General features: G+C 61.6%; 54 protein-coding genes, 1 other RNA gene and 1 CRISPR repeat array (2 of these 56 only partly in view). Of the genes, 43 read left to right on the top strand and 12 right to left on the bottom strand.

Features of this window, described 5'->3' with window-relative positions; genetic code table 11:
• Positions 1–165, bottom strand: partial view of a sigma-70 family RNA polymerase sigma factor gene (locus H8S23_RS04755; protein ID WP_186887133.1) — the start only. Its footprint begins 231 nt before the window's first position; the window shows 165 of its 396 coding nt (coding positions 1–165); the start codon lies at positions 163–165; its stop codon lies off the left edge, out of view.
• A gap of 179 nt (positions 166–344) precedes the next feature.
• Here H8S23_RS04755 and H8S23_RS04750 point away from each other — a divergent pair, with 179 nt between their 5' ends.
• The 3 genes from H8S23_RS04750 (at position 345) to H8S23_RS04740 (ending at position 1765) form a co-directional block, all read left to right on the top strand.
• A complete protein-coding gene (locus tag H8S23_RS04750) occupies positions 345–608 on the top strand; it encodes a helix-turn-helix domain-containing protein (RefSeq protein WP_186887132.1) in 264 nt (87 codons plus the stop codon).
• Between the two features lie 125 nt (positions 609–733).
• On the top strand, positions 734–1165 hold the full coding sequence (gene ruvX, locus H8S23_RS04745; protein WP_186887131.1) for a Holliday junction resolvase RuvX: 432 nt from the start codon (positions 734–736) through the stop codon (positions 1163–1165).
• A gap of 117 nt (positions 1166–1282) precedes the next feature.
• Positions 1283–1765 (top strand): GNAT family N-acetyltransferase, encoded by a 483-nt coding sequence (locus tag H8S23_RS04740; protein WP_186887130.1) that lies wholly within the window; start codon positions 1283–1285, stop codon positions 1763–1765.
• Between the two features lie 785 nt (positions 1766–2550).
• Here H8S23_RS04740 and H8S23_RS04735 read toward each other — a convergent pair.
• Positions 2551–2967 carry a DUF3842 family protein gene (locus H8S23_RS04735; RefSeq protein WP_186887129.1) on the bottom strand — a complete coding sequence of 139 codons (417 nt, stop codon included), beginning with the start codon at positions 2965–2967 and terminating at the stop codon, positions 2551–2553.
• Between the two features lie 42 nt (positions 2968–3009).
• On the bottom strand, positions 3010–4419 hold the full coding sequence (gene cls, locus H8S23_RS04730) for a cardiolipin synthase (protein WP_186887128.1): 1410 nt from the start codon (positions 4417–4419) through the stop codon (positions 3010–3012).
• A 1416-nt stretch (positions 4420–5835) separates the two neighbouring features.
• Here cls and H8S23_RS04725 point away from each other — a divergent pair.
• Positions 5836–7767, top strand: a complete 1932-nt coding sequence (locus tag H8S23_RS04725) for an AAA family ATPase (protein WP_186887127.1) — start codon at positions 5836–5838, stop codon at positions 7765–7767.
• Between the two features lie 581 nt (positions 7768–8348).
• Entirely contained in the window at positions 8349–8513 is a 165-nt protein-coding gene (locus tag H8S23_RS04720; RefSeq protein ID WP_186887126.1) for a helix-turn-helix domain-containing protein, read from the top strand.
• A 534-nt stretch (positions 8514–9047) separates the two neighbouring features.
• Here the strand turns inward: H8S23_RS04720 and H8S23_RS04715 are convergent.
• Entirely contained in the window at positions 9048–9779 is a 732-nt protein-coding gene (locus H8S23_RS04715) for a peptidylprolyl isomerase (RefSeq protein ID WP_243165835.1), read from the bottom strand.
• Between the two features lie 355 nt (positions 9780–10134).
• On the opposite strand from H8S23_RS04715, the gene H8S23_RS04710 reads away from it, so the two are divergent.
• The 3 genes from H8S23_RS04710 to H8S23_RS04700 all read left to right on the top strand — a co-directional run bounded on the left by H8S23_RS04710 (position 10135) and on the right by H8S23_RS04700 (position 11626).
• Positions 10135–10455: a DUF1292 domain-containing protein gene (locus tag H8S23_RS04710; protein WP_186887125.1), complete on the top strand. Its 321-nt coding sequence runs from the start codon at positions 10135–10137 to the stop codon at positions 10453–10455.
• A gap of 14 nt (positions 10456–10469) precedes the next feature.
• Positions 10470–10667, top strand: a non-coding RNA gene (gene ssrS / locus H8S23_RS04705) — 6S RNA.
• Between the two features lie 224 nt (positions 10668–10891).
• Positions 10892–11626 carry a class I SAM-dependent methyltransferase gene (locus tag H8S23_RS04700; RefSeq protein WP_186887124.1) on the top strand — a complete coding sequence of 245 codons (735 nt, stop codon included), beginning with the start codon at positions 10892–10894 and terminating at the stop codon, positions 11624–11626.
• 505 nt (positions 11627–12131) lie between these two features.
• Here the strand turns inward: H8S23_RS04700 and H8S23_RS04695 are convergent.
• Positions 12132–12773, bottom strand: a complete 642-nt coding sequence (locus tag H8S23_RS04695) for a lactate utilization protein (protein WP_186887123.1) — start codon at positions 12771–12773, stop codon at positions 12132–12134.
• Positions 12774–13203: 430 nt separating this feature from the next.
• Between H8S23_RS04695 and H8S23_RS04690 the strand changes: the two genes are divergently transcribed.
• The 7 genes from H8S23_RS04690 (at position 13204) to H8S23_RS04660 (ending at position 21593) form a co-directional block, all read left to right on the top strand.
• Positions 13204–14019, top strand: coding sequence for a glycosyltransferase family 2 protein (locus H8S23_RS04690; protein WP_186887122.1), 816 nt, complete (start codon positions 13204–13206; stop codon positions 14017–14019).
• A gap of 21 nt (positions 14020–14040) precedes the next feature.
• Positions 14041–14925, top strand: a complete 885-nt coding sequence (rfbA, locus tag H8S23_RS04685) for a glucose-1-phosphate thymidylyltransferase RfbA (RefSeq protein ID WP_186887121.1) — start codon at positions 14041–14043, stop codon at positions 14923–14925.
• A 486-nt stretch (positions 14926–15411) separates the two neighbouring features.
• Positions 15412–16329 carry a dTDP-4-dehydrorhamnose reductase gene (gene rfbD, locus H8S23_RS04680; protein WP_186887120.1) on the top strand — a complete coding sequence of 306 codons (918 nt, stop codon included), beginning with the start codon at positions 15412–15414 and terminating at the stop codon, positions 16327–16329.
• On the top strand, positions 16326–17381 hold the full coding sequence (rfbB, locus tag H8S23_RS04675) for a dTDP-glucose 4,6-dehydratase (protein ID WP_186887119.1): 1056 nt from the start codon (positions 16326–16328) through the stop codon (positions 17379–17381). Before rfbD ends, rfbB begins: the two co-directional genes overlap by 4 nt.
• An 841-nt stretch (positions 17382–18222) precedes the next feature.
• Positions 18223–18927, top strand: a complete 705-nt coding sequence (locus H8S23_RS04670; RefSeq protein ID WP_186887118.1) for an ABC transporter ATP-binding protein — start codon at positions 18223–18225, stop codon at positions 18925–18927.
• The gene (locus H8S23_RS04665) at positions 18927–20375 is read left to right on the top strand and encodes an efflux RND transporter periplasmic adaptor subunit (protein WP_186887117.1); all 1449 of its coding nucleotides are present in this window, start codon (positions 18927–18929) and stop codon (positions 20373–20375) included. Before H8S23_RS04670 ends, H8S23_RS04665 begins: the two co-directional genes overlap by 1 nt.
• 12 nt (positions 20376–20387) lie before the next feature.
• On the top strand, positions 20388–21593 hold the full coding sequence (locus H8S23_RS04660) for an ABC transporter permease (protein ID WP_186887116.1): 1206 nt from the start codon (positions 20388–20390) through the stop codon (positions 21591–21593).
• An 81-nt stretch (positions 21594–21674) separates the two neighbouring features.
• On the opposite strand, the gene H8S23_RS04655 is transcribed toward H8S23_RS04660, so the two are convergent.
• Positions 21675–22517, bottom strand: coding sequence for a hypothetical protein (locus tag H8S23_RS04655; RefSeq protein WP_186887115.1), 843 nt, complete (start codon positions 22515–22517; stop codon positions 21675–21677).
• A 213-nt stretch (positions 22518–22730) separates the two neighbouring features.
• Between H8S23_RS04655 and H8S23_RS04650 the strand changes: the two genes are divergently transcribed.
• Positions 22731–23174 (top strand): MarR family transcriptional regulator, encoded by a 444-nt coding sequence (locus tag H8S23_RS04650; protein WP_186887114.1) that lies wholly within the window; start codon positions 22731–22733, stop codon positions 23172–23174.
• 317 nt (positions 23175–23491) lie between these two features.
• Here H8S23_RS04650 and H8S23_RS04645 read toward each other — a convergent pair whose 3' ends face one another.
• Entirely contained in the window at positions 23492–23635 is a 144-nt protein-coding gene (locus H8S23_RS04645) for a hypothetical protein (RefSeq protein ID WP_186887113.1), read from the bottom strand.
• Between the two features lie 62 nt (positions 23636–23697).
• Positions 23698–24273, bottom strand: a complete 576-nt coding sequence (locus H8S23_RS04640; RefSeq protein ID WP_186887112.1) for a hypothetical protein — start codon at positions 24271–24273, stop codon at positions 23698–23700.
• Between the two features lie 354 nt (positions 24274–24627).
• Here H8S23_RS04640 and rsxC point away from each other — a divergent pair, with 354 nt between their 5' ends.
• Genes rsxC through H8S23_RS04610 form a run of 6 tightly spaced genes read left to right on the top strand, consistent with a single transcriptional unit; the run spans position 24628 to position 29502 of the window.
• A complete protein-coding gene (gene rsxC / locus H8S23_RS04635) occupies positions 24628–25947 on the top strand; it encodes an electron transport complex subunit RsxC (RefSeq protein ID WP_243165834.1) in 1320 nt (439 codons plus the stop codon).
• Positions 25947–26879 carry an RnfABCDGE type electron transport complex subunit D gene (locus tag H8S23_RS04630; RefSeq protein WP_186887111.1) on the top strand — a complete coding sequence of 311 codons (933 nt, stop codon included), beginning with the start codon at positions 25947–25949 and terminating at the stop codon, positions 26877–26879. Before rsxC ends, H8S23_RS04630 begins: the two co-directional genes overlap by 1 nt.
• Positions 26876–27403, top strand: coding sequence for an RnfABCDGE type electron transport complex subunit G (locus H8S23_RS04625; protein WP_186887110.1), 528 nt, complete (start codon positions 26876–26878; stop codon positions 27401–27403). Before H8S23_RS04630 ends, H8S23_RS04625 begins: the two co-directional genes overlap by 4 nt.
• Positions 27404–27406: 3 nt before the next feature.
• On the top strand, positions 27407–28102 hold the full coding sequence (gene rsxE / locus H8S23_RS04620; RefSeq protein ID WP_186887109.1) for an electron transport complex subunit RsxE: 696 nt from the start codon (positions 27407–27409) through the stop codon (positions 28100–28102).
• Positions 28102–28698: an electron transport complex protein RnfA gene (locus H8S23_RS04615; RefSeq protein WP_186887108.1), complete on the top strand. Its 597-nt coding sequence runs from the start codon at positions 28102–28104 to the stop codon at positions 28696–28698. The genes rsxE and H8S23_RS04615 overlap by 1 nt, the downstream gene beginning before the upstream one ends.
• A 15-nt stretch (positions 28699–28713) precedes the next feature.
• Positions 28714–29502, top strand: coding sequence for an RnfABCDGE type electron transport complex subunit B (locus H8S23_RS04610; protein WP_186887107.1), 789 nt, complete (start codon positions 28714–28716; stop codon positions 29500–29502).
• Between the two features lie 85 nt (positions 29503–29587).
• Here H8S23_RS04610 and H8S23_RS04605 read toward each other — a convergent pair whose 3' ends face one another.
• Positions 29588–30454 (bottom strand): creatininase family protein, encoded by an 867-nt coding sequence (locus tag H8S23_RS04605; protein ID WP_341479890.1) that lies wholly within the window; start codon positions 30452–30454, stop codon positions 29588–29590.
• Positions 30455–30698: 244 nt separating this feature from the next.
• Between H8S23_RS04605 and H8S23_RS04600 the strand changes: the two genes are divergently transcribed.
• The 4 genes from H8S23_RS04600 to H8S23_RS04585 all read left to right on the top strand — a co-directional run bounded on the left by H8S23_RS04600 (position 30699) and on the right by H8S23_RS04585 (position 35054).
• On the top strand, positions 30699–31352 hold the full coding sequence (locus H8S23_RS04600; protein ID WP_186887249.1) for a response regulator transcription factor: 654 nt from the start codon (positions 30699–30701) through the stop codon (positions 31350–31352).
• A 22-nt stretch (positions 31353–31374) separates the two neighbouring features.
• Complete coding sequence (locus H8S23_RS04595; RefSeq protein WP_186887106.1) at positions 31375–32913, top strand: sensor histidine kinase; 1539 nt, start codon at positions 31375–31377, stop codon at positions 32911–32913.
• 162 nt (positions 32914–33075) lie between these two features.
• Positions 33076–34059 (top strand): hypothetical protein, encoded by a 984-nt coding sequence (locus H8S23_RS04590; RefSeq protein ID WP_186887105.1) that lies wholly within the window; start codon positions 33076–33078, stop codon positions 34057–34059.
• 149 nt (positions 34060–34208) lie between these two features.
• A complete protein-coding gene (locus tag H8S23_RS04585; protein ID WP_186887104.1) occupies positions 34209–35054 on the top strand; it encodes an MBL fold metallo-hydrolase in 846 nt (281 codons plus the stop codon).
• A gap of 564 nt (positions 35055–35618) precedes the next feature.
• Here the strand turns inward: H8S23_RS04585 and H8S23_RS04580 are convergent.
• On the bottom strand, positions 35619–36239 hold the full coding sequence (locus H8S23_RS04580; RefSeq protein WP_186887103.1) for a S24 family peptidase: 621 nt from the start codon (positions 36237–36239) through the stop codon (positions 35619–35621).
• A 208-nt stretch (positions 36240–36447) separates the two neighbouring features.
• Between H8S23_RS04580 and H8S23_RS04575 the strand changes: the two genes are divergently transcribed.
• The 9 genes from H8S23_RS04575 (at position 36448) to mscL (ending at position 45658) form a co-directional block, all read left to right on the top strand.
• Positions 36448–36696, top strand: a complete 249-nt coding sequence (locus H8S23_RS04575; RefSeq protein ID WP_186887102.1) for a hypothetical protein — start codon at positions 36448–36450, stop codon at positions 36694–36696.
• A gap of 16 nt (positions 36697–36712) precedes the next feature.
• Complete coding sequence (locus H8S23_RS04570; RefSeq protein WP_186887101.1) at positions 36713–36859, top strand: hypothetical protein; 147 nt, start codon at positions 36713–36715, stop codon at positions 36857–36859.
• Between the two features lie 504 nt (positions 36860–37363).
• Positions 37364–38674, top strand: coding sequence for a putative DNA modification/repair radical SAM protein (locus H8S23_RS04565; RefSeq protein WP_186887100.1), 1311 nt, complete (start codon positions 37364–37366; stop codon positions 38672–38674).
• Complete coding sequence (locus H8S23_RS04560) at positions 38653–39534, top strand: TIGR03915 family putative DNA repair protein (protein ID WP_186887099.1); 882 nt, start codon at positions 38653–38655, stop codon at positions 39532–39534. The genes H8S23_RS04565 and H8S23_RS04560 overlap by 22 nt, the downstream gene beginning before the upstream one ends.
• Positions 39535–39547: 13 nt before the next feature.
• Entirely contained in the window at positions 39548–40069 is a 522-nt protein-coding gene (locus tag H8S23_RS04555; protein ID WP_186887098.1) for an L-2-amino-thiazoline-4-carboxylic acid hydrolase, read from the top strand.
• 357 nt (positions 40070–40426) lie between these two features.
• Positions 40427–40798: a CRISPR direct-repeat array (repeat unit 33 nt; unit sequence GTCGCTGCCCGTGAGGGCAGCGTGGATTGAAAC).
• 658 nt (positions 40799–41456) lie between these two features.
• Positions 41457–42200 (top strand): helix-turn-helix domain-containing protein, encoded by a 744-nt coding sequence (locus H8S23_RS04550; RefSeq protein ID WP_186887097.1) that lies wholly within the window; start codon positions 41457–41459, stop codon positions 42198–42200.
• A gap of 752 nt (positions 42201–42952) precedes the next feature.
• On the top strand, positions 42953–44107 hold the full coding sequence (locus H8S23_RS04545; protein ID WP_186887096.1) for an aminotransferase class I/II-fold pyridoxal phosphate-dependent enzyme: 1155 nt from the start codon (positions 42953–42955) through the stop codon (positions 44105–44107).
• 8 nt (positions 44108–44115) lie between these two features.
• The gene (locus tag H8S23_RS04540) at positions 44116–45033 is read left to right on the top strand and encodes a lactate/malate family dehydrogenase (protein ID WP_186887095.1); all 918 of its coding nucleotides are present in this window, start codon (positions 44116–44118) and stop codon (positions 45031–45033) included.
• Between the two features lie 199 nt (positions 45034–45232).
• Positions 45233–45658, top strand: coding sequence for a large-conductance mechanosensitive channel protein MscL (gene mscL, locus H8S23_RS04535; protein WP_186887094.1), 426 nt, complete (start codon positions 45233–45235; stop codon positions 45656–45658).
• Positions 45659–46472: 814 nt separating this feature from the next.
• Here the strand turns inward: mscL and H8S23_RS04530 are convergent.
• On the bottom strand, positions 46473–46766 hold the full coding sequence (locus H8S23_RS04530; protein ID WP_186887093.1) for a hypothetical protein: 294 nt from the start codon (positions 46764–46766) through the stop codon (positions 46473–46475).
• Positions 46767–46925: 159 nt separating this feature from the next.
• Positions 46926–47813 carry an NYN domain-containing protein gene (locus H8S23_RS04525; RefSeq protein ID WP_186887092.1) on the bottom strand — a complete coding sequence of 296 codons (888 nt, stop codon included), beginning with the start codon at positions 47811–47813 and terminating at the stop codon, positions 46926–46928.
• A 241-nt stretch (positions 47814–48054) separates the two neighbouring features.
• On the opposite strand from H8S23_RS04525, the gene H8S23_RS04520 reads away from it, so the two are divergent.
• From H8S23_RS04520 to H8S23_RS04485, 8 genes are all read left to right on the top strand, one after another.
• A complete protein-coding gene (locus tag H8S23_RS04520) occupies positions 48055–49425 on the top strand; it encodes an N-acetyl sugar amidotransferase (protein WP_186887091.1) in 1371 nt (456 codons plus the stop codon).
• 36 nt (positions 49426–49461) lie between these two features.
• Positions 49462–50229, top strand: a complete 768-nt coding sequence (gene hisF / locus H8S23_RS04515) for an imidazole glycerol phosphate synthase subunit HisF (protein ID WP_186887090.1) — start codon at positions 49462–49464, stop codon at positions 50227–50229.
• Positions 50226–50876, top strand: a complete 651-nt coding sequence (gene hisH / locus H8S23_RS04510; protein WP_186887089.1) for an imidazole glycerol phosphate synthase subunit HisH — start codon at positions 50226–50228, stop codon at positions 50874–50876. Before hisF ends, hisH begins: the two co-directional genes overlap by 4 nt.
• Positions 50877–51498: 622 nt before the next feature.
• A complete protein-coding gene (locus H8S23_RS04505) occupies positions 51499–52680 on the top strand; it encodes a cation diffusion facilitator family transporter (protein ID WP_186887088.1) in 1182 nt (393 codons plus the stop codon).
• A 217-nt stretch (positions 52681–52897) separates the two neighbouring features.
• On the top strand, positions 52898–54091 hold the full coding sequence (locus H8S23_RS04500) for an aminotransferase-like domain-containing protein (protein ID WP_186887087.1): 1194 nt from the start codon (positions 52898–52900) through the stop codon (positions 54089–54091).
• Positions 54092–54295: 204 nt separating this feature from the next.
• Positions 54296–54685, top strand: a complete 390-nt coding sequence (locus tag H8S23_RS04495) for a Fur family transcriptional regulator (RefSeq protein ID WP_186887086.1) — start codon at positions 54296–54298, stop codon at positions 54683–54685.
• A gap of 77 nt (positions 54686–54762) precedes the next feature.
• Positions 54763–55305 (top strand): rubrerythrin, encoded by a 543-nt coding sequence (gene rbr, locus H8S23_RS04490; protein WP_186887085.1) that lies wholly within the window; start codon positions 54763–54765, stop codon positions 55303–55305.
• Positions 55306–55713: 408 nt separating this feature from the next.
• A protein-coding gene (locus tag H8S23_RS04485; RefSeq protein ID WP_186887084.1) for a putative manganese transporter crosses the window boundary here: on the top strand, positions 55714–56289 show its 5' portion. Its footprint extends 270 nt past the window's final position; 576 of the gene's 846 nt are visible here — the first part of the coding sequence; the start codon lies at positions 55714–55716; its stop codon lies beyond the right edge, outside the window.

The following is a 56289-nucleotide window of genomic DNA, read 5'->3' as shown; positions in this document are numbered from 1 at the left end:
TTTGTCGTATTCCAGCCTGCGGCGTCTACGCACGGCCCGGTAGTAGATCTGGCGGGCCCACGAGGGGGACACGCCCAGCGTCTGCCCTATTGCCTTATAGGTCATCTTTTGCTGTTCCCGCATGTCCAGCAATTCGCGGTCCTGCTCTGACAGCTCGGTGTTCATGGAAAACTCCTTTCTTTTGCTGGTAGTCAAGATTGATTGCTTTTAAAAAAGAAATAAAATTTTTTTAGCTAGCCCGTTTTAAATAGCTATTATAAGCTAGCTATACTGGGAACTATTTTACTGTAACTAGCTGATATAATCAAGCTAAATTAAGCTAGTTTAGGTAGAGGGGTATTCTTATGTATGGCAAGTTGATTCTCGACGTGCCGGTTGGAGAGAAGTTAAAGCAATATAGGGCAAAGCGGGGATGGACTCAGGTAGAGGTAGTGCGCAGAGCCAATTTGTACGGCAGTTCTCTGACAGAATCAGGCTATGCCAAGTTGGAGCAGGGAAACCGCAATATTCTCTTTTCTGATTTGATTATTCTCAAGTTGGTTTTAAACTTTAGTTATGAAGATCTTTTTGGAGATTTTGAAAAGGCGCTTGCTGATTCCGTAAAGTGATTGGAGGAAACCATCTCCAAGACGCGTCAAAGCGGGATGCAAACTTGAAAAGAGGGCCCGGCGTTGGTATAATAGACTGACGTCAGGCCTTTTTATTTGAAATGAGATCAAAGGAGAACAGCTCCATGAAAATTCTTGCAGTGGATTACGGCGACGCCCGCACCGGCCTTGCCATGTGCGACAGGACCGAGTTTTTGGCCTCTCCCATCGGCATTATTGAGGAAAAATCCATGCCCAAGGTGGCGGAAAAGATCGTCTATGCAGCGCGGGAGTACGAGGCGCAGATGATCGTCATCGGCCTGCCGCTGAACATGGACGGCTCAGAGGGCCCGCGGGCGGAAAAGACCCGCAAGCTGGCGGGGGTGCTGCACAATATTTTGCCCCTGCCCATCGAGCTGTGGGACGAGCGCAGCAGCACCGTGAGCGCGGCGAACATCCTGTCCGATAACGGCACCTACGGCAAAAAGCGCAAAGAGGTGCTGGACGCGGTGGCGGCCACGGTGATACTGGAAAGCTATATGGCGTTCAGGGCCAACCAGAAAAAGCAGCAGAACTGAATCCGGACCGGAAAAAATACAAAAGGACCGCTGGACGGCAAAGCCGCCCGTGAGCCGCTCTCAAAGCGGCTTTCGGACGGCTCTGTCTGTGTTTTGGCGGCCGCGGGAGGAAAAAACATGACCAATGGATTGAAAATTCGCGAAGCGGAGCCGAAAGACGTGGGGCAGGTGCTGGAATTTATCCGGGCGCTCGCCCAGTATGAAAAGATGGAGGATCAGGTGGCTGCCACCGAGGACGGGCTGCGCGAGGCAATGTTCGGCCGCGGCTGCGCGCAGGCGCTGATCGCGGAGGAGGACGGCGTGCCGGTGGGCTTTGCGCTGTATTTTTACAATTTTTCGACCTTTCTCGGGCACGAGGGGCTTTATCTGGAGGACCTGTTCGTGCTGCCGCAGCACCGGGGCAAGGGGTACGGCAAGGCGCTGTTCCGCGCCCTGGCGCAGGTGGCCCAAAAGCGGGGCTGCGGCCGCTTTGAGTGGTCCTGCCTCAACTGGAACACCCCGTCCATCGGTTTTTACCGCTCGCTGGGGGCTGTGCCCATGGACGAGTGGACCGTTTACCGCCTGACCGCGCCCGAGATCGCGGCGCTGGCCGAAAGCTGACCGCCCGCCGGGGTTGGCGGTGCGCCCGGCGGGACGAAAGCCGCCGCGCCCCGTGGGGGGCCATGGGCCGCTGGGCGGCATCCTGCCCGCAGGGCCTGCGGCGGCAAGACAAAACAAAAGGGGCAAAACGCGTGCGGTGCACGGGCGTTTTGCCCCTTTTGTTGTTGTTGTTGTTGTTGTTGCGGAAGCCAGCGGCTATGGCGGTGGAGTTCGCGTAAAAAAGCTTTAGTTTCCAGCGTCGGGTGAAGAGAGCCCGCCGCAAACCATCCTGCAGAGATAGAATAGCGATCGGATAGAGGGATAATACGCCCATTTACGTGCCGCAGGGCAAGCGATGCGAGTGAAAGAAATTTCGTGCCTCTTTAGAGGATGGCCGGTAACAGGCCCTTGCAGGGCCAGCGCAAGTCACGGGCTCAGTCGGCGGTTTTGACTGCCGGGCTGCGGGAATAGTCCCTCGCGTCTTGCCGGGATGGAAAAATTTTTCGCGGGGAGGCGCCGAGGGGAGGCGAAAGGCGGGGGCCTCGCCGCAGCGACGAGCCTGATTTTTGCCGGGCGCCCCGTTTGCGGGCTGTAGAGCAGGCCGCACAGCGGGCGCAGCGGCGGAAAACGCCTTTCGCGGGCAAGCGCCTGCCCGCACCGCGCCGGTCCAGAGCCTTTTCCTGCCCTGCGGGTCTCGCCCCCCGAAAAAGCCGGTTTGAAACATAGAGCCCGCAGACCGGACGTCAAAGCCGGCAAGCGCCCCGCAGGGGGCGGCAGGCGCTTTGCACCGTGCTGCGGGCGGCTGGTCACTCCGCGGCGGCAAGGCGGCGCAGCAGCTCCACCGCCTTGTCCAGGCTCTGGCTGAAGTTGAGCTCGGTGGCGCCCGCCACATAGGTGTCGCATCGGCTGACCGGGATCAGCACCCGGGCCGCGGTGCTCTCGGCCACCGCGGCGGCCATGGCGGGGGAGAACTCCCCCATCATGCTGTTGGCCATCACGATGCCGATCGGCCCTGCGATCAGGTCCGCGTGCCGGCAGCCCACCAGAACGGCGTTTTCGCCGGTGGCCCCGGTGTCGGCCCCGGCCTTGAGCATGGCCGAGGTGGCCAGGGAGTTGGTGCCCACGGCGTGGAGCCGGACGGGCAGGCCCTCGCAGCGCAGGCGCTCGATCAGGGCGCGGCCGAAGCCGCCGCCCTGTCCGTCGATGACGAGAAGTGTTTTCATTGCGGGGAACATCCTTTCTTTTTTCAGGGGAAACGGCGGCCCTTACATCAGCGGGGCAAAAAAGCGGAACAGGATCTGCAGCAGCCGGCGGTGCCAGGAGGTGGCGTCCACCTCATCCAGCGTGACCTCGCGCCCGGCGGCAAAACAGCTTTCAATGTCGCCGCGCACGTCCTGCACGATCTCGCCGCCGTAAAAGGCGCAGCAGTTTTCAAAGTGCAGGTAAAGGCTGCGAAAATCCATGTTGGCGCTGCCGACCACCGCCACGGCGTCGTCGCTGACATACATTTTGGCGTGGATAAAGCCCGGCGTGTACTCGTAAATGCGCACCCCGGCCAGCAGCAGCTGCCGGTAGTAGCTGCGGGTGAGGATATAGACGTAGGGCTTGTCCGGGATGCCGGGGGTGACGATGCGCACGTCCACGCCGCTTTTGGCCGCCAGAGAAAGGGCGGACTGCAGCTCGTAATCGATCACCAGATAGGGCGAGGTGATGTACACATAGCGCTGGGCCCGGTTGATGATGTTGAGATAGGCGGATTCCGACACGTTTTCCCCATCCAGCGGGGTGTCGGCATAGGGCTGCACGAAACCGTCGGTGGGGTGGATGCGGCTTGGCAGATAAGAGGCGTAATCCGGCACTTCGCCCCGCACGAAACTCCACATTTTGAAAAAGGTGACGGTCAGGGAATACACCGCCGGCCCCTTGAGCACGAACGCGGTGTCTTTCCAATAACCGCAGCGGTCCTTGGCGTTGATGTATTCGTCGGCAAAGTTGAGCCCGCCGGTAAAGCCCACCTCGCCGTCGATGACGCAGATCTTGCGGTGGTCGCGGTGGTTGAGAAAGATATATTGGCTGATGTGGGAGGTCAGGTGAAGCGGGTTGAAGACCTCGGCCTTGATGCCGTAAGCGCGCAGCGTCTGCTCGTAGTCCTCGGGCAGGGTGAACAGGCTGCCGAAGCCGTCCCAGATCACCCGCACGTCCACGCCCTCCTCCGCCTTGCGGCGCAGCACCTCCAGCGTGGCGTCCCACATCTTGCCCGGCTCCAGGATGAAATACTCCATAAAAATACAGCGGCGGGCCTTTTCCAGCTCAGGCAAAAAGTAGGCGAAAAATTCTTCCCCGCTGGGGAAATACCGGCAGGCGGTGTCGCAGTACAGCGGGGCCGCCGCGTTGCGGTAGAGATATTCCGCCTGGCGGGACAGGGTCACGTCCGCTTTTTCCAGCACCTCGAACAGCATGGGCTGGGGCACCATGGCCCGCGCAGACTGTTCCTCGATTTCGGCAAAGGCGCGGGCGGTCTTGGGCGACAGGCGCTGGTTGCCCCACAGCAGGTACATCACCGCGCCCGTGATGGGCAGCACCACGGTGATGATGACCCACATCACCTTGTAAGAGGGGTTGAGATCGTCCTTTTCAAACACAAACACCAGCACCAGCACGCTGAGGATGATCATGATGGCATAGGTATAAGGTCCGATATTGCTGAACTGCCAGATCAGAAAAAAGAACGCCCCGATCTGCAGCAGCGCCAGCAGCGCAAAGAGCAGGCTGCGGCTGGTCAGGATCTTTAAAAAACGTTTCAGCGCCCATACCCCCTTTCAGCGGGAACAAAAAATCATGCGGCCGCGGGCATGCGGCGGCAAAAATAAGGCTTGCAGCGGAAAAAAGCAGGGCCTGCCGCCGGCCGCGGTACCGGCGGTGCGCGCAAAGCACGGCTTCCCGCCTGGCGGCCGGAGCTTTGGGCCTGCCCCGGACAAGCCGGGAAAACGTCCGCGCCCGCGCCCGCACCGCCGCGCGCCCGAAAAGCAGCGCGCGCAAAACGATCGCCCTGCGGCTATTTTACCATGATGCCCCATGTTTGTACAGAAAATGCCCGGCCGGGGAGAGGAAGCCCCGGCCGGGCATAAAAAATAGCCTTTGGCTATTTTTTCGGCTATCCGCCCGGTTGCCGCGCGAGCGGCGAGGGCGGGGCCATTAAGATAAGTTTTTTTATTGCGGAGCAATAAAAAATAGCCGCACAGCGGCTATTTTTTTGGCCAATGCCCCGCTTGTCCCGCAGGGACGGGGCGGGCCGTCAAGACAAACTGTTTTTTATTGGTTAGGGAAACCACGGGCTATGCCGGTGGAGGTGCTGGCAAAAAAGCTTTAGCTTCAAGTATCGAGCGAAGCGAGTTTACTAATATAGCAACCTACCGCGCAGCAACGGCTTAGGGAGATGCGCTTGTGACTGTTTACGGAAGACGGAGCAGTTGATGCAAAAGAAAGATAATTATAAGAAGAATATCCCCAGCGCCCAAAATCTATCCATAGAATCCATCAATCAAAAACTCCGTGTCCTCCGGCAAGATTTGAGGATGTGCGCATAGATAGAGGCCGACATCCCTACCATGGAAGAAAAGAGGGGCAACCCTTACCCAAAGCAGAAGATATAGGCGCACCCCAAGACGCGCCCCAGAACCCATGCGTACCGACGTTAGGGGTGTTTGCCCCAGCGGGCCGGTGTAGCGGAGTGGCGGTAGTCAAGGGCAAATGCCGGGATCTCCCGGCACTCCTCACTTTGAGAGAGCGCACCTCCCTGGACGTGACTGCTCCCGTCAGTGGCAACACACTCCCGCACGCTCCACGTCATTCACCTTAGACAACAACTCCCACCGCCCTTGTGGCGGCGAACAAAGGGGGAGTCTGCCATCCAGCAGGCTCTCCCTTTGTAATCTCTTACTCTCGAATTGCGTCCTAAGTTGGGACGCTTTGGCGAATTGAGTCTCAATTTGAGACATATTTTACGTAGTATCAATTATGAGTTTATCATTGAGAGTTAAGATTCCTTATGGTAAAATATATTTATATTATAAGGAAATGGGGCGAAAGCAGTGATAACTTCTGTAAGCCTAAATAGATTCAAGAAATTTAAAGAGGGAACTATTTATTTAAAACCGTTTTCCATCTTAATGGGTGAAAATAGCTGTGGAAAAACTACGATATTACAGGCGATTAATTTAGCCTTAAGTACATTTTCAGGTAGCGAGCTTATATATAATCGTAATGGGTCTACACAGGTTAGGTCTAAGGGAGTTGGCGCAACTATTCTTCCGGGAATTAATATTTCGGATTTTAGAGAACTATATTATGCTAAAGTTTCCCGTCAAGGTCGTCAAGTAAAAATTGATGATTCCAAAATGGGAGCTCAAATAGCATTGGTTGATGAACTCAAAAACGTTTATAGACTACAAGTATCTTCTTTATTTGGAGGATATAATTTAAAGTGTTTATCAACGCCCCAAGAATTATCCCACAGCCCATCTATGCATCAATATTCGCCTTTATTTATTTCTGGTTTTGTCGGATTGCAAGAAACGGAACAACGATCATTTCCAGTTACAATCCGTCATCATCTGTCTTCCGGCAATGTGAGTTCGGTAATACGGAATTTAGTTTTAGACCTTAAAAAAAGCAACCCAAATAATTATCAACTACTTAGTGATAGATTAGTTCGAGACTTTGGATTCCATTTGGATGCTATAGAGTTTAACGAGCAAAAAGATGAATATGTTAAAGCTTTTTATCGAGAGAATTGTGAAGACCGACGCCTATCTCTAGATTTTAATTCATCTGGTAGTGGGTATATGCAGATATTGCAAATACTAGCTCCCATTTATACTGTATGCCCAACATCATGTAAAGTAGTTCTACTAGATGAGCCAGATGCTCATTTGCATCCAAATATGCAAATAGCGTTAGCACGTTCACTTAAAAGGATACAGAAAGAATTAAATATTCAAATACTAATTTCAACACACTCTCCAGCTATTATAAAAACTGCACAGCCTACGGAAGTAATTCCTATCTCAACATCGAATTTAGTTAGCAAACCATTAACCACTGAAACGGAAGTTGTTGAAAGTATTTCTCAATTAGATAATTATGAATTGGCAAAATCTGTAATTAGTGGTAAGATGGTTTTTATAGAAGATGCCAATACAGAAATTATCGAGGTCTTTGATAAGGTTGCTGATACCAAAGTATTCTTTGGTGCTAATACAGTATCAGTGCATACTGGGAGGGGAAAAGATGATAAAATACCTTTTTTGATTAAGCCTTTACTAAAAGAATTTTTAGGAAAAGATATTGAAATTTACTTTATACGCGATAGTGATGGGATAGATAATAGCTGGAGAGATGGTTTAGAAGAATACGCAAAAAAGAAAGATATAAATTTACATCTTTTGGAGCGCTATGAAATTGAAAATTATATTCTTAGCCCATCTTTAATTAGACGTGCTTTAGAAAAAAAGTATCCCTTAAAAGAACTACCTAGTGTAGAGGATATAGAGCGAAATATAGTAGAATATCTGAGAGCCACCGTCATAATGGCAAGATACAAATATGATGATAATTTAGAGGATAGTATTTTCAAAACAGCAATGCTTTTATCCAAACAAGAATATCGAAATATTAGTACTGTAAAAAGTGAGGCAGAAAATATACGTGGAACCTATGAAAACTTTACATCTTTTGATAATCTTATTAAAATAGGTATGGGAAAAGAGGCATTGTCACTTCTTTTCAGATGGCTAAATGAGGATTTAAAACTAAACTTTTGCAAAGAAGATATATTCGATGTACTACAGCTCGAAGATATTCCGAATGAGATAATAGAGCTCCTAAAACAGCTACATTCAGAAATATTGACTAATACGGATATTGATCTGCTCCCAGAATTCATCAGTGATGATGCTCCAGCAGATATGGATGCTCAAGACTTAGCAATAGATGAAATAGTTCAATTAACAATTAAACTTTAACATTGTGCACGCTATGGTATTATAAAACAAGCTCCCTCGTTACACAAACGAGGGAGCTTGTTTTATTCAGCAATTTTTAGGCAAGCAGCGCAAATATATTTTCCGTGGAGAAGTGGCCTCAGATTCTCTATAGTCTGGCAGCAAATACACGACGGTCACTCTTTTTTAAAACAAGGGTTTGGGGATTTTCATCCAGATAGAATCCGACGGAACCTTCTTCCGCAAGGGCAGTGCACGCCGCACCTCAATCGGAAGTACCACCCGGCCAAGCTCGTCGATTTTTCTGGTAATGCCTAAGTCTTTCCTGTTCCATGCCTCCAACTTAATTTAGGCTCCCTGTTGGCAAATGTCATTTCCAAGTGGAAACAGGGAATCCCTGTAATAAAATGGATAGTACCACAATTCCAGAAAATAGTTAAGTGTGACCTAGAATATAGTTTGTTCAACACCACATACTCCCACTATACTCTGTACTTAGAGGGGGTTGTGGTATGATCGATACAAAAGGAATTGGACGCCGCATACAGAAACTTCGTAAAGAAAAGGGAGTGACACAGGAATAGGTCGCGGAGATATGGGATATGAGCGTTAACTATCTTTCCAACATTGAAACAGGACGCGATATTTGCTCAACAGTTCTTTTGCTAGGAATTGCGAACTTATTAAACACCAGCATAGATTATATTCTCGGTGATAATCTTAACTACAATAAAATGAACCATACGACAGGGGAACAACACGCTTGACTCATTCATGAAGTCGGAGCAATGACAGAGGATGAGTGTACACATTTGTAAAATACATTTCTCTTATGAAAGAAACAACACCGTATCAGAATCCATACCAGAATGAGCCTAAAAAGCAATAGAACAGGGTGTTACTCAATGAGAGCAACACCCTGTCTAAAGTCTTGAAATTACTGCATTTCATCAATTTTAGTCTCGCTGTGTTTCCGCCGGTAGGTTTATGGGGTTCAAGAGATCATTATGAAAAAAACAGAACCAGCCGCGACTCTTTCCGAAGATGTCGCGGCTGGTTTTTGTACCCTTATTTTTACCCTTTACACAAAATATTTTTTTGGTAGGCTATCACATTTTGCTATCAAGCAGCTCTGCAAACCATGGGGACACAAAACACAGCGACATTACACATTTACACAATTTGAACACCGATTGGGAATTCAGTACATCTTTAGATGCCCGCCGGTACAATGCCCTTTTAAGGCTTAATCAAGCCTCCGCCTTAGCCGGAGGTCATAACTCTTGTGAAAAAGCGCGCGCTCAGCCCGCAGCGGAGGAGGCGGCCGCCTCGTCGTAGGTGGAAATGGTGACGCTGTTGATGACCACGTCCTTTTTGGGCTTGTCGTTTTCTCCCTCCACGTCTACCCCGGCGATCTTTTCCACCACGTCCATGCCGCTGTACACCTGGCCGAACACCGTGTGCTTGTGGTCCAGATAAGGCACGCCGCCGGCCTGCTGATAGGCGCTGATGACCTCGCTGCGCCAGCCGGCCTCTTCCATCTGGCCCCCCAGCTTGGCTGACACCGAGTCGGCGGGGGTGGCCACGATGAAAAACTGGCTGCCGTTGGTGTTCTCGCCGCTGTTCGCCATCGAGAGGGCGCCGGTGTAGTTGTGGAGCGCGTCGGAGAACTCGTCCGCAAACGGGTCGCCCCAGATGCTCTCACCGCCCATGCCGGTGCCCGTGGGGTCGCCGCCCTGGATCACAAAATCCTTGACGACCCGGTGGAACGTGACCCCGTCGTAATAGCCGTCCTGGGCGTGAGTGACAAAATTTTCCACCGCGCGGGGCGCGATACTGGGGAAAAGGACCGCCCGGATGGTGCCCATATTGGTGTCGATGACCGCGACCGTATCGCCGGTTTGGGGAGAGGTGAACTGAAGCTCTCCGCTGTCGATCTTTTCAGGGGAGGAGGAAGCCGCCCCGCCGCAGCCGCACAGCAGCCCGCCGGCGACGACGGTGACGCAAAGGATGGAAAACGCTTTTTTGAACAAATGACCGCCTCCAAAAAACAATACCGCGGCAGGGCCGCGAGGCTGCAGAAAACAGCCGCTACGCGATTTATTATAGTATAAGGGTGCCCGAAAAAAGTGAACTGCCTGTTAATTTTTCCACTGGCTGCGGGGCATGGATAACGCCGCCTGTCCGGGTCAAAATAACCGGGGATTTCCCCTTGACAGCAGCCCCCGTTTTGGGCTATCCTTTTAAAGGAAGAGGACAGGCGGCACCAAAATGATCAAAAATAAAAATTCGTCCGTACCGGCAGGCCCTGGGCCTGCGCTGCGGGCGCTGCAAGGGAAAAACAGCGGCAAAGCGTGTGCGGGGCCGCGCCCGGAAAGGCGGAACCTGATGGAAGATAACGCGCCCGATATCCTGACGCTGGAGGACGAGGCCGGCCAGGAGCATGTGTTCGAGGTCATCGACGCGGTCGATTTTGAGGACCGCCGCTATCTCGCCGTGGTGCCCTATATCGAGACCGAAGAGGACGCCGAGGCCGCCCTGGCCGAGGACGCGGACCTCATCATCATGCGGGTCGGCGAAGAGGACGGTGAAGAATTTCTCGATATCGTCGAGGACGACGAGGAGTTTTACAACGTGGGTGAAGTTTTTGCCAAACGCCTGTCAGAGCTTTACGATATCGAGGGCGGGGACGGCGGCCCGGTCTCCTGAAAAAAGTTAAATGGAAGCCCCTGCGCTGTGCGATTTGTTGCAGCCTTTTATAATCCGACAAGTTAAGTTAAAAGGGAGCTTTTGTCCGGCGGCGGATTGCAGACCTCCCTGCGTTGCAGGAAGAAGGGAGCGTGAACCCGCAGGCGGGGCACCCACCTGTCATATTGAGAGACGGGTTTTAACTTGGCCGCAGACGGCAGGGCAGGGCTTTTGGGCAGAAAAGGCGGAGAGGGAGACCTCTCCGCTTTTGGTTTGTCCCGGCGCGCAGCCGCCGGGCTTGCGCGTCCCGGCGCGGTGTGCTATGCTCAAGAGAAACAAGGCGCCTTTTGCCGGGCCGGCAGGGCGCGCAGAGGGGAGGAAAAGCGGAATGGCTGCCCGCAGAGACCGCACGGCCCAACCAGATCGAATGAAAAAAATTTGGTTGGGAGAATAAAAAATGAAAGAAAACAGATACGACGACGAAGTCTTTTTTGAAAAATACAGCGAGATGCCCCGCTCAAAAGAGGGGCTTGCCGCGGCGGGCGAGTGGGACACCCTGCGGCAGCTGCTGCCGGATTTTACCGGCAAACGGGTGCTGGACCTGGGCTGCGGCTACGGCTGGCACTGCGTCTATGCGGCGCAGCGGGGCGCGGCCTCGGTGGTGGGGGTCGATCTCTCGCAGCGCATGCTGGAGGAAGCCCGCGCCAGGACGGACAGCCCCAGGGTGCGGTACCTGCGGGCGGCCATGGAGGACGTGGAGTTCCCCGACGGGAGCTTTGATGTGGTGCTCAGCTCGCTGGCGCTGCACTATGTGGGATCCTTTGAGGCCGTTGTGCAGAAAGTGAACCGCTTTTTAAAGCCGGGCGGCAGCTTTGTGTTCTCGGCCGAGCATCCGGTGTTTACCGCCTGCGGCCCTCAGGACTGGCTGTACGACGCGGAGGGGAAGATCGTCTGCTTCCCCGTGGACAACTATTATTATGAAGGGCGGCGGACGGCCCATTTTCTGGGCGAAGAGGTGGTCAAATACCACAGGACGCTGACCACCTACCTGAACGGCCTGCTGGCAGGCGGGTTTGAGCTGAAAAGCGTTGTGGAGCCCCAGCCGCCCCAGCGGCTGCTGGACACAGTGCCCGGCATGCGGGACGAGCTGCGGCGGCCGATGATGCTCATCGTTTCAGCGGTCAAAAAGTAAGCCGCCCGCGGTCAGTGCCCCGGCATGGGTCGGTGCCCTGGAGCATGGCCCCGCCCGCGCCCCGTTCAGGGCAGATGCAGCGGCTGCGGATAAGAGAAAAAACGGCACCGCAGACAGCCTGACCGCGCCCCGCGCGGGCAGAAACAGCGGCCGCCCTGCGCCCTGGGGCCCGGCTGCGCCGTCGGCCCTTTGCGCGGGCGCCGGACAACAAAAAGGAACGGGCCGCCCCACGGCGGCCCGTTCCTTTTTTCTTTGGGGATATGATGCGGCCTTGCGGCTGCGCACAGCCGGGCGGCCCTTGCCCGGGCGGCGCGGTCAGCGGCCCGGAGAGCCCGCCGCCGGCAGCCGGACGGTTTCGCAGTCAGCGGCCCGGAGGCTCCGCGGCCAATAGCCGGCGGCCCCGGCCGCCCGTAACCGGGAGGCCCGCGGTCAACAGTCAGCAGCCCGGAGGTCCCGCCGCCAATAGCCCGGAGGTCCCCCTGCGGGCAGCCGGGAAGCCCGGCCATCAGTAACCCAGAGGCTCAGCCACCAGGATGACCTTGATGCGCCCTTTGACCCGCTGCTTTTGATGGATGACCGTGGTGCAGCAGATGCGCCCGTCGCCCTTGCAGTCGGCGCATTGGCCGGTGGCGGCGCAGGGGGTGGCACAGCCCAGCCGCTTGCAGTTGGCGGGCGCGGCGATCTCCCTGACCCTGCGCCCGGCCTCCTCCAAATCGCGCACGATCTTGTTGGCGCCCACCACCAGGATGACGCTTTTGGGGCCGAAGGTCATGGCGGCCACCCGGTTGGAGTTGCCGTCCACGTTGTACAGCTCGCCGTTTTCGGTCACCGCGTTGCTGCTGCACAGATAGGCGTCGGCAAAAAAACTCTGCCGGAACAGCTCTTCCTGCTGCTCCCGGGTCAGCCCCGGGGCATAGCGGTCGAGAAAACGGTACCCGCCGCCGCGCAGCAGCTCCAGAATGCCGCATTCGTCCAGCGAAACGCTGCCGCCCACCGAAACGGTGTCCCCCTCCTGCAGCAGGCTTTTCACCAGGGCCGCCGCTCCGGCGCGGTCATCGGCGAGGTAGGCTTCCATGTTGTTGCGGCGCAGCGCCTCGGCGGTGCGCTCCATCCGCTGCCGGGTCACGGCATTCAGGGCTTCGTTCATCGTGTTTTCCTCCCTTTGTTTTCAAGGCCGGTTGCCGGACGTGCCTTTCGCAGCCGGTGAAAGCGGCCGGGGCCGCGGCTGCCGCCCGCGCCGCTTTGTGCCCCGCAGCGGCCGGTCCCAGGGCGTTTTTTGCCCCGCAGCGCCGCTGTCAGACGGCTTTCCCGGCCGGGTGCAAAGGCGTCCGGCGGCCGGTGTTTGAGCTTATGATAATACGCCGGCGGCAAAAAGACAAGCAAACGCGGTGAAAGCTGCGTCCGGCCGCTTTTGGGAAAGGGGCGCGGTCACCGCTGCTGCGGCCCGTTTCCCCGCCTTTTGGCAAAAAACGTTGATTAGCCGCTGGCCGGATGGTATAATAATCAGGATAAAGATCCGCCGCGGGGCGGGTCAAAGCGAACTGGGCGCGGGCGCTCTCCCGCGCGGATGGAGACAAATGCAAAAACAGAAAGTCACCGCCTGTATCGTCACCTACGGCGGTTTTGAAGAGGCGGCGCAGGGGGCCGAGTCCCTGCTGCGCTGCACCCGCGGGGTCGATCTGACCCTTTATCTGGTGGACAACGCCTCCCCCGACGGCACGGGGGAAAAACTGGCGCAGCGGTTTGCGGGCGCGCAGGGCGTCGAGGTGATCGAGCTGGCGGAAAACAAGGGCTTCGGCGGTGGCCACAATGCGGTGCTGGAGCGGCTGGACAGCGTGTATCATGTGGTGGTCAACCCGGACGTCGTGCTGAAAGAGGACGCCGTCAGCGCGCTGTGCGGCTATCTGGACAAGCACCCGGACGTGGTGATGGCCACGCCGCGGCTGCGCTTCCCCGACGGACGGGAACAGCACGTGGCCAAGCGCCGTCCCACCCTGATGGCGCTGCTGGGTCGGCAGCTGCCGCTGCGCTTTCTCAAAAAATATGAGGACCACTACCTGATGCTGGATGAGGATCTCTCCACTGAAAAAGACGTGCAGTTCTGTTCCGGCTGCTTTTTCGTCATCCGCACCGAGGCGTTTCAAAAGCTGGGCGGTTTTGACCGCCGCTATTTCATGTATGTGGAGGACGCGGACCTCACGCAGGAGGCGCTGCGGCTGGGCCGGGTGGTGTACTGGCCGGGGACGCAGGTCGTCCACGCCTGGCACCGCAGCCCCTCGCGGCACCTTTCCAGCTTTTTTCAGCAGCTCAGGTCGATGGGGATCTATTTCAAAAAATGGGGGTTCCGCTGGGGCTTTTCCCTGCGGGAGCCGCCCCCGAAAGAAAAAGGATAAACAAGTAAAGGAGCGCTTTGCATGAAAGGGATCGTACTTGCCGGCGGGGCGGGCACCCGCCTGTACCCGCTGACCATGGTGACCAGCAAGCAGCTGCTGCCGGTCTATGACAAGCCGATGATTTACTACCCGCTCTCCACACTGATGCTGGCGGGCATCCGGGAGATCCTCATCATCTCCACGCCCGAGGATACCCCCCGCTTTGAGCACCTGCTGGGCGACGGCAGCGATTTCGGCCTCTCCCTCTCCTATAAGGTGCAGCCCTCGCCGGACGGGCTGGCCCAGGCTTTCCTGCTGGGCGAGGAGTTTATCGGCGGCGAGCCCTGCGCCATGGTGCTGGGCGACAACATCTTTTACGGCAACGGCTTCGGCGACCTGCTGCGCGCGGCGGTGAAAAACGCCGAGAGCGGCCGGGCCACCATCTTCGGCTACTACGTCAACGACCCCGAGCGGTTCGGCATCGCGGAGTTCGACGAGAACGGAAAGGTCCTCTCGGTGGAGGAAAAGCCCGCCTGTCCCAAATCGAACTACGCCATCACCGGCCTGTATTTTTATGACCGCCGGGTGGTGGAGCTGGCAAAGCAGGTGCGGCCCTCTGCGCGCGGGGAACTGGAGATCACCAGCCTGAACGACCTGTATCTGCAGGACGGCACGCTGGACCTGCAGCGGCTGGGGCGCGGCTATGCCTGGCTGGACACCGGCACCATGGACAGCCTGGTGGAGGCGGCCGACTTTGTGCGCATGATCGAAAAACGGCAGAGCATCAAGATATCCGCGCCGGAGGAGATCGCCTATAAAAACGGCTGGATCAGCAGGGAAAAGCTGCTGGGATCGGCCGAGCGGTACGGCAAGTCGCCCTACGGCGAGCATCTGAAGCGGGTGGCCGAGGGGAAGATCCTCTATTAAAAACAGGGCCCAAAGCGGGGCCCGGATGAAGAGACATGAGCCGGACCGCAGGTTTTGGCGCGGCGCGGGTGCGGGCGGGCGGCGCAGTCCGCACAGGACCGCGCCCTCTGATCTCTGCCTTTGCGCCGCCGCTTTCCCAAATTGCGGGACCCTGCGGCGCAAAGGCAGAAAAAGCCGTTTGGGCTGCCCTGTGGGGGACGCCCAGCGGCCAAGATGGGCACGGCGGGGCAGGCGGGCAAACAAGGCGGGTTTTGCGCCGCCGCAGTATGCGGCGCATGCCAAGCAGCCGCTGCGGGCATCCGGCCCGGGGCGGGCAAGGCGGTCTGCAGAGCGCTGTACTTTTTTGCGAAGCCCAGTCTTGCAGGGCATGTGCGGCCGCCGCTTCGCCCCTGCGCGGGTGGGCGGACCCCCCATGCGGCCTGATTGCCCTTTTTGCGATCATGTTTTCTTGTGCGGGTCCGGCCGGGCCAGGGAAGGACGTTGAATATGAAAATTCTGATCAGCGGTTCCAAAGGGCAGCTCGGCACCGAGCTGCAGCGGATGCTGGGGGCAGGGCAAAGCGAGCTGGGCCCGCTGCCCGGCGAGGTGCAGGGCGCGGCGGTGGCCTGCTATGACGTCGACACGCTGGATATCACCGATCTTGCGGCGGTGCGGCGGGTGTTCGCCGCCGAGCAGCCGGACGTGGTGATCAACTGCTCGGCTTTTACCAACGTGGACGGCTGCGAGCGGGAGACCGACGCGGCGTTCCGGGTGAACGCGCTGGGGCCGCGCAACCTGGCCATGGCCGCGGCGGAGATCGGGGCCAAGCTGGCGCACGTCTCCACCGACTATGTGTTCAGCGGCGCACCCAACGGCGGGGTGCCGCTGGACGAGACGGCGCTGCCCGCGCCGGTCTCCGCCTACGGCAGCACCAAGCTGCTGGGGGAAGCGTATGTGCGCCAGTTCTGCCCGCGCAGTTTTATCCTGCGCACGGCCTGGCTGTACAGCTATACGGGCAAAAATTTTGTCTTTACCATGATGAACGTGGGCAGAAAGACCGGCGCGCTGACGGTGGTCAGCGACCAGCTGGGCAACCCCACCAACGCGGTGGACCTGGGGCATCATATCCTGAAGCTCGCCGTCACCGAGCAGTACGGCCTTTACCACTGTACGGGCAGCGGCGTGTGCAGCTGGTATGAGTTTGCCTGCGAGATCATCCGGCTGTCCGGCACGCCGGCCGTGGTGACCCCCTGCACCAGCGACGAATACGCGGCGGCCCACCCGGAGGCGGCCCGCCGCCCGGCCTGGTCGGCGCTGGACAACCGCATGCTGCGCTGCACGGTGGGCGACGGCATGCGGGACTGGCGCGCAGCGCTGGAATGCTTTTTTACACACTATAATGCCAACGCGGAGGAAGCAAAATGAAAACTTATCTCGTCACCGGCGGCGCCGGGTTCATCGGCTCCAATTTCGTGCTTTACATGCTGAAAAAATACGACGATATCCGCATCGTCAACCTGGACAAGCTGACCTACGCCGGCAACCTGGAAAATCTCAAATCGGTGGAAAAGGACCCGCGCCACATCTTTGTGCAGGCGGATATCTGCGACCGGCAGGCCGTCAGCGCGCTGTTTGAGCAGTACGACGTGGACGTGGTGATCAACTTTGCGGCCGAAAGCCATGTCGACCGCAGCATCAAAAACCCCGAGATCTTTGTGGAGACCAACGTGGGCGGCACCGTGAACATGCTGCAGTGCGCCAAAAACGCCTGGGCCGAGGGCGAGGGCTTCAAGGCCGGAAAGAAATACCTGCAGGTGTCCACCGACGAGGTCTACGGCTCGCTGGGGGAGACCGGCTATTTCACCGAGTCCACCCCGCTTTGCCCGCACAGCCCCTATTCCGCCAGCAAGGCCAGCGCGGACATGTTCGTGATGGCCTTTCACGACACCTATGGGCTGCCGGTGAACATCACCCGCTGCTCGAACAATTACGGGCCTTATCAGTTCCCCGAAAAGCTGATCCCGCTGATGATCAACAACGCCAAGACCCGCAAGCCGCTGCCGGTGTACGGCGACGGCATGAACGTGCGCGACTGGCTGTATGTGGAGGACCACTGCAAGGCCATCGACATGGTGGCGCAGGCCGGCCGTGACGGCGAGGTCTACAATGTGGGCGGCCACAACGAGCGGCCCAACATCTTCATCGTCAAAAAGATCATCTCCGCCCTGGCCGACAGGGTGGACCCGGCCATCGACGAGACCCTCATCAAGTACGTGGAGGACCGCAAGGGCCACGACCGCCGCTACGGCATCGACCCGCAGAAGATCCGGGACGAGCTGGGCTGGACGCCGGAGACCACCTTTGAAGTGGGCATTGAGAAGACCATCGACTGGTATCTGGCCAATGTGGAGTGGATGGAGCGCGTCACCAGCGGCGCCTATATGGACTACTACAGGGAAATGTACCAGAACAGATAGAGAAAAAAGCGGCCGCGCGGCCGTCATACCCGCAAAAGCGTCCCGGGGGATCTTCCTCCCGGGGCGCTTTTGTATAGAGCAGGGGACAGGTGTGCCCCGGGAAGAGGCTTTGGGTTGCCCCCAAAAGGGTCTGGGCCGGGACCCCGCCTGCTGTGTCGGGGCGGGGAAAACGGGACGTGCGCGGGCCCGGTCCTCCCCTGGCCGCAGTGTACCCCTCTCGGTCCGCCGCAGGGCCGGGAGGCAGGTGGGGACGCAGACGGGGACACAGCGCTGCGGGCAGATGCCACAGGCGCGCGCTGCCGCGGGGAGGGGACGGCCCCAAACCTCCGAAGCCCTTTCCGACCGCGGCCCCCAGCCGCTTCCCGCTCGTTGCCCCCCCCTTGGCCGCTTTCCGTTCGCTGCCCCAGACTCTTTCCGCTCGCTGCTTCTCGACTGGGTTCCGCTTGTTGCCCCCGGCCGTTTTCCATTCGCTGCCCCAGCCCTTTCCGCTCGCTGTTCCCGGCCGTTTTTCGCTCGTCGCCCCCCGGCCGTTTTTCGCCCGCTGCCCTCAGCCGCTTTCCGACCGCGGCCCCCCAGCCGCTTCCCAACTGGTTTCCACTCGCTGTCCCCAGCCTTTTTCCGCCCGCTGCTTCCGGCTGGTTTCCGGCCGCGGCCGGGGGGCGCTGCTTGCCCTGAACGGGGAATTTGATCTTTTTGACAAAGATCTCAAAAGAAATTTGTAAAAAAGTTCCTCATCTTCTCGTATTAATGGTTGACAAAAGAAAAAACGATTGTATTATTGTATTATGTTATTAATACATTGATACATAAAGCGAGACCCACACAGAAAGGGGGAGGGGCATTGCCCACACCGATCATTGAAATACGGGATCTGTACAAGATCTACAACCCCGGAGAAAACGAGGTGCGTGCCCTGGACGGCGTCAGCCTGCAGGTGTCCCAGGGGGAGTTCGTGGCCATTGTGGGACATTCGGGCAGCGGCAAATCCACGCTGATGAACATGATCGGCTGCCTGGATGTGCCCACGGCGGGCAGTTACCGGCTGAACGGACAGGATGTGAGCGAGCTGAGCGACAACGAGCTGTCCGAGATCCGCAACCGGGAGATCGGTTTCATCTTTCAAAGTTTTAACCTGATCAAAAACCTCAACGCGCTGGAAAATGTGGAGCTGCCCCTGATCTACCGGGGGCTGCCCGCGGGCAGGCGGCGGGAGCTGGCGGTCAGCGCCCTGGAGCGGGTGGGCCTGGCCGGGCGGATGGACCACCGGCCAAACCAGATGTCCGGCGGCCAGCAGCAGCGGGTGGCGGTGGCGCGGGCCATTGCAGCCCAGCCGCCGCTGATCCTGGCCGATGAGCCCACCGGCAACCTGGATACCAGGGCCGGGGCCCGGGTGTTCGAGATCATCCGCGGGCTGCAGGAAGAGGGCAACACGGTCGTGCTGATCACCCACGACGAGGGGCTGGCGAAAAAGGCCGGGCGCGTTGTGCGCATCACCGACGGCAGGATCGACGACGGGCAGGCGCCCGGGGGAAAGGAGATTTTTTGATGGCAAACGAAAAAAAAGACGGGGGACTGGCCGCGGTGCCGGCCGCCGTGGAAAAGACAGAACTGCTACAGCAGCAGGCGGCCGCCGGGCAGCCGCGCCCCAAAAAGAAGCGCAATGTGAAAAAGATCGTCCTGATCTCAGTGATCGCGGCCGCGGCAGGGCTGTTCGCGGTGAGCAGGGTCGCGGCGATGCTGCGCGGGCCGCTGCCTGTCTACGCCCCCACCCAGACCGTCGCCGCGGGCGACATCACCCAGACCCTGACCACCACCGGCACGCTGATCTCGGGCAGCAGGGTGGCCGTGCTCTCGCCGGTCTCCGCGCCGCTGAGCGAGGTGCTGGTGGAGCAGGGACAGATCGTCCGGGCTGGCGACCCGCTGTTCCGCTTTGACACCACGGCGCTGCAGCGCGCCTACCGGCAGGCGTCGGCGTCTTATGAGAGCGGCCAGCTGCAAAAGGGCGACGCCCTTGCCGCCAGCGATGAGGCGCAGGCGCAGTTCAACGACGCGGCCGCAAACCTCAACAATCTGGCCGTGCAGAAAGACCGCGTCGCGGCCGCGGTGAACAGCCTTTCTTCCCAGTACGGGGCGCTGACAGAAGAGGAAAAGAAAAGCGAGCAGGGGATAGAACTCGGCGCGGCCCTGGACGCGGCCCGGGCGGATCTCGCAAACCAGGAGCAGGCCCTCAGCGCGGCAAAAGCGGCTTACGACGCGGCGCAGAAAGGCGTGCTCTCCGACAGCGGCAGGCGGGAGCTGGAGCTGGCCCAGGTGCCCACGGCAGTCTCGGTAGAGGCGGCCCGGCAGGATCTGAACGCGGCGAAAGCGGGGCTTGACGCCCCCATCGGCGGCGTGGTGACCGGCCTGTCCGCGGTGCAGGGCGGCATGGCGGGGTCCTATACCGCCCTGTGCACGGTGGAGAGCCTGGAGGATGTGGACGTGGACATCGCGCTCTCCCGCTATGATCTGGAGAAAGTGCGGGTCGGGCAGAGCGCGACGGTCGTCACACTGGGGCGCGCCTATACCGGCAAGGTCTCCTCCATCGACGCCATGGCGACTGCAGGCGCGGGCGCCACCGGCACCGCCACCGCTTACGTCCACGCAAAGATCCATCTGGACGCCCCGGACGAAAATTTGAAGCTGGGCCTTGAGGCGAACGTGTCGATCCTCACCGGCGAGGCGAAAAACGTGCTCAGCCTGCCCCTGAGCGCGGTCAACACCGACGTGGACGGCCAGTTCTGCCTGGTGGTGGAAAACGGCGTCGCCGTGCGGCGTGAGGTGACCACCGGCCTGACCTCCGACACTGCCGTCGAGATCACCGGCGGGCTCTCTGCCGGAGACCTAGTGATCACCGACCCGCTGGGCATCAGCGAGGGCATGGCGGTCAGCGGCGACCCCGGGGCTGCGGCGCCTGCGATGGGCGGCGCTGCTGGCGGCGCCATCATGATCGGGTAAGGGGGCGCGCAGATGCGACAGATACGGGAATACGCCGTCATGGCGTTCCGCAATATCATGGGCAGCAAGACCCGCAGCCTGCTGACCATGCTGGGCATCATCATCGGCATCGGCTCGGTGATCATGGTGCTCTGCGTGGGCGGCGGCGGCCAGAAGATGATGAGCGACGAGCTGGGCGCGCTGGCCAGCGGCTCGGTCTATATCAGTGTCGGGGGGATGGACACGACCGAAAGCGACTATTTCAATGACGCGGACGTGGAGGCGATCCAGGGACTGGAGGGCGTGCGGGGCGTGACGATGGCCGGAGGGGCAAGCGGCACGGTGCGCGGCACCAAGGACCCGATCAGCGCCAACATTTCCGCGGGCAACGGGGATACCGCGATGGTCTTTCCCACCAAGCTGCAGGCGGGCCGCTTTTGGGACGCAGGCGATTATGAGGCGGCGCGGCGGGTGGTCACCATCGACTCCGACGGGGCCAAAGCCCTGTTTGGCACCGACAACGTGCTGGGCATGACGGTGGAGCTCACCGTGGGCGGCCGCACCTCCGATTTCACCATCGTGGGCATCAGCGAGAGCCAGGGCGGCTACAGCTACAACGGCAGGGTCACCGCGCAGATGACCGCACCCCTGTCCAGCCTGTCCACCCTCTCGGACGATGTGGGCGAGCCTTATTACCAGATCGCCCTGCTGGCCGAGGACCCGGCGGACAGCGTGCGGCTGGCCCGGCAGGTGGTGGGCCTGCTGGAGGGGCGGCACGGCAATGCGGGGCGCGAGTGTTACAGCATCATGGACGTGAGCCAGTACACCAGCCAGATCAACAGCGTCACCGGCACCTTTACCGGCATCATCGCGGCCATCGCGGGCATCAGCCTGCTGGTGGGGGGCATCGGCGTGATGAATATCATGCTGGTCTCGGTCACAGAGCGCACGCGGGAGATCGGCATCCGCAAGGCGCTGGGGGCCAAGACGGGCAGCATCACCTTCCAGTTCCTCATCGAGGCGGGCACCCTCACCTTGATCGGCGGCCTCATCGGCATCCTGCTGGGGATCTGGGGCGGCAATGCGCTGAGCGGCCTGATGGGGCTGCAGGGCTACGTGGCGCCCTCCACCATCTTCGCCATTGCCCTTTTCTCGGTGGGCATCGGCATCTTTTTCGGCATCTATCCGGCGCGCAAGGCGGCAAAGCTGTCGCCCATCGAGGCACTTCGCACCGAGTGAGCGCTGCATACGGACAGGGGCCCCCGCGGTCAGACTTTTGCTGACCGCGGGGGCCCCTCTGTGTTTTGCAGGCGCGCGGCGTCAGGCGGAAAAGGCGGCCCTCTCGCGCAAAAGCGCCTGCGGGTCCATCCCATAGACCTGCACGATCTCCAGCAGCGGGCTGCGCAGCAGGTCGCGGGGGGTCACCACCGGGCCGCCGGTGGCGTCCAGGTCGTAGCCAAAAGCCCGGTAGGCGGACCAGACCAGATGGGAGCAGTGGGTGGAGCGCACCCCGGCGCCGTCCCCCTTTGGGGGGAAGATGCCCACCGCGATGTTATAGGGGACCCCCAGAAGCGTCCCCCTCGCAGCGGCGGCGACGGCGGCGCGCTCCTCCGCAGGGGTCCCGGCCAGGCGCAGCACGGCAAAGTTGGCGCGCAGGGCCCAGCTCGCTGCGGAACCGATCTCAGCCACGGACATGCCGCAGTCCAGCGTCTCGCCGCGGGCAGCGTCCACCACCAGGCAGGCGTGCCCCTGCCGCCAGCCGAAAAAGTGGGAGGCGGTGGTCACCAGGATGTCTCCGTCCTCCAGCGGCGCCATTTCCACAGCGCTCGCCAGCGTCTCCTGCCGTGTGAGCGGGGTGCCGGCGCCGCACTGCCAGACGGCGGGGGCATAGAGCTGGTCCTGCATCCGCAGCAGGCCGTCGGCGCCGTCCTGCTCCAGCACCGCTTTTGCGCCCGCGGGCCCAAGGCCGGTCTGCAGAAACAGCTCCCGTTCCCCCGCGCCGCTTCTGCCCGCGGGGGCGGGGCCCGCCGGCACGGCGGCAAGGGCGCGCCGCGGGGCCTGCGGCGGGACATGGGCGGTGCGCTCTGCGGCCCGGGTCCACTGCCAGAGGCAGGCCATTGCCAGCAGAGCGGCTGCGGCGGCCCGCCAGGTTTTGATTTTCATTTGAACGCCCTCTTTCCCGGGTACGGGCGGCGGTCCTGCGCGTCCTGCCCGCCCCCCGGCTTATAGTGTGGGCAGACGCGAAGAGATCTATGTGGGCGGCTGCGCCGCAGGGAAAAGGAGCCTGTCTCCTTGACAGGCGGGAGCGGGTGGGTTACACTTAAAAAGTTCTTTTTAGAACTAAATGATGACCGCATCGGACAAGGGGGGCGCAGAGTGAACGAGTGTCATGATCTTCTGCTGCACGGGCAGAAGCTGAAGCGGGCCTATGACGGCATGTTCCGGGGCGTGATGGCGGATCACGGCCTGACCCGCAACGAGGTGGATGTGCTGCTGTTTTTGGCAAACAATCCCGGACACGACACGGCAGGGGAGCTGGTGGAGCTGCGCGGGCTGGCAAAATCCCAGGTCTGCAGATCGGTGGAGGCACTGCAGGCGCGGGGGCTGCTGGTGGGGCGGCAGGACCCCAAAGACCGGCGCAGGGTGCATCTGGCCCTCACCGGCAGTGCGGCCGCCCCGGTGCGGGAGGCGCAGGCGGCCCAGCGCCTTTTCCTCGACCTGCTCTACCAGGGCGTGACCGCGGAGGAGCGTGTCATCCTGGCCAGGGTGTTCGACCGCATTGTAAGAAATATCCGGGAGGTACTGGGGCATGCTGATTGAGCTGGCCGTCTGCATCGCGGCCGGACTGGGGGCGGCGATGGTGGCCGTGCGCTGCTTTTTCTGAGCGCGGGTCCGGCTCGTCCCTTTTGCGCCCGGGCCGCGGCGGGGGCGCGCTTTTGCCGGTGCGCTTCTGCCTGCTGCGGCAGCCCGGGGACCACTGTGAGGCTGCGGCGGGGGCGCGTTTTTGCCCGCTGCGGCAGCGCGGACGGCCCCAAAAGCCTGCGCGCCGGGGCGGCCGGCAGAAAAAAAGACCGGCGTCCCCGCCCCATGGGCGGCGAGACGTCGGTCGCTGAGTCGGCAGGGCGCGGGAAAGGGGGTCAGAACGCCTCCTCCTCGTCGTCCTCATCACCGTAGATCTCAATGTACTGATCCGCGTTTTTACGGCCGAGATAACCCAGCCCGGCGACGGCGGCGAAAAGACCGGCCAACACGAAAAAAAGCTTCAGCAATCCTTTTAACATTCCCCAGATCCCCCATTCCTTTTGATCAAAACGAAAAAATACGCTTATAACAGTAACGAAATTCAATACGGAACTACTACAAATTCTCCAAAGCCTGCGCGGCAGGGCAGCCCCGCTCCCGGCGGAGAGGGGAACGCCGCCCCGAACGCAGCCTCACCGGCGGCGTATTTGTAGACATTGCCGGTAAAAACGCTGCCCGGGCGCAGGCGCACCCCGAACGTTTCCCGCAGGAACGCCTCGTCCAGCAGCACCTCGCAGCCCCAGTAAAACCCCTGTTCGTCCGAGCCGCCGAAGCGCGCCGGCTGCTGCGGCAGGGCCAGCGGCCTCACCTGGAGGTCCGGCCCGCCGCCCTGCTCGCGGTAAAGGGCGCATTCGCTCTCCATCGCGCCGTTGGTGCTGAAAAACAGATACTCCTCGGCCTGCGGGTCCAGGCAGAGGGCGGCGCCGACGCGGCTCTCACGGGGAGGGCGGCGCTCAAAGCTGGTCAGGCTGAACGTCAGCCCTGCGCCGCAGACAAAGGCGCGGAAGTAGGCGTACACGTCGTCCAGCGCGCTGTGTCCGCAGTAATGGGTCACCTTGAGGGCGCTCACCGCGTCCAGGACCAGCGGCGTTTCACTGTAACTGACAAGCATGGACAAAACCGGATCACCTCGCTGAAATGGGCTGTGTGCGGGCCGGAAAGCGCCCCCCGGGCCGCGGGAGAGGGCGGCGGCGCCGCCGCTGTTTTCAGTATACCATATTTCTGAAAAAATTTCTTCAGGAAACACCGCGAAAAACGGGGAAAAGGGCAAACGACGCGCCGGGACGGTTTTTTTTGGAAAAATGTTTTCCCCAAGGGCCGGAAAGCCGCGGTTTACCGGGATTTTCTGATTGTAAATGCGCGGAAAACAAGGTATAATAAGGGCTGGTCTGACCGTCCCCCGGGCGGCAGGCGGCGCCGCGGCGCGCGGCCCCGCGCAGACGAGAGAAAAAGAACAGGAGGGAACGTTCACTTGATAAAAAATGTTTTCAAGCGTGCGGCAAAGGGCGCGCATGTGCCCCATAACAAAAACACGCAGAACACCATGACAGTGGACATGCCGGTGCCGGAAAAGATCCTGCTGCCCATGCAGCAGCACATCGGCGGCACGGCGGTGCCGATGGTAAAAAAAGGCGATCAGGTCTTTGTGGGCACTCTCGTGGGCCGCGCGGAGGGCTATATTTCCGCGCCCATCCACTCGGGCGTGTCCGGCACGGTCACCGATGTGCGCGAGATCCAGATCTCCAGCGGCGCGCGGGTGCCTGCGGTGGAGATCACGGCGGATGGCAGCCAGACCGTCGACCCCGCCATCGCGCCCCCGGCAGTCACCGATTATGAGTCTTTCACCACCGCCATCCGCGCCAGCGGCCTGGTGGGCCTGGGGGGCGCGGGCTTCCCCACCTCGGTCAAGCTGACCATGAAAGACCTTTCGGTCATCGACACCCTGATCATCAACGGCGCAGAGTGCGAGCCCTATATCACCGCCGACAACCGCGAGTTCGTCGAGAATCCCGAGGACGTGATGAGCGGCATCATGGCGGTAAAGAAGTGGCTGGGCGTCAAAAACGTCATCATCGCCATCGAGCGCAACAAGCCCGAGGCCATGGACGTGATGTTCGGCCTCATCAAGGGCGACGCCTCCATCACCGTCAAGCCGCTGCCCAGCGTTTACCCGCAGGGCGCGGAAAAGATCCTCATCGAGAGCTGCACCGGCCGCGAGGTGCCCCGGGGCGGCCTGCCCAGCGACGTGGGCTGCATCGTGATGAACGTGTCCAGCGTGGCCTTTGTCGCGGCCTATCTGCGCACCGGCATGCCGCTGATCTCCCGCCGCCTGACCGTGGACGGCGGCGCGGTGGCCGAGCCCAAAAACGTGCGGGTCATCGTGGGCACCCCCATCGCCGACGTGCTGGCTTTCTGCGGCGGCACCAAGGGCGAGGTGGGCGAGATCATCACCGGCGGCCCGATGATGGGCGTCTCGGTGGTGGACACCGCGTTCCCCATCCTCAAGCAGAACAATGCGGTGCTGGCTTTTCCGCGCTCGGAGGCCGAGCTGCCCCCGGTGCAGGAGTGCATCCACTGCGGCCGCTGCATCGAGGCCTGCCCCATGGGCCTGTCGCCGGTCATCATCGCCAAGGCCTATAACGCCCACGATCTGCCGGGGCTGGACAAGCTGATGGTGGACCTGTGCATGGAGTGCGGCTGCTGCAGCTTTGTCTGCCCGGCAAAGCGCCCGGTCACCGAGACCATGCGCTTTGCCAAGACCATGCTGAAGAAAGGGGCGAAGAAAAAGTGATGGAGCACACGAATATGCTGGTCAAGGCTTCGCCCCATATCCGGGACAACTCCTCGACCCAGAGGATCATGCTGGACGTGATCATCGCGCTCTGCCCGGCCATCCTGGCCAGCGGCATCATCTTCGGCTGGCGGGCGCTGCTGCTCGTCGGCGTCACCGCCGCCGCCAGCGTGGCCTTTGAATATCTGTACTGCTATTTCCTCAAAAAGCCGATCACCATCGGCGATCTGTCCGCCGTGGTCACCGGCATCCTGCTGGCGTTCAACCTGCCCGCCACCATCCCGCTGTGGATCGCCATCCTGGGCAGCTTTGTATCCATCGTCATCGCCAAGCAGCTGTTCGGCGGCCTGGGCCACAACTTTGCCAACCCGGCCATCGTGGGGCGCATCGTGCTGGCCGTCAGCTTTGCGGGCCGCATGACCGCTTATGCCTATCCCGCGGTGCCGGGCGGTGTGGACGCGCTGGCCAGCGCGACCCCGCTGGTGGCCACCAGGCACGCCGACCTGCCGCTGCTGCAGCTCTTTCTGGGCGCGCACGGCGGGGTGCTGGGCGAGACCTGCGCCGCGGCGCTGCTGCTGGGCGGCATTTATCTGGTGGTGCGGCGGGTCATCTCGCCGGCCATCCCGGTGACCTATCTTGCCACCGTGGCCATCGTCAGCCTGCTGGCCGGGCAGGAGCCGCTGGTGCAGCTGCTCTCGGGCGGCCTGCTGCTGGGCGCCATCTTTATGGCCACCGACTACGTCACCTCTCCCTATACCCTGACCGGCAAGATCGTGTACGGCCTCGGCCTTGGCGTCATCACCTGCGCCATCCGCTTTTGGGCGTCCTCCGCCGAGGGCGTGTCCTACGCCATCCTGCTGATGAACCTGCTGGTGCCCTACATCAACGACCTCACCCGCCAGAAACCGCTGGGAGGTGCAAAAAAGAAATGAAAAGCAAAAACAGCACGTTTGAAACGATCGTCCGGCCCATCCTGGTGCTGACGGTGATCTGCATCGTGGTGTCCGGCATGCTGGCCGTCACCAATATGATCACAAAGCCGGTCATCGACCGCAACGCGCAGCGCAAGGCCGACGCGGGCCGCATCGCGCTGCTGCCGCAGGCCGACGCTTTCCAGCAGGTGGAATACAGCGACAGCGTGATCAGCGAGGTCTGGGTCGCCGAAAACGGCGCGGGCTATGTGATCACCGGCTCGGCCAAGGGCTATGGCGGCGATCTGCCCGTCATGGTGGGCATCGGCGCCGACGGCGTCATCACCGCCATCCAGGTGATGGATAACTCCGAGACCCCGGGCGTTGGCAAAAAGACCATGGAACCCGAGTTTACCGATCAGTTCCGGGGCCGGGACGGCTCCGACGGGGTGGCCGCCGTCTCGGGCGCCACCGTCTCATCCACCGCCGTGTTCACGGTGGTGGACGCCGCGATGGCGGCCTATGACACAGTGAAGGGGGCTTAAGCGATGGAAAACGAAAAAAAGAACAGCAAGCTCGCCATCCTCGCCAACGGCCTGCTGAAAGAGAACCCCAGCCTGCGGCTGGTGCTGGGCACCTGCCCCACCCTGGCCGTCACCACGGCGGTCTTCAACAGCCTGGGCATGGGCGTTGCAGCCACCTTTGTGCTGATCTGCTCCAATATCGTGATCTCGGCCTGCCGCAAGGTCATCCCCGACAAGGTGCGCATCCCCGCCTTTATCACCATCATCGCCGGCTTTGTCACCGTCATCCAGATGCTGGTGCAGGCCTTTGCCCAGCCCCTGTACGACGCGCTGGGCGTCTATCTGCCCCTGATCGTGGTCAACTGCATCATCCTGGGCCGCGCCGAGATGTTCGCCAGCAAAAACGGCGTGCTGGACTCGGCGCTGGACGGCCTGGGCATGGGGCTGGGCTTCACCCTGACCCTGGTGCTGATGGGTTTTGTGCGCGAGCTGCTGGGCGCGGGCACCCTGTTCGGCTTCCAGATCCTGCCCGCCGGCATGGAGCCCGTGGCCGTGCTGGCAAGCCCTCCGGGCGGTTTCTTCGTTTTCGGCGTGCTGATGGCCCTTGCCATCCTGCTGGATCAGAAGAGGGGCAAAAAAGTGGACGCGGACCCGGAAAAAATGGGCTGCGCCGGCTGCCCTAACAGCAAAAACTGCAATGGGGAAGGAGAGTGTGAATAATGGCCGCGAAACTTGCGTTCATCTTTTTCAGCATGATCCTGACCAACAATTATGTGCTGGTCAAGTTCCTCGGCATCTGCCCCTTCCTCGGCGTGTCCAAAAAGCTGGATTCCGCGGTGGGGATGTCGGCCGCCGTCACCTTTGTAATGGTGGTGGCCACCCTGGCCACCTGGCCCATCTACACCGGCCTGCTGGAGCCGAACGGCCTGGGCTATCTGCAGACCATCGTCTTTATCCTGGTCATCGCCATCCTGGTCCAGCTGCTGGAAACGGTGATGAAAAAGTTCATGCCGCCGCTGTACAAGGCGCTGGGCATCTATCTGCCCCTCATCACCACCAACTGCACCATCCTGGGCGTCACCATCCTCAATCTGGACAACGGCTACAGCTATCTGGAGAGCATCGTCTGCGCGCTGGGCGCAGGCCTGGGCTTTATGCTGGCCATGGTGCTGTTTTCCGGCGTGCGCAAACGGCTGGAGGACGCCCGTCCCCCCCAATGCTTTGAGGGGCTGCCCATCACGCTGGTCGCGGCCAGCATCGTGTCGCTTTCCTTTACCGGGTTCGGCGGCCTGATCGAGAACATTTTCGGTATGTAAGGGAGGGCTGAGAACATGAGTATTGTATTGGCGATCGCGATCGTTTCGGTGATCGGCCTCGTGGGTGCGGCCATCCTGGTGGCCGCTGCCCGGTATATGGCGGTGGAGGAAGATCCCCGCATCGGGCAGGTCACCGAGGCGCTGCCGGGGGCCAACTGCGGCGCCTGCGGCTATGCCGGCTGTGCGGACTATGCCAAGGCCATCGTGTCCGGCGAGGCCGAGACCGGCCGCTGTGTGCCCGGCGGGCAGAAGTCGGCCGACGCCGTGGCCGCCATCATGGGGGTAGAGGCCGGCAAGGCGGTAAAGATGAAAGCCGTCGTGCTCTGCCAGGGCTCTTACGAGCACACCACCGACAAGTACGACTACCAGGGCGTCCAAAGCTGTGCCGCCTCCGCCGCGCTCTACGGCGGCTCGTCGGCCTGCCCTTACGGCTGCCTGGGCTATGGCGACTGCGTCAAGGTCTGCAAGTTTGACGCCATCCGGGTGGAAAACGGGCTGTCCCGCGTTGACCCGGACAAGTGCACCGGCTGCGGCGAGTGCGCCAAGGCCTGCCCCAAGCACATCATCTCGGTGCGGCCGGTCAGCGCCAACCCCATCGTGCTGTGCGCCAACGAGGACCGCGGAGCCCTGACCCACAAAGAGTGCACGGCAGGCTGCATCGGCTGCATGAAGTGCACCAAGGTCTGCCCGGAAGAGGCCATCACGGTCCAGGACAACCGGGCCCGCATCGACCCCGCCAAATGCATCAGCTGCGGGGCCTGTGTGCTAACCTGCCCGGTGGGGGCCATCGTCTCGTTCGGCTGAGACGCGGCGCAGGCCGCCGGTCCTGCGGGATCGCGCAAGATCACAATGAAAAGGGCCGCCCTTTTGGGCGGCCCTTTTGCTGCGCTTATTTTTCCGGTGCGTTCCATGCCGGCGGCGTCCAGGGGAAGCGCCTGCCGACCTGCGCCTCAAAATCGGCCAGCTGCGCCAGCTGCTCTGCCGCGCGCGGGATCTCCAGTCTGCGGATCAGTTCGCACAGCGCCGCTTTGCCCTCTTCGGCCAGGGCGCGGCGCGCCCCGGCCGAGGGCAGGTCCACAGTGGGCATATGGTCGCCCGGCGCGCCGAAACAGTACCCCGCGCTGCCGCTTTGATAGGCCAGAGAGAACAGCTCCTGGAAAGGGGCGACGGTCGGGGCGGGCGGGGACTCGGACTCCCGGCATCCGGCGCAGAGCGGGACGTCCTCCAGGCGGCCCAGCAGGTCGTAGGCGCCGAGGATCAGCGCGTCAAACCGCCGGTAAAAGGGCTGCTGCGGGGGAAAGAAATCTTTCCCGAGACGCTCCAGCTGGAGCAGCAGGTCCACATAGAGGGCGGGCACGCCCGTCTCGTCGAAAAAGTCCCGCACCATCGGGCTGCAGGTCAGGTACGCGGGCCCGTGCAGGCTGACGTAGATCTGGCGGCGGAAGCCCTGCCGCAGCAGGCTGCGGGCGATGGCTCCCAGATACTCGATGCCCTGGCGGACGCTCACCTGGGTGGTGCCGCGGCCGGTCGCGGTGGCGCCGGCGTAAAAGTAGGGCAGGCCGGACAGGACAAGGCCGTCGCAGGCCTCGGCCATTTTCAGCGCCGCCGCTTCGCTGAGCACGGTCTCACAGTCCAACGGCATGGCGCCGTGCATCTCCACCGTGCCCACGGGTATGATGATGAGGTCGTTCTGCTGCAGATAGGCTTCCACCTCACTGTTGAGCAGGCGGGGCAAAAATCTTGTTCTCAGTTTCATGGCGCGCTCCTTTTCGACAGAACAGAGGAAAGAATACCTCAAGACTACGGGATAAAGCGGGGGAAGTAAAGTGCAAATCTGGCAAAAAAGATGATGGATCCGGCAAAAACGCGCGGGGGCGGCCTGCCGCCCGTTACAACTTGGCAACGGGCCCGCGCTATCCTTGTGGTGGTACAATAGAAAAAAAGCCCCGCGGCGGCCGGGAACACGGCGAGAGGCGCGGGACGGGAGGGGCGGAATGGAGATGGCGAAGATCTTGATCGCAGAGGATGAAAGACCGATCCGGGAGCTGATCCGCCGCAATCTGTTGCTGGTAGGGCACAGCTGCTGCGAAGCGGAGGATGGGCCGCAGGCGCAGGCGCTGGCAGAGGCTGGGCGTTTCGACCTTGCTCTGCTGGATGTGATGCTGCCGGGCCTGGACGGTTTTGAGGTCAAACGGCTGCTGCCGCCGGACTTGCCGGTGATCTTTGTCACTGCAAGGACAGGCCTTTCCAGCCGTCTTCAGGGGCTGGGCCTCGGCGCCGATGACTATATCCTGAAACCGTTTGAGATTTTAGAGCTGCTGGCCCGTGTGGAGGCAGTGCTGCGCCGCACGGGCGCCGGGGACCGGATGGTGGAGGCGGGCGGCTGCCGGGTCGACTTGGCACAGCGCCGCGTGACGAGGGAAGGGGTCGAGATCCCCCTCAAGCCGCAGGAATACGCCCTGCTCGAGGTGCTGGTGCGCAACCGCAACCTGGCCCTTAGCCGGGAAAAACTGCTGGAGCTGGCCTGGGGCTATGATTACGAGGGGGATACCCGCACCGTGGATGTACATGTGCAGCGGCTGCGCAAAAAATTGGGGCTGGAAAAAGAGCTGCAGACCGTTTACAAGCTGGGCTACCGTTTGAGCACCAGATGAGAAAAGGGAGCGGAGGGAGAAAATGGAGCGGCGGCGGAAGAAAACGGACGTCGACCGTCCTGCCGAAGGCAGGGCGCCAAGGACGGCAAGGCTCTCCTTTTGGCAAAAGATCTATCTGTGCACTCTTGCGCTGTTTTTGTTCTGCCTGAATGCGGGAGTTTTCGCGGTGGCTGCGGTGGGGCAGAGCAGCAGCTTTGAGGCGGAGCGGGAGCGGCTGCTCACCCGTCAGCACTTCATCGCCGAAACGCTGGCCCAGGACATGGCGGCGGTGGAGGCGCGCAGGCCGGGCGCCCTGCCCGCCCTGGCACAGGATTATGCGCTGAGCTATGGGGGATCCGGCGCATGGCTGAAGGTCACCCGGGGCGGGAGCACCCTTGCGGACCGTCTGCCTGCGCCGGATGACGCTGCTGCCCTGCCGGAAGCGGAACAGGAGGGGACAAGGGTATGGGAAGTGCTGCCGGCCGGCGGTCGCAGGGTGCTGTATGTGTCCGCTCTGCTGCCCGGGCAGGGGGAGAGGACGGCCCTGACCTGTGCCTTTGACATGGAGCAGTTTTTCGCTGCGTGGGGGCGCACGGCCAGAGCTTTTCAGGGCATTGCGCTGGCCGCCTCGGCCATGCTGGCGGTTGGGCTGCATTTTGCGCTGAGAGGGCTTGGCCGCCCGCTGGCAAGGCTGGCAGAGGCGGCGCAAGCGATCGGGGACGGGGATTATACCATCCGTGCCCGGGAGGACGGACAGGATGAGATCGGGCAGCTGGCCCGCGCTTTCAATGAAATGGCACGCCGCACCGGCGAGACGGTGGAGGGGCTGGCCGAGGCCGCAAGGGAAAAGCAGCGTTTCGCGGACAACTTGGCCCATGAACTGCGCACGCCCCTCACCGCGATCGGCGGCTATGCCGAGTATATCGCCCGGGCGGAACTCTGCGGGGAGGAAAGGGCACAGGCGGCGCAGATCATCCAGGAGGAGACCCGGCGGCTGAGCTCGATGAGCGAGAGGCTGCTCACCATGGCCAGCCTGCGGGAGGGAAAGCTGCACGCCGAATCAGTGGACCTGGCACAGGCGGCACACGCGGCCCTGAGAGCAGTGCGCCCCCAGGCGGCGTCCCGCCGGGTGCAGATCACGGCAGAGCGGGTGGAACCATTCTGGATAAAAGGGGACCGGGACTTGCTGGTAAGCCTGGCGGTGAATCTGATGGACAACGCGGTAAAGGCGAGCGGAGAGGGGGGCCAGGTGACGCTGTCCCTTCTGCGCGATAGCGGCGGAGCTCTGCTGACGGTGGAGGACAGGGGGACCGGTATGGACAGCCAGACCCTGTCCCGGCTGGGGGAACCCTTTTACCGGGCAGATAACTCCCGCAGCAGGGCGCAGGGGGGCACCGGGCTGGGGGTGGCCTTTTGCTTTGCGGTCACACAGGCGCACGGGGCGTCTTTGAGCTTTGATTCTCAGCCTGGGCATGGGACCCGGGCGGTGGTGCGCTTCCCGGCGTGCGGGAACGGGCAGACCGGGGAGGGGACGCATGCGGGTCCGCGCAAAGAGAAAGAGAAAACAGACGGGGGCGGGTGACGGACGGCACGGGGACAGTCTTTTTCGTGTTGCAAAAGTCGCCGCCGGGAGAAAGCGGCGATGAAAAATGGGAGGCGAATGTTTACAGGCCGGAGATAACTTCATGGCCCCGCCGCAACATCGATGCGGGATACTGGGGTCAGGAAAAGGAGGCTGCCGAAGATGAAGAAAAAAGGCAGAGAGTTGGACAAAAAACGTGCGGGAGCGCTGCGGACCGTGGGGGCGGCAGCCCTGATGATCGCCGCCGGGGCGATGATCCTGCACGGCTGTACGGCGCAAAGCGGAGAAGCGCTTCGCGGCGGGGACAGCGATCCCCTCCGCGTCATCCCCGCGGCAGACGAGGTGATGGGGGTCGCGGAGAATGGAACGCTGTACGACTATTTCTGGGCCGGAGAGATAGAAGAGCAGAAGTTGATGGAAGAATATGAAAAGAAATGGGACGAACTTCTGGAGGGATACCGCCGGAATGGAGCGGATGGGCAAACCATAGAGAAAAAACGGGATGAATATTTATTGGAAATGGATCGGGCGAAAAAAGAATTGCAAAGGATCAAAAAGCTTGATCCTGTTGTTTCTGCCCAGGAGGCAGCCAACACGGCGGGGATGCTGTTTGAAAGTGTTTACGGTTTTAAGATGGATGGAAGATCGCTCTTCCTCGACTGCACAGAGGCAAACGGCGGGGAGGAGAATGGGAGGAAGCGCCTGATATGGCAGGTGCAGGGCAACAGTGAGGAAGGGGTGGGTTTCTGCACAATCGATGCGACGACAGGAAGGATGAACCGCTGCAGCTATGCGCCCTCCGGGCGGGAGATCGAAAACTGTACCAGTGAAGAGCTTTTGCCGGTGATCAGGGAATACAGCGAAGAGGGAAGAACGCTTTATGCCTATGATCCCACGCACCCGCAATGGTCTGATTTCGCAGAAGAAAAACGGGAACAGATCCGGGTGTTCCTAGAGCAGGCCGGACTGGACAAAAACGGTGCAGTAGAGGCGATCCAACTTAAAGAGGGGGAAGCAGGGCAGCTTCGATTCACGATAGAGTTTGAGGGAGGCGAAAAAGCGCAGATCGGTTTTTTTCTGCGGCCCTGGTATGTCAGCGATTGGGGAGAGTATCCGGGAAAAGCGATGGAGTACAGCGCACAGTGAAAAGGACGGGGCGGTCGGGGCAAAGTCCCGGCCGGTTGCAGGATATGGCCTGACAGGCCTGCCCAGCGGCCGGTTTTGGACCCACAGGTATACCATGATGCGCGGCATCATGGTATACTGAAAAAAAGCGCCAAAAGGGGGAACCAGAAATGCTCCGCATCACCATCCTGTCTGAAAACACCGCCGTGCGGCACGATCTTGCCGCAGAGGACGGCCTGTCTGTCTTTATTGAGACCGACCGCCACAAGATTTTAATGGACGCCGGCTGGAACGACGTCTTTCTCAGCAATGCCGAAAAGCTGGGCGTCCCGGTGGAAGAAGCGGATACCGCCGTGCTTTCCCACGATCACTACGACCACGGGCAGTCTTTTCCGCTGTTTTTTGAGCGCATGGCCGGGCGCCGCTATCTCTTTTACCTTTCCAGCGACGTGCTGTGGCCCGGTTACCATCGCCGGCCGGATGGGACGCTGACCTCTACCGGCTGCGGTCTTTCGGACGCAGAGCTGATCCGGGCGCGGGTGCCCCACCGCTATGTGGAAAAAAGCGTTTTTCACCCCTTTGCCGACGAGCCGGAGGTGGCGCTGCTCTCCCGCTTTGAAAAACGCTGCGGCTTTGAGCCGATGCTGGATGAGTTTCTCAAGATGAGAGGCGGCGGGCTGGCGCGGGATGAGTTTGACCATGAGCTGGCCATGGCTTTGCCGGTGCAGGACGGTCTGGTGCTGCTCACCGGCTGCGCCCACAGCGGTATCTGCAATATGATCCTGGCAGCGGAGGAACGGCTGGGCCGCCCGGTGACCGCCGTTTTGGGCGGCACTCATTTGAAAGCCAGCGGCCCGGAACGGGCGATGGATACCATCCGCTTTTTCAACGATCGTCCAGCCCTGAAAACAGCCGCGGTCTGCCATTGCACCGGCGCTCCGGCACTGCAGCTTTTTTCTGAACACTGCAAGGCCTATACCCCCTGTGGTGCGGGCACGGTGCTGGAGTGGCGATAGAGAACAAAAAAAGAAAAAACCAGCGGATACGGCGCCTGCGGGCGCCGTTTTTTTGCAGATGTCTGATAGAACTGATTTGCGGCGGAGGAACAGCCCAGTACCATTTCCGGCCGCCCTGTTCCGGGGAAGTTCTGAAAAAACAACCGCGGCAAAGCCCGTTTTCCGGCCATGCACCCGGCTGCCGTGCAAGCGGCGGGGACGGGCCATCAGGATAAGCTGTTTTTTGTTGCGAAGCAAAAAAAATAGTCGCAGCAAAGCGGAGGCTATTTTTGTGGCCATTCCCCGTTCGTCCCGCAGGGACGAGGGGCGGGCCATTAGGATAAGTCGTTTTTTATTGCGGAGCAATAAAAAATAGCCGCAGGCTGTTTTTTAGCAGCCATGCGGCCTGTCCTCAGGCCGCGGCGAATAGAAATGAATTATTTCTTCTACCCATCACCCGGTTACCGCGCGAGTTCGATTACCGCGCGAGCGGTAAAAATGCAGGCCACAGAAATGAAAAACGCGGCCGCGCAGGCGGCCGCATCTTTTTTTATTTTTTCATCTTTGACGCAAGCCGTCCGCCGATCACCATTTGGCCTTGGTCTCGATGACCTTGCCGGCAATATACAGATGCTCCAGCTCTTCGCCCACCAGCACTTGGGGCTGATATTCCGGGTTGAAAGGCTGCAGCACCACGGCGTTGCCCCTACGGATAAACTTTTTCAGGGTGCCCTCGCCGTCGTCGCCGAAAACGATGACGCCCAGGTCGCCGTCCTCCAGCGTCTCCTGCCGGTGCACCAGGGCCAGATCGCCGTCCTGGATGCGGGGCTCCATGCTGCGGCCGCGCACGATCAGATAAAAATAGTTTTCCGGGTCTTTTACCCGGGCGTATTCCACGCCGCAGTCCTCTTCCAGCGCCAAAGCGCCAAAGCCGGCCCGGACCGTCCCCACCACGGGGATGGGATGCTCGCCCGCCGCACTGTAGGGCAGCACCGGGGACGTGTTTTGCTGCGGGGGCTGCCCCAGCAAAAAATCGGCGCTCACGCTGAAAAACTCAGCCAGGCGGCGCAGCATTTCCGGCTCCGGCTGGCTGCGGCCTGTTTCCCATTTGCCCACGGCCTGTTGGGTGATCCCAAGTTCCCGGGCAAGAGCGCCCTGACTTAACTTTTGATCACGGCGCAGTTTGCGCAACACTTCAGGGAACACTGCACGCACCTCCTTGTGGTGATGAATATAGTATACAACTAATGGTTGTGGTTGTAAAGTGAAAAAAGAAAAAACAGGTTGTTAAAACGAAATTTAGTTGTTATAAGTCTTGACAACAACTGCAAGTTGTATTATGATGAAACTACAGAAAAGTCGTTCCGGGCACAGAGCGGCGCGCGGCCCGGTCTTGGCCAGAGGGGGAAGTAAAATGAAAAAATCCTTTTTATTTAATATGCTCGCCATCTTGGCAGGGCTGGCTGGCTTTGCGGCCCTGGGTGGGGTGTCCCTGTCGGTGAGCGCTTCGCTCTACCGCCTGTTTGTGGCGGCGGCGGCATTTTTCGTCAGCCGTCAGCTCTTCGCCGCCGGGTTGGCCGCCCCCGCCAAAAAGCGCGCTCCTCTCCACAACGGCGGCACGGCCTCCGGGCAGCCGCATGCGGCGATGCGCCGCGCAGCCTGACAGGAGGGCGCTTTTCATGGCGGCATGGGAGCTGGAATATCTCCGGCAGCAGTTGGGCGGCGTCCTCTGCCCGCGCCAGATCCAGCGGGCGGTCTGGTACCGGGAGGAAGCGCAGATGCCGATCGAGAGCATTGCCACGGCGCTGGCCTATTTTTACGCTTGATCGGCGTTTTTGGATAAAGTAAAGACGACCCCGCAGCAAAGCGCAGGATTGCGCCGGGCTGCGGGGCCTTTTTACACGGTGAGCAGGCCGGTGCAGAGGCAGCCGGGGCTGCCCGGCCGCAGAGGGCGCTCTGCCGCGGGCGGCAGGAGCGCCGTTCGGAAAGAACGCCGCGGCGGTGTGCGGGGCCGCACGCTTTTCAGGGACCCGCGCAGGCGTTCGTCTGTCCAGCCCGGCGGGCCGTTTTTCCCGTCTCAGCGGCGGCGCAAAGGGCAGCGGGCCCGCCTTGCCGCAGGGTGCTGGCGGCGGCAGGCCGCTGTTTCGGGGAAAAGGGGGAGGAGAGCTCCCTTTCCGACCTTTTTCCGGGAGAAAAGGGAAAGCAGGGACCCAATGGCCGGGACGGTGCGGCGAAAGGGGGGACGCAGGCCCCTCCTGAGCGGTTTCTCACCGGCCTTATCGCTCCGCCCGGCGGCGGGGCATTTTAATTAGAAAAAAGGGGGCGACGGGGTGGACGTCTTTGATAAATTGACCATCCTGACCGACGCGGCGAAGTATGACGTGGCCTGCACTTCTTCAGGGGCGGGGGACACCGCGCCCGCCGGGGCGGGCATGGGCAGCACCGAAAACTGCGGCATCTGTCACACCTGGTCTGCGGACGGGCGCTGTGTCTCGCTGCTGAAAGTGCTGATGACCAATGTCTGCGCCTTTGACTGCAAATACTGTGTCAACCGGCGCAGCAACGATACGCCGCGCGCCGCTTTTACGCCCAAAGAGCTGGCCGACCTCACGATGAGCTTTTACCGGCGCAATTATATCGAGGGGCTGTTTCTCAGCAGCGGGGTGCAGCGCGACCCGGACTACGCCACAGAGCAGATCATCCAGGCGCTGGAGCTGCTGCGCGGCCCCTACCATTTTACAGGCTATATCCACGCCAAGGCCATTCCGGGCGCCGACCCGCTGCTGATCGGCAGGCTGGGGCAGCTGGCGAACCGGCTGAGCGTCAACATCGAGCTGCCCAGCCAGCGCAGCCTTGCCCTGCTGGCGCCTAACAAGACAAAGCAGAATATCCTGGCCCCCATGGCGGCGATCCGGGATGGTATTACAGAAAGTAAACAAAGTCTGGTAAAATACAAAAAAGCGCCAAAATTCGCCCCCGCGGGGCAGAGCACCCAGATGATCGTGGGCGCCACGCTGGAGACCGATTACCAGATCCTGCGGCTCACCGAGGGATTGTATCAGAAATACAGCCTCAAGCGGGTCTTTTTTTCCGCCTATATCCCTGTGGCGGAGGATACGCTGCTGCCCAGCCCGGACACAAAGCCGCCTTTGCTGCGGGAGCATCGGCTCTATCAGGCAGACTGGCTGCTGCGCTATTATCAATTTTCCTCCCAGGAGATCCTGGACGAGGAACACCAGGATTTCAACCCCTTTTTAGACCCCAAGTGCAACTGGGCGATCAATCACATGGAGCTGTTCCCGGTAGAGGTGAACCGCGCTCCCTATGAGATGCTGCTGCGGGTGCCCGGCATCGGGCCGGTAAGCGCCAGGCGCATTGCCCGGGCGCGCCGGGCGGGAAAGCTGGATTGGGACGATCTCAAGCGGATCGGCGTGGTGCTCAAAAGGGCGCAGTACTTTTTGCTCTGCAAGGGCAGGGGGCTGCCCGGCCTGGCGGTCACACGGCAAAACACGGTAAAAGCGCTGATCGACGGCGCGCCGGTGGCACAGGCGGAGCAGCTCTCGCTGTTTGGCACAGAGGATCGCCCCCGCCTGGCGGAGGTAAAGGAGGTCGCGGCCGAATGCCTTGCCAGCGCGATGTGATCTATGTTTATGACGGAGGGCTGGAGGGGATGCTCTGCTGCATCTTTGAAGCTTTTGAAAAAAAAGAGCGGCCGGCTGCTATCCGTCCTGAGCAGGAGCTGCAGCCCAGCCTGTTTGAGGCCCGCTGGGTGGAAACGGATACGGCGCGGGCCAAGCGGGTGGCGCAGGGGCTGGAACAAAAGGTCTCCCCCCGCGCGGCATGGGTGGTGCAGACGCTGTTTTTGACCACTCACCCGGAAAAAGAACTGCTGGCGCTGGATTTTACCCGTCTGGCATTCCAGCGCGGCCGGCAGGTAACGGCCATGATGGGGCATCCGGTCGTCTCCGACGCGGTGTTGACCGCGCGCCGCGCCTTTGGGGAGGCGCACCAGTACAAAGGGCTGCTGCGGTTTTCCGACGTGGGAGGGGTACTGGCAGCGGAAATCGAGCCCAAAAACAATGTCCTGCCCATGATCGCGCCCCACTTTTGCGCCCGCTTTCGCAATGAGTCGTTTTTGATCTACGACAGGGTGCACCACGCCGCCCTGATCTGGCAGGATCGCCAGGCGCAGATGCTCCGGGTGGATGCGCTCACCCTGCCGCCGCCCACTGCGGATGAGCTGCAGGCCCGGCGGCTCTGGCGGCAGTTTTACAAGACCATCGCCATCGAAGCCCGCATCAATCCGCGTTGTCAAATGAGCAATATGCCCAAACGGTACTGGAACCTGCTCACCGAGATGCAGGACGGGGAGGAGGAGCGCGGCGCCCTCGCAGCAGCTGAGGCCGCCGGGGCACAGCGCTTGCGTCCGAGGCCGGAATACGGTACCATAGAGGCAGAAAACGCCGCGGGCGCAGGGGAGACCGTCTCGCCGCGCGGCTGAAGGAGATGGGCGCATGAGTATCGTTAAAAACGAGGCAAAGAACAAGAACCCGGTGATCGCAGCGGTGCGGGAACAGCTGGAGCACAGAGCCGCCTGGCTCTATCTGCTCTGTGACGAGGCGCAGCGGCACGGCTTGACCTGGGAGGACTTCGCCGGCGACGCGGTGCGCCGCTGCGGGCTGTTTCAGGGCAAGGGGCTGACGGAAAAAGCGGGCACCCAAAGCCTGACCGGGCTGAAAAAGACCCTGTTCACCCTGCCCGCGCGCATGGTCTTTGAGATGAAAGTGCTGCGCTGTGACGAGGACCATCTGGATTTGGATTTCGGCTATTGCCCGCTGGTAAAGGCATGGCAAAAGCAGGGGTGCAGCGATGAAGAGATCGCGCGGCTGTGCGACATCGCCATGTGCGGCGACCGGGCCATCGCGGAGAGCTTTGGCTGCCGCCTGGAACTGCCGGAGACCATTGCAAACGGGGCGGACCGCTGTGCGCTGCGCTTTGTGCGCGGCACAGGCGAAAAGACAGAGGAGCAGGGATGAGGCAGGCCCCGGCAGAAGAACGCTTTGCCCACCGCCCGAAAGATGAAATGGAGCGCACCGGGGGAAACGGCTGCACCGGGCGGTAAAAAGGGCGAGGAGCGCGGACTGCGCAGGAAACAGCGGGCGGTTTTGCCGTCTGGGACAGGGCCACTGTGTGATTTCAGCACAAGCTGCCGGGCCAATTCGGTGCGAAAGGGAAGTGTACATCCAATAGCCGGGAGGTTCGCACTCCCCAAAGGAACCTTTTTATGCGCAGAACAGGAGAAAAGAACGGGATTTATACTGTTGGATCGGAAAAAATAGAAAAAATTTAGTGAATGTGTCCAAGCAGGAAAGAAAAAAATGTGCATATTCGCTGTCGCTGCCCGTGAGGGCAGCGTGGATTGAAACTGTGTTTTTGGTAAGCGGTGATGTTGGCCAAATTGGTCGCTGCCCGTGAGGGCAGCGTGGATTGAAACACATAATCAAAACAGCAGACTATTACCGCTTTGGAGTCGCTGCCCGTGAGGGCAGCGTGGATTGAAACCATCAGCCCATCAGCTCCCTGGTCGTATTGTCCATGTCGCTGCCCGTGAGGGCAGCGTGGATTGAAACCGAATCACTCCGCGCGGGCTGTTGTTGTCCAGTACGTCGCTGCCCGTGAGGGCAGCGTGGATTGAAACTAGTCATCACCACCTGTGAAATCTTCCCGTAGGTGTCGCTGCCCGTGAGGGCAGCGTGGATTGAAACGCGTCCAGGCTGCGCCGGCTTTTGACCGATGTGGCAACCGCAGCCAGACCCGTGGGGCCCTGACAGGTCGCCTCTGCCCGCGGTGGTCTGGACGGGTCTGATGCAGCGCCGGCGTTTTTTGCGCCGGCGCATCTATTTTTGCGGCCGCGCTGGGCCAAACTCGCGGCAGCGGCTTTGCGAAGCTCGCACAGGCGGCGCTTCAGCCGCCTGCCGCTCCCCGCTTCCCGGAGCAGATGCGCCCAAAGTGGGGGAACCGCATCCCCGGCATCCTGACCGCGGCGCAGGATTTTTCACTGTTGTCTTTGCTGTGTCGGGCACATTGTTGGGCGGCTTTTATCCGGCCTCTGCGGGCACGGTGAGGCGCGGCGCTTGCCGGGATTGCACGGCCCGGGGTAGGGCGGCTTTGGCGTACGCTGCGGGGAAGATTGAGGGCTGCGGCGCAGCCCTATGCTGCGTTCGCCCGGCCCTCTCTGTCCCATATTCTTCCAGGCCCGCTGCCGAGCCTTGGCGCGTCCGGCCCCGGCGCGCCGGGCTGTGCGCAAAGAGGCCCGGCAGAGCGGAACACCGGAGAAAAACCGCACAACCGGCGATTCTACCGATGGTCGGTTGCGCTTTTGCATCCGGCGCGCTATGCTGAGGTGCAGAGGAGGCAGACGTGATGGACAACGAAAAGTTTGGCGCTTTTGTTGCGCAGCAGCGCCGGGCCCTGGGTCTGACTCAAAAGGAGCTTGCCCGGCAGCTGCATCTCACCGACAAGGCGGTGAGCAAATGGGAGCGCGGCCTGAGCTTTCCCGACATTGCGGTGCTGGAACCGCTGTCCGAGGCCCTGAAAGTGACGGTGGCGGAACTGCTGCGGGGCCGCAGACAGGCGCAGACGGAACTTCCCGGGCAGGAGGAGCTGCAAAGCGCGGTGACCGAGACGCTGCGCCGCTCCCGCGAGGAGATCCTTCTGCGCCGCCGCCGTCATCTGCGGGCCCTTTGGGCGACCGCCGCGCTGGGGCTGCTGCTCTGCTTTGTTTCGGCCTTTGCGGTCTGGCGGTCCTGCGCTGCACCCTATCCCGAGCCCTTTGCCCTGCTGCCCGTCCCCTGCAGCTGGACAGAGGGGGAGACCGAACAGTGGCGGGAAGCCCTGCCAGACCATTCCGCCTACGACCTGGGCCTCAACAACCGGGGCAGGCCCGTTTTTCAGCGCCCGTTCGCGGCGCTGGCTCTGGCCGGGGCCGAGTGCGGCGACGCAGTCGCTTATCTAAAAGCTGCCTGCGGCCTGCCGCCGCTGAGCCGGTGGACCTGGCGCGGCTATAAAAACTACGCCTGGCAGCTGGGAGAGGCAGAGCCGCGGGTCCAGAGGCAAGGCCAGCTGCTCACGAAGATACTGGACCTGTATGAAAACAGCTTTGAATAAGGGCACAGCACCAGTAGGACCGGGCAAAATGCTTTGCTGCGCTGCACAGCCGGGCCGTGGATTTGCCCCTGAAGCGGGCCGGCGCGTGCACCCGCCCTGCCGCAAAGCGCCCTTTCCCTGTCGCGGCGTTACGGGCGGCAGGCAGATGAAGCGCGTTTTTTCTGCGCGGGCGAAGACCGCTTTCCGCCGCGGGAGGTCCGGGGCGGGGGCGGCAAGCGGCGGACACAGACTCCCGGCGGCGGATCTGCACCCTGCTGAAAGTTCTGCCCGTCCCGCAGCCGGGTCCCTGACAGCCGGGTCCGGGACAAAGCGGCTGGCGGCGCTGCTGAAAAAAGCGGATGCATGCGCTTTGCTGCTTCCGCGCACAGCTGAGGCTGCCGGCAAAGCCACCCTTTGAAAATCACCGGCGCTTTATTCCGGCGTATTCCACACAAATACATCGGTTATTGCCTGCGGGCTTTTGCTTTATCTGCCGAAAAAATTGCACCCGTTTTCTGCGGAGCTTTGTCTGTCAGCAGCCCCGCAGAGATAGAAAAGTCCCCTTTTTCAGGGGATTTTTTTGTGAGATGTTTCCTTGACAGCGGAGGCAGGGGCCGCTATCATGAAGAAAATGAAAAAACGACAGTCCGGCCAACGTTTTTCCCTGCAGCGCAGCGGCGGAGAGGCAGAAGCGCCGGAGCAGCTCGTTTTTGGCGCGGACCATAAGAGCGGACCGCACAGCGCCGCGCGGCGGTGAGAAAGAGAGGCAGAGCATGCAAAAAAAATTTGTGTCGAAAAGGTACGAAAACGGACATCCCACCATGCTGGGGGATCTGGGCCCCAAGGCGGCTGCTTATGAGGACCTGATCAATTTCAGCATCGGCGACCCGGACCTGAAGACGGACGACCGCATCATCGAGGCGGCTTTCGAGGACGCCAGGGCGGGTTATACCCATTACACCGATCCCCGCGGCATGCGGGAATTGCGGGATGCCATCCGCGCCTTTTATAAAGAGGAATTCGATTTTGAGGTGGCGGATGAGGAGGTGGCCGTCACCACCAGCGCCTGCCAGGGCATGTGGGCGGTGATGCAGGCAGTGCTGGACGAGGGAGACGAGGTCATTGTGCCCGAACCCTATTTCAGCCCCTATAAGGACCAGATCGAGATGGCGGGCGGCGTGCTGGTGCCGCTGCCCACCTGTGAGGAGGAAAACTTCGAGGTCAACGTCCACCGCATTGAGCCGCTGATCACCCCGCGCACCAAGGCCATCCTGTTCAACACCCCCAACAACCCCACCGGCTGCTGCTTTGACCGGGCGGCGCTGGAGGTCATCGCCGACGTGGCCAAGCGCCACGACCTGCTGGTCATTGCGGACGACATCTATACCATTTTCAGCTATGCGGGCCCCTTTATCCCCATCGGCACACTGCCCGGCATGGCGCAGCGCACCGTCACCGTGCGCTCGTTCAGCAAAGACTACTGCATGACGGGCTGGCGCATCGGCTATGTCATCGCCCCGCCGCAGATCGTGGAGGCGCTGCAGCTGGTGGGGGAGAGCAACGTCTACTCGGCCCCCAGCATCTCGCAGCGGGCGGGCATCGCGGCGTTCCGGCTGCGGCGCGAAGTGCAGCCCGCCATTGTGGAGGAATTCCGCCGCCGCACCGAGGCTGCCTGCGCGGCCATCGGCGAGTTCGCCTATCTGTCGGTGCTGCCGCCCCAGGGCAGCATCTACCTGTTCGTCAACATCAAGCGCACCGGCCTGACCAGCCGCGAGTTTGCGGCCCAGCTGCTGGAGCGCTATCACATCCTGGTGGTGCCGGGCAACGCGTTCGGTACCAGCGGCGAGGGATATGTGCGGCTGGCCCTGACCCTGGGCGTGGACCGCATCCGGGAGGCTTTTGACCGCCTGCCCAAAGACCGTTTTTGAGGGCGGCCATGAAAAGAGAAAAAGTCGGCATCATCGGGGCCGGGCACGTGGGCAGCCATATAGCCAGCGCCCTGTCGCTGTACGGCCTGTGCGGTGAGATCGTGCTGATAGATCGCGACGCTGACAAAGCGCGGGCCCAGGCCATCGATCTGGCGGACCCGGCGGTCTATTTTCCACGGCCGGTGAAGATCGCGGCGGGCAGTTATCAGGATCTGGCGGACGCCGCGGTGGTGGTCATGGCGGCCTGCGACGGCATTTTGGAAGAGGACCGGCTGCTGGAACTGGACAGCACGGTGCGGGTGACACAGGAGATCCTGCCGCGCCTTACAAGCAGCGGGTTTTCCGGCATCGTGGTCTCGGTCACAAATCCCTGCGACATCATCGCCCAGTATCTGGCGGCGGGGAGCGGCCTGACCGTGATCGGCACCGGCACGGCGCTGGACTCCGCCCGGCTGCGGCTGCGCATTGCCGAAGCGGCGGGCGTGGCCCCCGCTTCGGTGGAGGCCTATTGCCTGGGCGAGCACGGGGACAGCCAGGTCGCGGCTCTTTCATCCGCGGTCATCGGTGGTCGTCCGGCGCGGGAGCTCTGCTCTGCGGCGGCCCTGGCCGGGGCGGCCCGCAGCACGGTGACGGCGGGGTGGGACATCGCCGGCCCCAAGGGCAGCACTGAGTTCGGCATCGGCTCTGCGGCAGCCGCGCTCTGTGCGGCCATCCTGCGTGACGAGCGGCGGGTGATCCCCTGCAGCGCCATGCTGGAGGGGGAGTACGGCGACTCCGGCGTATACGCCAGCCTGCCGCGGGTGATCGGGGCGGCGGGGGTGCTGCGCACCCTGACGCCGGAACTGGATGCCGCGGAGCGGGAGGGATTTGCGCACAGCTGCGCGGTGCTGCGCGCAAACTGCCGCCGCGCCGGGCTGAGCGTCTGAGCGGCTTGCCCACCGGGGGAAGAAAAGCGAAACGGAGAAGCGGGACCGCAGCGATCGCCCGGCCGTGTTTTCAGGGGGAGAGCGGCCTTTCTGCGGCGCGGCGGCAGCCCTCCCCCGCCTTTCGCTTTTTATCATTTGCTCCGCACCTTAAAAAAGCCGGGCGGTGCGGCACAAGACAGAATGTAAGGAGGAGCTCTGCATGAAAAAATTTTGGGCTGAGTTCAAAGAATTCGCCACCCGCGGCAATGTGATGGATATGGCGGTGGGCGTGATCATCGGCGGGGCATTCAGCAAGATCATCACCTCGCTGGTGGGGGACGTCATCATGCCGGCTGTCTCGCTGCTCACCGGCCGCATCAACTTCACCGATTGGGCGGTCCGCATCCCGTCGGCCGCCGCGGAGGGCGGCGTGATCTCGATCAGCTATGGTCTGTTTTTGCAGAATATCGTCGATTTTGTCATCACGGCGCTCTGTATCTTTTTACTGGTCAAGGCGATGAACCTGCTTCGCCGCCGCAAAGCCCAGCAGCCGCCTGCGGAGCCCGAGGCCCCGGTCCTGACGGCGGACCAGCAGCTGCTGACCGAGATCCGGGATCTGCTGGCTGCCCGGCAGGAAGATCGGTAACCGCCGGCCCGCAGGGCCGCCTCGAGGGTGAGGGGCGGAGAAAAAATAAAAGGGGCTGTGGCTAAAGCCGGATCCGGACAAGGAAACAAGAGTCGAGCCATACGATTTTGGCGCAGCGCAGGTTCAAACCCGCGGGGCAATCCATACAGGATCGCACTCTTGGTTTTCGCTCGCGCTGCATCCAAAATCGTGGGGCTCGGCCGCGCAGCGCCGCAAAGGCGACAATTGGGGATGCAGTGCAAGGCAAACCACCGCAGGCATCCTGTATGGCTGGCAAATGTGGTTTCAAAAGCGCTTTGCCATGTTTTGCAAGGCCCGGCTTTGCCGGGCCGGCCGCTTTCCATCAGCGTGGGCTGCGCTGAGGGCCGGCTCCGCAATGCGCCTCAATTGCTCCCTTTGCGGTCATGTTTCCTTATTCAGATCCGGCTAAAGCCGGGCGGCTGTGTGAAGCCCAGTGCGCGCAGGTCTTTGCTGTTCCACTGAGCGCCGCCATAAAAGCGAATACCCGGCAAGGGATCTCCCTTGCCGGGGTATTGCGATAGCCCCCCTAAAACGCCGCCTTGGTGTGGGAGGCGCCGGCGGCCGCGCCGGTGCGAAGCCCTCTTCCCGGGGACGTTCTGGGGCAAAAACGGCAACGGAGCCCCGGTTCTCACCCGCCCGACCGCGGCCGTTTTCTCAGCGGCGCCCGCAGCGCTGGGCCGGGCCTGCCGGGCAAAACGGGCCTTGATTTTGGTTCTATCAAAAAAGTCCGGCAAGGGGTTCCCCTTGCCGGACTTTTTCTGTCTGATAAAAGCACTTTTTGTGAAAAAAGGCCTCACTGCACGTCAAAGAGCAGGTCGTGGATCGCCCGCACCACGTCGGCACAGGTGAAACGGGCCACCCCGATGGCGTCCAGCATGCGGTCGGTCTCGGTTTTGGTGGCGTCGATATAGCGGAACTCCGCTCTGCCCACCGCCGCGGCAAACAGGGCCGTCTCTTCGGCGGTGTTGGCCGGGTCGTTCTCCTCCCGTTTCAGCAGCTGCAGCGTGGCCGCCACGGCCTGCTGCTTTGTGAATACCGCGTTCGCGGCTTCTTCCTGAAACTCCAGTACGGCTGTCAGCTGGCGCATCTTTCTCCGTCCTTTCCGCCTCACCCAAGAGGTCTACAAATAGTATTATTTCGACGAGATCGACCGATTATTCCCCTGAGACCGCGCGGCGGGCGTGAAAAACAGCGGCAAAAGGGGGAAACAGCGCTTTCACGGCGCAAAAGAGGGGAGCCGCCGTCTTTATCTGTTGCGCACCATCAGATTTTTGCCCCCCGAGGGCAGGGGCTCGTACTTGGTCTCAAACCGGCCGGTGGCCTCGATCAGCTTGTGCAGGCGGGAGTAGCCGTAGTTGCGGCTGTCAAAGTCGGCGTACATCCGCCCCAGCATCACGCCCACCTGGCTCAGAAGCATCCAACCGTCCTCGTCGCAGTCGTGGTCGATCAGGCTGGCGATGGTGGCCACGATCTGGGACAGCGGCACGATGGCGGTCTCCAGCTCGTCCTCCTCCGGCTCAGGGGGCGCGGGCGGTTCCGGCTCCGGCTGCGGCTCGGGGCGTCTGCCGGCTTTGGCCGGTTCTTTCTCCCGGGCCTTGGGCGCTTTTTTTGCTTTTTCGGTTTTTTCCTGCTTCTCGGACTGCTTTTTCTCCGGCTTTTCCGCCGGCAGGCCGCCCGCCTCCGCCTCGGTCTTGGTGCCCAGCAGTACCTCCAGATATTTGAAGGTGTCGCAGGCGGCCTTGAACGCCGTGGGGGTCTTGGTCTCGCCCATCCCGATGACGAACATGCGGCTCTCCCGCAGCCGGGACGCCAGCTTGGTAAAGTCGCTGTCCGACGAGACCAGACAGAAACCGTCCACATTGCCGGCGTAAAGGATATCCATGGCGTCGATGATCATGGCGCTGTCGCTGGCGTTTTTGCCCTGGGTGTAGCTGAACTGCTGGATGGGGGTGAGGTTGTGTTCCAGCAGCACCCGCTTCCAGTTGGCCATGTCGTTGCTGGTCCAGTCCCCATAAATGCGCTTGTAGGCCGGGGTGCCGTATACCGCCACCTCGTCCACAATGGCTTTGATATATTTGGGGGAGACGTTTTCGGCGTCGATGAGCAGCGCGATGACCTTGCCGTTGTCCTGCACAGGCTCCGCCCTCCTTTTTTTCTTTGTTGTCCTTATTGTACCACAAAGCGGGCGCCGCAGTACGGCGGGACGAAAAAAATGTTGAAATCCGTGCGGCGCTGTGCTATAATGCCGGGTATCAACAACGGCGTTGATCGCGGGGCAGACCCCGCGGTCGCGCCGTTGTTTTTTGTTTTGCCCCGCTGCCGGTCCGGCGCGGCGGCACAAAAGGCGCGCCCGCGCCAGCCAGGAGGTAATGAAAATGACGCCCTATCCCGCCCATGTGGAGATCGATCTGTCAAAGTTTGCGCCCGACCTGCCCGAGGAGAAGCTCGAGGTGAAATACGGGCTGCCGCGGCAGGTGCGCTTTTGCAAAAAATGTGTCATGAGCAACCAGAAGCCCAATTCCTGCTACGAGTTCGAACACACCGCCCAAAGCGTCAAAAAAAGCATGCACATCGCCCCGGACGGCGTCTGCGATGCCTGTGTGGCCTGTGCGGACAAGGTGGGCAGGATCGACTGGGACGACCGGGAGCGCCAGCTGGAAGAGCTGTGCGCCCGATACCGCCGCACCGACGGCGGCTATGACTGCCTGGTGCCCGGCTCCGGCGGCAAGGACAGCTTTTACGCCGCCCACCTGCTGAAGTACAAATACGGCATGCACCCGCTTACCGTCACCTGGGCGCCGCATCTTTACACCCCCTGGGGCTGGGAGAATTTTCAGGCCTGGGTCCACGCGGGCTTTGACAATTATCTGTGCACGCCCAACGGGCGCACCCACAGGCTGCTGACCCGCCTTGCCACCGAAAACCTGTTTCACCCGTTCCAGCCCTTTATCCTGGGGCAGAAGCAGCTGGCGCCAAAGATGGCGGCGAAGTTCGGCATCCCGCTGGTGTTTTACGGCGAGAACGAGGCCGAGTTCGGCAACCCGCTGGCGGATAACGAGTCGGCCCTGCGGGACGAGCGCTTTTTCGCCACCAACGACAGGGACCACATCTACCTGGGCGGCGTCTCGCTGCAGCAGCTGGAGGAAGATTTCAAGGTCGACCCGTCCGATCTTGCCATCTACCTGCCCAGCGAGACCAGCGATATCGAAAAAAATCACATCCAGGTACACTACCTGGGCTATTATGTCAAGTGGCACCCGCAGGGGGCGTATTACTACGCGGTGGAGCAGGGCGGCTTCAAGCCCAGCCCCGAGCGCACGGTGGGCACCTACTCCAAATACAACTCCATCGACGACAAGATCGACGACTTTTTTTATTACACCACCTACATCAAATACGGCATCGGCCGCGCCACCTACGACGCCGCGCAGGAGATCCGCAACGGGGAGATCACCCGGGAGGAGGGCGTGGCGCTGGTGAAAAAGTTCGACGGCGAGTTTCCGGCCCGGTTCGCGGACGAGATCTTCCGCTATCTGTCGCTGGATGAGAGGAATTTCCCCGACGCGCGGCGCTGTTTTGAACACCCGGAGATGGACCTTGCCTATTTTATGGAGCTGGCCGACCGCTTTCGCTCGCCCCACCTGTGGATGCGGCAGGACGGCTGCTGGAAACTGCGCCACACCCCCTATGAGGGCGCGTCGGCGTGCGGGTGGGGCGCGCCGGAGGAACTGCCGCCCCGCGGATAGGGCGCTCAAAACGGCGCGGGAAAGGAGAGGACGAGGATGGCAAAAGCGGAAAAGATCCGCCTGATCGCCCGGCTGGAGGTCAAAAACGATCAGCTGGTAAAGGGCGTCCAACTGGAGGGGCTGCGCAAACTGGGCGATCCGCACGACTTTGCCCGGGCGTACTATGAGGCGGGCATCGACGAGATCCTGTATCTGGACATCGTGGCCAGCCTTTACGAGCGCAACAACCTGTCGCAGATCGTGCGGCGCACCACCGGCGACGTGTTCATCCCCATCACGGTGGGCGGCGGGCTGCGCAGCGTGGAGGACGTGCACAAAATTTTGCAGCAGGGCGCCGACAAGGCCGCCATCAACACCGCGGCCATCAAGGACCCCTCCATCATCACCCGGGTGGCCGAGGCCTACGGCAGCCAGTGCATGGTATTATCCATCCAGGCCAAACGCCGCCGAGACGGCTCCGGCTGGGAGGCCTATTATGACAATGGGCGCGAGCACTCGGGCCTGGACGCGGTGGAATGGGCAAAGCGGGGCGTCGCTCTGGGCGCGGGCGAGATCTTGCTGACCAGTGTGGACAGCGAGGGCCTGGGCCGGGGCATGGACCGGGAGCTGATCCGCGCCGTGGCCGGGGCGGTGAACGTGCCGGTGATCGCGGCGGGCGGTGCGGCCGGCCCGGAGGACGTGGCCCTGGCCGCGGAGGACGGCGCTTGCGCGGTGGCCCTTTCCAGCCTGCTGCATTATAAAAGGATGGGGGTCGGGCAGCTGAAAGCCGCGCTGGCCGCCCGCGGCGTGGGGGTGAGAAGATGAAGCGCGTGACCCTGATCGATTACGGCCTGTCCAACCTGCTCAGCGTCCAGCGGGCTTTCGAGCACTTTGGGGCAAAGGTGGAGATCGCCCGCAGCCCCGCGGCGGTACTTGGGGCGCAGGCGCTGGTGCTGCCCGGCGTGGGGGCTTTCCGGGACGGTATGGCCGGGCTGGAACAGCTGGGACTGACCGTCCCCATCCGGCAAAAGGCCGCTGCGGGCACGCCGCTGCTGGGCATTTGCCTGGGCATGCAGATGCTGTTTGACGAGAGCGAGGAGTTCGGCCGCTGGCAGGGCCTGGGCCTGATCCCGGGCCGGGTGGTGAAGCTGCCAGAGCGGAACGCCGCGGGCGGGCTTCAGCGGGTGCCCCAGGTGGGGTGGAACGGCCTGCTGCCTCCGCAGGGAAAAACGGATTTTGCAGACAGCCTGCTGCGGGCGGTGCGGCCGGGCGGCGAGGTCTATTTTGTCCACAGCTACGAGGCGAAGCCCGCCCGCCCGCAGGACCGGCTGGCGGAGGTGCTGTACGGGGGACGGCGTGTCTGCGCGGCGGCCCGCAGCGGCAGCGTCACCGGCTGCCAGTTCCACCCGGAAAAAAGCGGAGAGGTGGGGCTTTCCATCATACGGCAGTTTCTGGAGGACGGAGAGGGATAGAAAAAAGCGCGGCCTACACAGGGCGCGGCCCGCTTTGGGGCGGCCGGCGGCGGCAGTAAGGGCAGGGGCAGGCGGGGGCGGCGAGAGCCGCCGCTTTGTCGCAGGGCAGCGGTGATCGCCGTCCGCCCCGGCAGCCCGCGCCGGTCCGGCAGCACGATGTCACAGCGCTGCGCGGCTGGAACGTCCTGTCCGCCCCGGCAGCTGCTTTTGCGGGCGCTGTTTCAGGCGGCGGGGCTTTTCGGCGCGGGTCCGCAAACTCCCCGCCCCTCCAGACAGCGCTCTGCCCAGGCGGCCGCAGCGCGGGGGCGGTTTTTTTCTCCGGCCCGTTTTGGCGGCGGCGGGAACGCGCCGGGCCCGCCTGCTTGGCCGCTGCTTTTCCCCAAAGAGGGTGCATACCGGCGGCGGGACTGGGGGCCGCCCGGACGGCAGCAGGGGGAGACCTGAATGGCCACACAGTGTGTGACCATTTGGGCGAAACGGGGGCGCCCGGGCGACGGCGGGGGCAGGCAGAAAAAAGAGAGGGGAAAAGCGCCAAAAAGATTTGATTTTTGCGCCCAAACCGTCTATAATTTATGCTTAATACCGCGCTCTGCGCGGCTTTTGAGAGAGGGGGACGGCTGCCGTGACGGAGTTTCTGATCCGGCGTTTTGTGCGGGACCCGCAGGACGTCCGCACCCCTGCGGCGCGCGGGCGCTATGGCAGGCTGGCCGGGGTGGTGGGGCTGCTCTGCAATCTGCTGCTCTGCGGGGGCAAATTTGCCGTGGGTCTGGCGTTCGGCAGCGTCTCCATCACCGCCGACGCCGTGAACAACCTGTCCGACGCGTCCAGCTGCCTCATCACGCTGCTGGGCTTCCAGCTGGGGGGCAAGCCCGCCGACCGGGAACACCCTTTCGGCCATGCCCGCATCGAGTACCTGTCCGGCCTGTCGGTGGCGGTGCTCATCATGGCCATCGGCGTGGACCTGCTGCGCACCAGCTTTGACCGGGCGCTGCATCCCGCCCCGGTGTCGTTCAGCCTGGTGTCGGTGGCGGTGCTCGGCGTCTCGATCCTGGTCAAGCTGTGGATGGCGCGGTTTTACCGCACCATCGGGCGGCGCATCGGCTCCACCGCGCTGGAGGCCACCGGCATGGACAGCCGCAACGATGTGCTGACCACGGCGGCCGTGCTGCTTGCCGCGGTACTGGCCCGCCTCACCGGCCTGGATCTGGACGGGTGGATGGGCCTTGCGGTGGCCGCGTTCATCCTCTGGGGCGGGGTTGGCATCGTGCGGGAGACCCTGAACCCGCTGCTGGGAGAAGCGCCCGACGAAGAGCTGGTGGACCGGCTGGACGGCAGGATCATGAGCTATGACGGGGTGCTGGGCCTGCACGACCTGATGGTGCACGACTACGGGCCGGGGCGGCGGTTTGCCAGTGTCCATGTGGAGATGAGCGCTTCTGAGGATGTGATGCACTGCCACGATGTGATCGATAACATCGAGCGCGCGGTGCTGGAAGAACAGGGCGTCCATCTCGTGATCCATCTGGACCCCATCAGCGACGACGACGGCGAGGTCTGCCGCCACCGCGAACTGGCCGCCGCCAAGGTGCGGGAGATCGACCCCAGGCTGAGCATCCACGATTTTCGGATGGTGAAAGGCGACGACCATACCAACCTGATCTTTGACGTGGTGGTGCCGCAGGGCTTCGGCATGAAAGCCGACCGCCTGAAAGAGGCCATCGCGCAGAGCCTGCGGCAGGACGACCCCAACCACTTCGCCGTCGTGACGGTGGACTACAGCTATGCCAGCGCCCCGCGGGACTGAAAGGGGACCGGGCGTGCGGGGGCCGTGGGAGCGGCCGGCGGCCCCGGCCCCCGAAGAGCGGGGAGGCGCGCCGCATCCGGGGCGGCCGGTCGTCGGCGGTTTTTGAAGTAAATAAGGACGGCGCTTTCGGGCGGGGACGCAGAGCGGGGCTCTGCGCCGACTGTGCCCCGCCGGGCGCCGCTGCGGGCAGATCACAAACAGAGAGGGGAAACAGAATATGTATGAGTTTTCACAAAAGGCGCTGGGCACCAGGCCGTCGGCCATCCGCGAGATCATCAAAAACATGAACGATCCCAGCATGATCTCCTTTGCGGGCGGGAACCCGGCAGTGGAATGCTTTCCGATCGAGGAGATCAAAAAATACTCGGCGAAGATCCTGGAAGAACAGCCGGTCAGGATGCTGCTTTACGGCACGACCGAGGGCGTGCCGTCGCTGCGCGAGTCGGCGCTGGCGTTCGCCAACCGCTATGGCCGTATCAGCACTGCGGAAGATGACATCGCCATCCTCACCGGCAGCCAGCAGGCCATGGATTTTACCGCCCGGGTCTTCTGCAACGAGGGGGACACGGTGGTGGCGGAGGACCCCAGCTTTGTGGGGGCGCTCAACTCTTTCCGCGCCTACGGGGCAAAGACGGTGGGCGTGCCCATGGAGGACGACGGCGTGGACATCGCCGCGCTGGAAAAGGCTTTTGCCGCTGTGCCCAAGCCCAAGCTGTTCTATGTGATCCCCAATTTCCAGAACCCCACCGGCCTTGTCACCAGCGCCGCCAAGCGGCAGGTGATCTATGATCTGGCGGTCAAATACGATGTGCCGGTGCTGGAGGATAACCCCTACGGCGAGCTGCGCTTTGAGGGCGAGTATATCCCGCCCATCAAAAGCCTGGATCAAAAGGGGCTGGTGCTGTACTGCGGCAGCTTTTCCAAAATACTGGCCCCGGGCATGCGGCTGGCCTACATCATCGCCAACAGGGAGATCGTGGAAAAGCTGGTCACCGTCAAGCAGTGCAGCGATACCCACACCAACAGCTGGAGCCAGATGGTCTGCGACGAATGGCTGCGCCACAGCGACACCGAGGCGCATATCCGCGCCATCCGCAGGGTGTATGAGCGCAAATGCCGCCTGATGCTGGCCGAGATGGACCGCGAGTTCGACCAGCGCGTCCGCTATACCCGCCCCAGCGGCGGGATGTTCCTGTGGGCCACCCTGCCCAAGGGCGTGGACATGACGGCCTTTGTGCTGGAGGCGCAGCGCCGCAAGGTGGCCGTGGTGCCGGGCAGCGCGTTTCTCTGCGACGAGGACGGCAGCACCCAGTGCTTCCGCCTCAACTACTCCACCCCCAGCGACGAGGATATCGTCAAGGGCATCGGCATTTTGGGCGGCCTGACCCGTGAGGTCTGCGCCGGGCTGTGAGCGGATGGAAAAGCGCCGATTCCCCCTGCCCGGCGGCAGGCGCGCGCTCGTTTAAATCCACAAACGCGTTAAAAAGTCTCAGCGGCATGCCCGGCGTGCCCGGGACTTTTTATTTTTAAGAGGATTTCTGCCAAAATTCCCTTGACTTTTCATGGGAAACAGATATACTATTAATTAGTAAAAGTTCTCAATAAGGAGCCCGCGATGGAAAAACGCAATACCGTACAAAAGCAGCTGGTGCTGCAGGCGGTACGGGAGCTGCAATGCCACCCCACCGCCGAGGAGGTCTATCAGCGCGTTGCGGCGCGGCACCCCAGCATCAGCAAGGCCACGGTCTACCGCAACCTCAATTCTCTGGCGGAAGACGGTCTGGTGCGGCGGGTCGCCATGCCGGACGCGGCGGACCGGTTCGACTTTACAGTAGGCCCCCACTATCACATCAAATGCGCCGGCTGCGGCCGGGTCATCGACGCCCCGGCGGCTTATATGCCGCGGCTGGACGCCGAGACGGAAAAGGAGACCGGGTTTCGCATCTCCCGGCATGATCTGGTGTTTGAGGGGCTTTGCCCGGCCTGCCGCGAAAAGCGGGCCTGAAGATCTCGGTTTATGTTTAGGCTGCCTGCGGCGGCCGCATAATAGATTTCAGAACATAAAAAACGGAGGTAGTTACCATGGCTGAACTGAAAGGATCGAGGACCGAAGCGAATCTGATGGCCGCGTTTGCCGGCGAGAGCCAGGCGCGCAACAAGTACACTTTCTACGCTTCCAAGGCGAAGAAAGAGGGCTACAAGGTGATCGGCGACATCTTTGAAGAGACCGCCGGCAACGAGAAAGAGCACGCAGAGCTGTGGTTCAAGGCCCTGCACGGCGGCGAGGTGCCCGATACCATGACCAACCTGGCCGACGCGGCTGCGGGCGAGAACTATGAGTGGACCGAGATGTACGCCGAGTTTGCCAAGGTCGCCAAGGAAGAGGGCTTCGACCGTCTGGCCTGGCAGTTTGACGCTGTCGCCCAGATCGAAAAGACCCATGAAGAGCGCTACAACGATCTGGCCAAGTTGCTCAAAGAGGATAAGATCTTTGCCCGCGAGGAGGAGCAGGTCTGGATCTGCACCAACTGCGGCCACATCCACGTGGGCAAGTCCGCCCCGGCGAAGTGCCCGGTCTGCGATCATCCGCAGAGCTACTTCGAGCTGCGCGTCAAGCCGTACTGAGCTTTTTCACGGCCCCAAGTTTCCTGCGCGGACGGTGCGGACGGGAGAAAACATCGCTTTGTCCCGCTGGCCCGGACAGGGTGACTGAATAAAAAGGTTGCGCTCCAGCAATGGAGCGCAATTTTTTTGGATGACTTCCGCCGGCGGCCGCCCGAAAAAAGGTCCGGCTTACAGCAGGCGGGGGGAGGCGGGGCCCCCCGCAAACGGGCTGCCGCAGGGGAAACGGGTGGGCGGGACGCCTGTTTCCGGGCCGGGGCGCGGGAGGCAGGCGGGGAGCCTGCGCCGCCGCAGGGCGGAAAAGTGAAAAGTAAATGCGAATCGCTTGCATTTGGTAAAAAACGGGGTATAATAAATAAGCGCGCAAAGACGCGAATGATTCGCATTTGAGATCAACGGGAGGGACTGCCCTTGTTGGAACTTTTGTTGGATACCCTGATCGACGCGGCGAAGATGCTGCCGTTTTTGTTTCTGGCCTGCCTGCTGGTGGAGGTGGCCGAACACCGGCAGAACGGCCGGCTGATGAGGCTGCTCTCCGGCGAGGGCAAGATCGGCTTTTTGGCCGGAGCCGTGCTGGGCACTGTGCCCCAATGCGGGTTTTCGGCAATGGCGGCGAATCTCTATGCGGGCAGGGTCATCACGCTGGGCACCCTGCTTGCGGTGTTTATCGCCACTTCAGACGAGGCGTTTTTGGTGCTGCTGGCCAGCCCCGGGGCGCTGCCTGCGCTGGGCGGGCTGATCGCGGTCAAGTTCGTGCTGGCGGCGGGCACCGGCTTTGCGGTGGACTTTCTGCTGCGCCGCCGTCTGGTGCGCGCGGGCGTGGTGGCCGACCACGAGCAGATCCACTGCCCCTGCGAGCATGAAGAGGGGGAGCAGAGCGTGTGGCGGGCGGCTGTGCTGCACACGCTGGAGGTGCTGTTTTATGTGGTGGTGTTCTCTTTTGTCATCCATGTGGCAATGGAGTATTTTGGGGGCGAGCTGCTCACC

Origin of the sequence: Anaerofilum hominis, assembly GCF_014287275.1 — a bacterium.
Classification (GTDB): domain Bacteria; phylum Bacillota; class Clostridia; order Oscillospirales; family Ruminococcaceae; genus Pygmaiobacter; species Pygmaiobacter hominis.
Note: the sequence above shows the minus strand (reverse complement) of the source record. Positions and strands in the feature narration are given on the sequence as shown.

Coding starts and splice junctions, on each gene's coding strand:
- H8S23_RS04750 (WP_186887132.1), top strand. CDS start 345: ATGTATGGCAAGTTGATTCTCGACGTGCCGGTTGGAGAGAAGTTAAAG.
- ruvX (WP_186887131.1), top strand. CDS start 734: ATGAAAATTCTTGCAGTGGATTACGGCGACGCCCGCACCGGCCTTGCC.
- H8S23_RS04740 (WP_186887130.1), top strand. CDS start 1,283: ATGACCAATGGATTGAAAATTCGCGAAGCGGAGCCGAAAGACGTGGGG.
- H8S23_RS04735 (WP_186887129.1), bottom strand. CDS start 2,967: ATGAAAACACTTCTCGTCATCGACGGACAGGGCGGCGGCTTCGGCCGC.
- cls (WP_186887128.1), bottom strand. CDS start 4,419: ATGATCATCCTCAGCGTGCTGGTGCTGGTGTTTGTGTTTGAAAAGGAC.
- H8S23_RS04720 (WP_186887126.1), top strand. CDS start 8,349: ATGAGCGTTAACTATCTTTCCAACATTGAAACAGGACGCGATATTTGC.
- H8S23_RS04710 (WP_186887125.1), top strand. CDS start 10,135: ATGGAAGATAACGCGCCCGATATCCTGACGCTGGAGGACGAGGCCGGC.
- H8S23_RS04700 (WP_186887124.1), top strand. CDS start 10,892: ATGAAAGAAAACAGATACGACGACGAAGTCTTTTTTGAAAAATACAGC.
- H8S23_RS04695 (WP_186887123.1), bottom strand. CDS start 12,773: ATGAACGAAGCCCTGAATGCCGTGACCCGGCAGCGGATGGAGCGCACC.
- H8S23_RS04690 (WP_186887122.1), top strand. CDS start 13,204: ATGCAAAAACAGAAAGTCACCGCCTGTATCGTCACCTACGGCGGTTTT.
- rfbA (WP_186887121.1), top strand. CDS start 14,041: ATGAAAGGGATCGTACTTGCCGGCGGGGCGGGCACCCGCCTGTACCCG.
- rfbD (WP_186887120.1), top strand. CDS start 15,412: ATGAAAATTCTGATCAGCGGTTCCAAAGGGCAGCTCGGCACCGAGCTG.
- rfbB (WP_186887119.1), top strand. CDS start 16,326: ATGAAAACTTATCTCGTCACCGGCGGCGCCGGGTTCATCGGCTCCAAT.
- H8S23_RS04665 (WP_186887117.1), top strand. CDS start 18,927: ATGGCAAACGAAAAAAAAGACGGGGGACTGGCCGCGGTGCCGGCCGCC.
- H8S23_RS04660 (WP_186887116.1), top strand. CDS start 20,388: ATGCGACAGATACGGGAATACGCCGTCATGGCGTTCCGCAATATCATG.
- H8S23_RS04655 (WP_186887115.1), bottom strand. CDS start 22,517: ATGAAAATCAAAACCTGGCGGGCCGCCGCAGCCGCTCTGCTGGCAATG.
- H8S23_RS04645 (WP_186887113.1), bottom strand. CDS start 23,635: ATGTTAAAAGGATTGCTGAAGCTTTTTTTCGTGTTGGCCGGTCTTTTC.
- H8S23_RS04630 (WP_186887111.1), top strand. CDS start 25,947: ATGGAGCACACGAATATGCTGGTCAAGGCTTCGCCCCATATCCGGGAC.
- H8S23_RS04625 (WP_186887110.1), top strand. CDS start 26,876: ATGAAAAGCAAAAACAGCACGTTTGAAACGATCGTCCGGCCCATCCTG.
- rsxE (WP_186887109.1), top strand. CDS start 27,407: ATGGAAAACGAAAAAAAGAACAGCAAGCTCGCCATCCTCGCCAACGGC.
- H8S23_RS04615 (WP_186887108.1), top strand. CDS start 28,102: ATGGCCGCGAAACTTGCGTTCATCTTTTTCAGCATGATCCTGACCAAC.
- H8S23_RS04610 (WP_186887107.1), top strand. CDS start 28,714: ATGAGTATTGTATTGGCGATCGCGATCGTTTCGGTGATCGGCCTCGTG.
- H8S23_RS04605 (WP_341479890.1), bottom strand. CDS start 30,454: ATGAAACTGAGAACAAGATTTTTGCCCCGCCTGCTCAACAGTGAGGTG.
- H8S23_RS04600 (WP_186887249.1), top strand. CDS start 30,699: ATGGCGAAGATCTTGATCGCAGAGGATGAAAGACCGATCCGGGAGCTG.
- H8S23_RS04595 (WP_186887106.1), top strand. CDS start 31,375: ATGGAGCGGCGGCGGAAGAAAACGGACGTCGACCGTCCTGCCGAAGGC.
- H8S23_RS04590 (WP_186887105.1), top strand. CDS start 33,076: ATGAAGAAAAAAGGCAGAGAGTTGGACAAAAAACGTGCGGGAGCGCTG.
- H8S23_RS04585 (WP_186887104.1), top strand. CDS start 34,209: ATGCTCCGCATCACCATCCTGTCTGAAAACACCGCCGTGCGGCACGAT.
- H8S23_RS04575 (WP_186887102.1), top strand. CDS start 36,448: ATGAAAAAATCCTTTTTATTTAATATGCTCGCCATCTTGGCAGGGCTG.
- H8S23_RS04570 (WP_186887101.1), top strand. CDS start 36,713: ATGGCGGCATGGGAGCTGGAATATCTCCGGCAGCAGTTGGGCGGCGTC.
- H8S23_RS04560 (WP_186887099.1), top strand. CDS start 38,653: ATGCCTTGCCAGCGCGATGTGATCTATGTTTATGACGGAGGGCTGGAG.
- H8S23_RS04555 (WP_186887098.1), top strand. CDS start 39,548: ATGAGTATCGTTAAAAACGAGGCAAAGAACAAGAACCCGGTGATCGCA.
- H8S23_RS04550 (WP_186887097.1), top strand. CDS start 41,457: ATGGACAACGAAAAGTTTGGCGCTTTTGTTGCGCAGCAGCGCCGGGCC.
- H8S23_RS04545 (WP_186887096.1), top strand. CDS start 42,953: ATGCAAAAAAAATTTGTGTCGAAAAGGTACGAAAACGGACATCCCACC.
- H8S23_RS04540 (WP_186887095.1), top strand. CDS start 44,116: ATGAAAAGAGAAAAAGTCGGCATCATCGGGGCCGGGCACGTGGGCAGC.
- mscL (WP_186887094.1), top strand. CDS start 45,233: ATGAAAAAATTTTGGGCTGAGTTCAAAGAATTCGCCACCCGCGGCAAT.
- H8S23_RS04530 (WP_186887093.1), bottom strand. CDS start 46,766: ATGCGCCAGCTGACAGCCGTACTGGAGTTTCAGGAAGAAGCCGCGAAC.
- H8S23_RS04520 (WP_186887091.1), top strand. CDS start 48,055: ATGACGCCCTATCCCGCCCATGTGGAGATCGATCTGTCAAAGTTTGCG.
- hisF (WP_186887090.1), top strand. CDS start 49,462: ATGGCAAAAGCGGAAAAGATCCGCCTGATCGCCCGGCTGGAGGTCAAA.
- hisH (WP_186887089.1), top strand. CDS start 50,226: ATGAAGCGCGTGACCCTGATCGATTACGGCCTGTCCAACCTGCTCAGC.
- H8S23_RS04500 (WP_186887087.1), top strand. CDS start 52,898: ATGTATGAGTTTTCACAAAAGGCGCTGGGCACCAGGCCGTCGGCCATC.
- H8S23_RS04495 (WP_186887086.1), top strand. CDS start 54,296: ATGGAAAAACGCAATACCGTACAAAAGCAGCTGGTGCTGCAGGCGGTA.
- rbr (WP_186887085.1), top strand. CDS start 54,763: ATGGCTGAACTGAAAGGATCGAGGACCGAAGCGAATCTGATGGCCGCG.